General features: G+C 74.4%; 48 protein-coding genes and 3 pseudogenes (1 of these 51 only partly in view). 19 read left to right on the top strand and 32 right to left on the bottom strand.

The window, feature by feature from the left end; all coding sequences use genetic code 11:
* The 3 genes in view from AB0E83_RS07000 to AB0E83_RS06990 are tightly spaced (at most 7 nt apart) and all read right to left on the bottom strand, a layout consistent with a single transcriptional unit that may run on beyond the window.
* Window positions 1-698: the 5' portion of an acyl-CoA dehydrogenase family protein gene (locus AB0E83_RS07000; RefSeq protein WP_362107095.1), read on the bottom strand. It extends 166 nt beyond the left edge of the window; the window shows 698 of its 864 coding nt (coding positions 1-698); the start codon lies at window positions 696-698; its stop codon lies beyond the left edge, outside the window.
* Between the two features lie 7 nt (window positions 699-705).
* The gene (locus AB0E83_RS06995) at window positions 706-1,839 is read right to left on the bottom strand and encodes an acyl-CoA dehydrogenase family protein (RefSeq protein WP_362107092.1); all 1,134 of its coding nucleotides are present in this window, start codon (window positions 1,837-1,839) and stop codon (window positions 706-708) included.
* Entirely contained in the window at window positions 1,839-3,047 is a 1,209-nt protein-coding gene (locus tag AB0E83_RS06990; protein ID WP_362107089.1) for an amidohydrolase family protein, read from the bottom strand. Before AB0E83_RS06990 ends, AB0E83_RS06995 begins: the two co-directional genes overlap by 1 nt.
* Before the next feature lie 161 nt (window positions 3,048-3,208).
* Between AB0E83_RS06990 and AB0E83_RS06985 the strand changes: the two genes are divergently transcribed.
* The gene (locus tag AB0E83_RS06985; RefSeq protein ID WP_362107086.1) at window positions 3,209-4,759 is read left to right on the top strand and encodes an AMP-binding protein; all 1,551 of its coding nucleotides are present in this window, start codon (window positions 3,209-3,211) and stop codon (window positions 4,757-4,759) included.
* A 103-nt stretch (window positions 4,760-4,862) separates the two neighbouring features.
* On the opposite strand, the pseudogene AB0E83_RS06980 reads toward AB0E83_RS06985, so the two are convergent.
* Window positions 4,863-5,204: pseudogene (locus tag AB0E83_RS06980) on the bottom strand (STAS domain-containing protein); the annotation flags it as partial.
* Between the two features lie 209 nt (window positions 5,205-5,413).
* Between AB0E83_RS06980 and AB0E83_RS06975 the strand changes: the two are divergent.
* Entirely contained in the window at window positions 5,414-5,992 is a 579-nt protein-coding gene (locus AB0E83_RS06975) for a sigma-70 family RNA polymerase sigma factor (protein ID WP_362107083.1), read from the top strand.
* A complete protein-coding gene (locus AB0E83_RS06970; protein ID WP_362107080.1) occupies window positions 5,989-7,224 on the top strand; it encodes a maleylpyruvate isomerase N-terminal domain-containing protein in 1,236 nt (411 codons plus the stop codon). Before AB0E83_RS06975 ends, AB0E83_RS06970 begins: the two co-directional genes overlap by 4 nt.
* Before the next feature lie 435 nt (window positions 7,225-7,659).
* On the opposite strand, the gene purU is transcribed toward AB0E83_RS06970, so the two are convergent.
* Window positions 7,660-8,511, bottom strand: a complete 852-nt coding sequence (gene purU / locus AB0E83_RS06965) for a formyltetrahydrofolate deformylase (protein WP_362107077.1) — start codon at window positions 8,509-8,511, stop codon at window positions 7,660-7,662.
* A 91-nt stretch (window positions 8,512-8,602) separates the two neighbouring features.
* Window positions 8,603-9,106 carry a hypothetical protein gene (locus AB0E83_RS06960; protein WP_362107074.1) on the bottom strand — a complete coding sequence of 168 codons (504 nt, stop codon included), beginning with the start codon at window positions 9,104-9,106 and terminating at the stop codon, window positions 8,603-8,605.
* Between the two features lie 143 nt (window positions 9,107-9,249).
* On the opposite strand from AB0E83_RS06960, the gene AB0E83_RS06955 reads away from it, so the two are divergent.
* The gene (locus AB0E83_RS06955; RefSeq protein ID WP_362107071.1) at window positions 9,250-10,530 is read left to right on the top strand and encodes an ABC transporter substrate-binding protein; all 1,281 of its coding nucleotides are present in this window, start codon (window positions 9,250-9,252) and stop codon (window positions 10,528-10,530) included.
* A 27-nt stretch (window positions 10,531-10,557) separates the two neighbouring features.
* On the opposite strand, the gene AB0E83_RS06950 is transcribed toward AB0E83_RS06955, so the two are convergent.
* Together AB0E83_RS06950 and AB0E83_RS06945 are read right to left on the bottom strand one after the other, a co-directional pair.
* Window positions 10,558-11,976 carry a hypothetical protein gene (locus tag AB0E83_RS06950; protein ID WP_362107068.1) on the bottom strand — a complete coding sequence of 473 codons (1,419 nt, stop codon included), beginning with the start codon at window positions 11,974-11,976 and terminating at the stop codon, window positions 10,558-10,560.
* A gap of 128 nt (window positions 11,977-12,104) precedes the next feature.
* Entirely contained in the window at window positions 12,105-13,487 is a 1,383-nt protein-coding gene (locus AB0E83_RS06945; RefSeq protein WP_362107065.1) for a transcriptional regulator, read from the bottom strand.
* A gap of 292 nt (window positions 13,488-13,779) precedes the next feature.
* Here AB0E83_RS06945 and AB0E83_RS06940 point away from each other — a divergent pair, with 292 nt between their 5' ends.
* From AB0E83_RS06940 to AB0E83_RS06930, 3 genes are all read left to right on the top strand, one after another.
* The gene (locus AB0E83_RS06940; RefSeq protein ID WP_362107062.1) at window positions 13,780-14,460 is read left to right on the top strand and encodes a bifunctional DNA primase/polymerase; all 681 of its coding nucleotides are present in this window, start codon (window positions 13,780-13,782) and stop codon (window positions 14,458-14,460) included.
* Window positions 14,461-14,546: 86 nt separating this feature from the next.
* A complete protein-coding gene (locus AB0E83_RS06935) occupies window positions 14,547-15,401 on the top strand; it encodes an ABC transporter ATP-binding protein (RefSeq protein ID WP_362107059.1) in 855 nt (284 codons plus the stop codon).
* Entirely contained in the window at window positions 15,398-17,008 is a 1,611-nt protein-coding gene (locus tag AB0E83_RS06930; protein ID WP_362107056.1) for a transporter, read from the top strand. Before AB0E83_RS06935 ends, AB0E83_RS06930 begins: the two co-directional genes overlap by 4 nt.
* A 52-nt stretch (window positions 17,009-17,060) precedes the next feature.
* Here the strand turns inward: AB0E83_RS06930 and AB0E83_RS06925 are convergent, their stop codons facing one another.
* Window positions 17,061-19,262 (bottom strand): VCBS repeat-containing protein, encoded by a 2,202-nt coding sequence (locus AB0E83_RS06925; RefSeq protein WP_362107053.1) that lies wholly within the window; start codon window positions 19,260-19,262, stop codon window positions 17,061-17,063.
* A 134-nt stretch (window positions 19,263-19,396) separates the two neighbouring features.
* The gene (locus tag AB0E83_RS06920) at window positions 19,397-19,762 is read right to left on the bottom strand and encodes a hypothetical protein (protein ID WP_362107050.1); all 366 of its coding nucleotides are present in this window, start codon (window positions 19,760-19,762) and stop codon (window positions 19,397-19,399) included.
* A gap of 107 nt (window positions 19,763-19,869) precedes the next feature.
* Between AB0E83_RS06920 and AB0E83_RS06915 the strand changes: the two genes are divergently transcribed.
* Entirely contained in the window at window positions 19,870-20,910 is a 1,041-nt protein-coding gene (locus tag AB0E83_RS06915) for a hypothetical protein (RefSeq protein WP_362107047.1), read from the top strand.
* Between the two features lie 33 nt (window positions 20,911-20,943).
* Entirely contained in the window at window positions 20,944-21,333 is a 390-nt protein-coding gene (locus AB0E83_RS06910) for a hypothetical protein (RefSeq protein WP_362107044.1), read from the top strand.
* Here the strand turns inward: AB0E83_RS06910 and AB0E83_RS06905 are convergent.
* The 7 genes and pseudogenes from AB0E83_RS06905 to AB0E83_RS06875 all read right to left on the bottom strand — a co-directional run bounded on the left by AB0E83_RS06905 (window position 21,296) and on the right by AB0E83_RS06875 (window position 26,766).
* Window positions 21,296-21,763, bottom strand: a complete 468-nt coding sequence (locus AB0E83_RS06905) for a glutaredoxin domain-containing protein (protein WP_362107042.1) — start codon at window positions 21,761-21,763, stop codon at window positions 21,296-21,298. The genes AB0E83_RS06910 and AB0E83_RS06905 overlap by 38 nt on opposite strands.
* Complete coding sequence (locus AB0E83_RS06900; protein WP_362107184.1) at window positions 21,760-21,921, bottom strand: hypothetical protein; 162 nt, start codon at window positions 21,919-21,921, stop codon at window positions 21,760-21,762. Before AB0E83_RS06900 ends, AB0E83_RS06905 begins: the two co-directional genes overlap by 4 nt.
* A gap of 140 nt (window positions 21,922-22,061) precedes the next feature.
* A complete protein-coding gene (locus AB0E83_RS06895) occupies window positions 22,062-23,285 on the bottom strand; it encodes an FG-GAP-like repeat-containing protein (RefSeq protein WP_362107039.1) in 1,224 nt (407 codons plus the stop codon).
* A 199-nt stretch (window positions 23,286-23,484) separates the two neighbouring features.
* On the bottom strand, window positions 23,485-24,708 hold the full coding sequence (locus AB0E83_RS06890; RefSeq protein WP_362107036.1) for a peptidase inhibitor family I36 protein: 1,224 nt from the start codon (window positions 24,706-24,708) through the stop codon (window positions 23,485-23,487).
* Window positions 24,709-25,129: 421 nt separating this feature from the next.
* Window positions 25,130-25,240 (bottom strand): annotated as a pseudogene (locus AB0E83_RS06885) (peptidase inhibitor family I36 protein); the annotation flags it as partial.
* A 137-nt stretch (window positions 25,241-25,377) separates the two neighbouring features.
* A complete protein-coding gene (locus AB0E83_RS06880; RefSeq protein ID WP_362107033.1) occupies window positions 25,378-25,731 on the bottom strand; it encodes a hypothetical protein in 354 nt (117 codons plus the stop codon).
* 48 nt (window positions 25,732-25,779) lie between these two features.
* A complete protein-coding gene (locus AB0E83_RS06875; protein ID WP_362107030.1) occupies window positions 25,780-26,766 on the bottom strand; it encodes an alpha/beta hydrolase in 987 nt (328 codons plus the stop codon).
* A 652-nt stretch (window positions 26,767-27,418) separates the two neighbouring features.
* Between AB0E83_RS06875 and AB0E83_RS06870 the strand changes: the two genes are divergently transcribed.
* Window positions 27,419-28,192, top strand: coding sequence for a hypothetical protein (locus AB0E83_RS06870; RefSeq protein WP_362107027.1), 774 nt, complete (start codon window positions 27,419-27,421; stop codon window positions 28,190-28,192).
* 66 nt (window positions 28,193-28,258) lie between these two features.
* Here the strand turns inward: AB0E83_RS06870 and AB0E83_RS06865 are convergent, their stop codons facing one another.
* Window positions 28,259-28,948 carry a metal-dependent transcriptional regulator gene (locus AB0E83_RS06865; RefSeq protein ID WP_362107024.1) on the bottom strand — a complete coding sequence of 230 codons (690 nt, stop codon included), beginning with the start codon at window positions 28,946-28,948 and terminating at the stop codon, window positions 28,259-28,261.
* A gap of 184 nt (window positions 28,949-29,132) precedes the next feature.
* Between AB0E83_RS06865 and AB0E83_RS06860 the strand changes: the two genes are divergently transcribed.
* The gene (locus AB0E83_RS06860; RefSeq protein WP_362107021.1) at window positions 29,133-29,942 is read left to right on the top strand and encodes an SIS domain-containing protein; all 810 of its coding nucleotides are present in this window, start codon (window positions 29,133-29,135) and stop codon (window positions 29,940-29,942) included.
* Window positions 29,943-30,007: 65 nt separating this feature from the next.
* Here the strand turns inward: AB0E83_RS06860 and AB0E83_RS06855 are convergent, their stop codons facing one another.
* From AB0E83_RS06855 to AB0E83_RS06845, 3 genes are all read right to left on the bottom strand, one after another.
* A complete protein-coding gene (locus tag AB0E83_RS06855; protein ID WP_362107018.1) occupies window positions 30,008-31,336 on the bottom strand; it encodes a PAS domain-containing protein in 1,329 nt (442 codons plus the stop codon).
* A gap of 95 nt (window positions 31,337-31,431) precedes the next feature.
* A complete protein-coding gene (locus AB0E83_RS06850; RefSeq protein ID WP_362107016.1) occupies window positions 31,432-32,094 on the bottom strand; it encodes a response regulator transcription factor in 663 nt (220 codons plus the stop codon).
* 13 nt (window positions 32,095-32,107) lie between these two features.
* Complete coding sequence (locus tag AB0E83_RS06845) at window positions 32,108-33,346, bottom strand: histidine kinase (protein WP_362107013.1); 1,239 nt, start codon at window positions 33,344-33,346, stop codon at window positions 32,108-32,110.
* Window positions 33,347-33,452: 106 nt separating this feature from the next.
* Between AB0E83_RS06845 and AB0E83_RS06840 the strand changes: the two genes are divergently transcribed.
* Complete coding sequence (locus tag AB0E83_RS06840; RefSeq protein ID WP_362107010.1) at window positions 33,453-34,400, top strand: ATP-binding cassette domain-containing protein; 948 nt, start codon at window positions 33,453-33,455, stop codon at window positions 34,398-34,400.
* Between the two features lies 1 nt (window position 34,401).
* Window positions 34,402-35,148, top strand: a complete 747-nt coding sequence (locus tag AB0E83_RS06835; RefSeq protein ID WP_362107008.1) for an ABC transporter permease — start codon at window positions 34,402-34,404, stop codon at window positions 35,146-35,148.
* Window positions 35,149-35,458: 310 nt separating this feature from the next.
* Here the strand turns inward: AB0E83_RS06835 and pdxH are convergent, their stop codons facing one another.
* The gene (pdxH, locus tag AB0E83_RS06830; protein ID WP_362107005.1) at window positions 35,459-36,121 is read right to left on the bottom strand and encodes a pyridoxamine 5'-phosphate oxidase; all 663 of its coding nucleotides are present in this window, start codon (window positions 36,119-36,121) and stop codon (window positions 35,459-35,461) included.
* Window positions 36,122-36,311: 190 nt separating this feature from the next.
* Here pdxH and AB0E83_RS06825 point away from each other — a divergent pair, with 190 nt between their 5' ends.
* Window positions 36,312-37,412 carry a citrate synthase 2 gene (locus tag AB0E83_RS06825; RefSeq protein WP_362107002.1) on the top strand — a complete coding sequence of 367 codons (1,101 nt, stop codon included), beginning with the start codon at window positions 36,312-36,314 and terminating at the stop codon, window positions 37,410-37,412.
* Here the strand turns inward: AB0E83_RS06825 and AB0E83_RS06820 are convergent.
* A complete protein-coding gene (locus AB0E83_RS06820; protein WP_362106999.1) occupies window positions 37,391-38,464 on the bottom strand; it encodes a 2-oxoglutarate and iron-dependent oxygenase domain-containing protein in 1,074 nt (357 codons plus the stop codon). The genes AB0E83_RS06825 and AB0E83_RS06820 overlap by 22 nt on opposite strands.
* A gap of 364 nt (window positions 38,465-38,828) precedes the next feature.
* Between AB0E83_RS06820 and AB0E83_RS06815 the strand changes: the two genes are divergently transcribed.
* Both AB0E83_RS06815 and AB0E83_RS06810 read left to right on the top strand, forming a co-directional pair.
* A complete protein-coding gene (locus AB0E83_RS06815; RefSeq protein ID WP_362106996.1) occupies window positions 38,829-39,872 on the top strand; it encodes a M4 family metallopeptidase in 1,044 nt (347 codons plus the stop codon).
* A 44-nt stretch (window positions 39,873-39,916) separates the two neighbouring features.
* The gene (locus AB0E83_RS06810) at window positions 39,917-40,876 is read left to right on the top strand and encodes a threonine/serine dehydratase (RefSeq protein ID WP_362107179.1); all 960 of its coding nucleotides are present in this window, start codon (window positions 39,917-39,919) and stop codon (window positions 40,874-40,876) included.
* Here the strand turns inward: AB0E83_RS06810 and AB0E83_RS06805 are convergent.
* The 9 genes from AB0E83_RS06805 to AB0E83_RS06765 all read right to left on the bottom strand — a co-directional run bounded on the left by AB0E83_RS06805 (window position 40,873) and on the right by AB0E83_RS06765 (window position 52,005).
* Window positions 40,873-41,490 carry a TetR/AcrR family transcriptional regulator gene (locus AB0E83_RS06805; RefSeq protein ID WP_362106993.1) on the bottom strand — a complete coding sequence of 206 codons (618 nt, stop codon included), beginning with the start codon at window positions 41,488-41,490 and terminating at the stop codon, window positions 40,873-40,875. The two genes, AB0E83_RS06810 and AB0E83_RS06805, sit on opposite strands and share 4 nt — an antisense overlap.
* The gene (locus tag AB0E83_RS06800; RefSeq protein WP_362106990.1) at window positions 41,478-42,209 is read right to left on the bottom strand and encodes an enoyl-CoA hydratase family protein; all 732 of its coding nucleotides are present in this window, start codon (window positions 42,207-42,209) and stop codon (window positions 41,478-41,480) included. The genes AB0E83_RS06805 and AB0E83_RS06800 overlap by 13 nt, the downstream gene beginning before the upstream one ends.
* Window positions 42,210-42,219: 10 nt before the next feature.
* Complete coding sequence (locus AB0E83_RS06795) at window positions 42,220-43,797, bottom strand: AMP-binding protein (RefSeq protein WP_362106987.1); 1,578 nt, start codon at window positions 43,795-43,797, stop codon at window positions 42,220-42,222.
* A 184-nt stretch (window positions 43,798-43,981) separates the two neighbouring features.
* On the bottom strand, window positions 43,982-44,632 hold the full coding sequence (locus AB0E83_RS06790) for an excalibur calcium-binding domain-containing protein (RefSeq protein WP_362106984.1): 651 nt from the start codon (window positions 44,630-44,632) through the stop codon (window positions 43,982-43,984).
* 148 nt (window positions 44,633-44,780) lie between these two features.
* Window positions 44,781-45,914, bottom strand: a complete 1,134-nt coding sequence (locus AB0E83_RS06785) for an acyl-CoA dehydrogenase (RefSeq protein ID WP_362106981.1) — start codon at window positions 45,912-45,914, stop codon at window positions 44,781-44,783.
* Window positions 45,911-47,785 carry a biotin carboxylase N-terminal domain-containing protein gene (locus AB0E83_RS06780; protein ID WP_362106978.1) on the bottom strand — a complete coding sequence of 625 codons (1,875 nt, stop codon included), beginning with the start codon at window positions 47,783-47,785 and terminating at the stop codon, window positions 45,911-45,913. Before AB0E83_RS06780 ends, AB0E83_RS06785 begins: the two co-directional genes overlap by 4 nt.
* Before the next feature lie 8 nt (window positions 47,786-47,793).
* Window positions 47,794-49,392, bottom strand: coding sequence for a carboxyl transferase domain-containing protein (locus AB0E83_RS06775; protein WP_362106975.1), 1,599 nt, complete (start codon window positions 49,390-49,392; stop codon window positions 47,794-47,796).
* A gap of 130 nt (window positions 49,393-49,522) precedes the next feature.
* Window positions 49,523-51,205 (bottom strand): acyclic terpene utilization AtuA family protein, encoded by a 1,683-nt coding sequence (locus AB0E83_RS06770; protein WP_362106972.1) that lies wholly within the window; start codon window positions 51,203-51,205, stop codon window positions 49,523-49,525.
* Window positions 51,202-52,005, bottom strand: a complete 804-nt coding sequence (locus tag AB0E83_RS06765; RefSeq protein ID WP_362106970.1) for a TIGR03084 family metal-binding protein — start codon at window positions 52,003-52,005, stop codon at window positions 51,202-51,204. The genes AB0E83_RS06770 and AB0E83_RS06765 overlap by 4 nt, the downstream gene beginning before the upstream one ends.
* 279 nt (window positions 52,006-52,284) lie before the next feature.
* Here AB0E83_RS06765 and AB0E83_RS06760 point away from each other — a divergent pair, with 279 nt between their 5' ends.
* From AB0E83_RS06760 to AB0E83_RS06750, 3 genes and pseudogenes are all read left to right on the top strand, one after another.
* The gene (locus AB0E83_RS06760; protein WP_362106967.1) at window positions 52,285-52,857 is read left to right on the top strand and encodes a dihydrofolate reductase family protein; all 573 of its coding nucleotides are present in this window, start codon (window positions 52,285-52,287) and stop codon (window positions 52,855-52,857) included.
* 98 nt (window positions 52,858-52,955) lie between these two features.
* Entirely contained in the window at window positions 52,956-53,270 is a 315-nt protein-coding gene (locus AB0E83_RS06755; RefSeq protein ID WP_362106964.1) for a trypco2 family protein, read from the top strand.
* 274 nt (window positions 53,271-53,544) lie between these two features.
* A pseudogene (locus AB0E83_RS06750) lies at window positions 53,545-56,367 on the top strand (hypothetical protein); the annotation flags it as partial.

Genomic DNA, 56,367 nt, shown 5'->3' with positions numbered 1-56,367 from the left:
GCGAGCAGCTTGGCGCCCGCGATCTCCACGGGGTCGGCGGTGACGGCGGCCGCGTGCACGGCGGCCCGCGCCAGCTCGGTCCGCACCAGCATCCCCGCGCACAGGTGCTTCACCGCCTGGAACCCGCCGATGACCTGCCCGAACTGCTCCCGCTGCCCGGCGTACGCCACGGCCGCGGCGGTGCACCAGGCCGCGGTGCCGACCTGCTCGGCGGCGGTGAGCAGGACGGCCTCCGGCGCGGGGTCCCCGGTGCCGGGCACCCGGTGCAGCGGCGTGAGCGGATCGACCGACCGCACCGGTACGGCCCCGGTCGCGTCGCCCCGCACCACGTCCGCGGCGTCCAGCCAGGGGACCAGCCCCTCGGGCGAGACCTCGGTCACCACCGTGCGGCCCTCCGCCGCGCCCTCCACCGCCCCCGCCGCCATGTGCGTGGCCACCAGCGGGCCCGGCACCAGCGCCCGGCCCGTCTCCTCGAAGACGAGCACGGCCTCCGGCAGGCCGAGGCCGACCCCGCCCTCCGCCTCCGGCAGCCGCAGCGCGAAGAGCCCGGCCTCGCCCAGCTCCTTCCACAGCCCCCGGTCGAGCCCCCCGCCGCCGTCCACCGCCGCCCGCAGGGCCGCGCGCCCGAAGCGGCCGTCGAGCAGGTCCCGCACCCCCCGCCGCAGGTCCCGCTGGTCCTCGCTCAGTCGGAAGTCCACGGTCCGGTCACCGTCCCTTCGGGAGGCCGAGGATCCGCTCGGCGACGATGTCGCGCTGGATCTGGCTGGTGCCGGCGGCGATCGTGTACGAGAGGGAGGAGAGCCGGTCGAGGTTCCACTCCCGCCCGAGGTCGAGCGCGTCCGGCCCCAGGACGTCGGCGGCGGCGTCGTACAGCTCCTGGCGCGCGTGCGAGTAGTGCAGCTTGAAGACGGAGCCGCCGGCGCCGGGGACGCCGCCGGTGGCCTGCGCCTCGCTGACGTTCCGCTGGGTGAGCCGCCACAGGGCCTGGAAGCCGGCGGCGAGCCGCCCGAGGCGCCGGCGCAGGGCCGGGTCGTCCCAGCGGCCGTTCTCCCGCGCGGCGCGGGCGAGTTCGCCGAGGAGGCGGCGGCAGGCGACGACCTCGCCGACGAAGGCGGTGCCGCGCTCGAACGACAGGGTCACCATGGTGACCCGCCAGCCGTCGTTCTCCTCCCCGACCCGGTTCGCGACCGGCACCCGCACCTCGTCGAGGAAGAGTTCGGCGAACTCGGTGGACCCGGCGAGGGTCCGCAGCGGCCGCACCGTCACCCCCGGCGCGTCCATGGGCAGCGCGAGCCAGCTGATCCCCCGGTGCCTGGGCTCCTCGGCGTCGGTCCGCACGAGGAGTTCGCACCAGTCGGCGACCTCGGCGTGCGAGGTCCAGATCTTCTGGCCGGTGACGACGTACGCGTCCCCGTCCCGGACCGCCCTGGTCCGCAGCGAGGCCAGGTCGGAGCCGGCGCCGGGTTCGCTGAAGCCCTGGCACCACACCTCGTCGCCGCGCAGCACCGGCTCCAGCCACCGCGCGCGCTGCTCCGGGGTGCCCTCGGCGGCGATGGTCGGCCCGGCGTGCAGGAGGCCGACGAAGTTGGCGCCGACGTAGGGCGCGCCGGCCCGCTCGGTCTCCTCCAGGAAGATCATCCGCTGGGTCGGCGAGGCGTCCCAGTGCACGTGCCCGTACCCGGCGTCGTAGAGCCGCCGCTGCCAGCCGCAGTCGTACGCCCTGCGGCCCGGCCAGTCGAGCGGGTCGGGCCGCGGCGGGAGTCCGGGCAGCTCGGCGGCGAGCCACTCCCGCAGCCGGGCCCGGAACTCCTCCTCCTCGGCGGTGTGGGAGAGGTCCATCAGGAGGCGCCCCGGTCGCGGTCGAGGTCGAGGTCGAGCATGCGGATGGCGTTGCCGCGCATCAGCTTGTAGACGGTCTCGTCGTCGAGGCCGCGGACGTGGTCGAGGGCGACCTCCTTGGTGTGCGGGAAGGTCGAGTCGACGTGCGGGTAGTCGGTCTCGAAGGTGGCGTTGTCGCGGCCCACCACGTCCAGCGAGGCGATGCCGTGCTTGTCGCGGAAGAAGCAGCAGAAGATCTGCCGGTAGTAGTACGTGGACGGCGGCTCGGGGACCAGGTCGCGGACCCCGCCCCAGGCGCGGTGCTCCTCCCACACGTCGTCGGCGCGCTCCAGGGCGTACGGGATCCACCCCATCTGGCCCTCGCTGTAGGCGAGCTTCAGGCGGGGGAACCTCACCAGGACGCCGCTGAAGAGGAAGTCCATCATCGAGGCCATCGCGTTGTTGAAGCTGAGGCTGGCCTGGACGGCGGGCGGGGCGTCGGGGGAGGCGGCCGGCATCTGGCTGCTGGAGCCGATGTGCATGTTCACCACCGTCCCGGTCTCCTGGCAGACGGCGAAGAACGGGTCCCAGTAGCCGGAGTGGATCGACGGCAGTCCGAGGTGGGTGGGGATCTCGGAGAAGGTCACGGCCTTCACCCCGCGGGCGGCGTTGCGCCGGATCTCGGCGACGGCCAGGCCGATGTCCCAGAGCGGGACGATGCAGAGCGGGATGAGCCGGCCGCCGCTGTCGCCGCACCACTCCTCGACCATCCAGTCGTTGTAGGCGCGCACGCAGGCGAGGGCGACCTCCTTGTCGTGCGCCTCGGCGAAGGTCTGCCCGCAGAAGCGGGGGAAGGTCGGGAAGCAGAGGGACGCCTCGACGTGGTTGAGGTCCATGTCGGCGAGGCGCGCCTGGGGGTCCCAGCAGCCGCGCCGCATCTCGTCGCGGGTGATGCCCTCCAGGGTCATGTCGTCCCGGTCGAAGCCGACGGCGGCGATGTTCCGCTTGTACGGGAACATGAGGTCCTCGTAGATCCACCAGTCGGCGGGGGGCCCTTCCGGGTCCATGGTGATCTGGTACTTGCCGCCGACGTAGGCCAGCTCCCCGATCCCCGCGGTGAGCGCCTTGGGGCCCCGGTCGCGGTACTTCGCGGGCAGCCAGGTGTCGAACAGGTGGGCGGGCTCGATCACGTGGTCGTCGACGCTGATGATGCGGGGCAGTTCGGTCATGACCCCTCCAGTTATCTGATGGATCGTCAGATCCCGATGGAGCCAGGCTAGCCCCGGGGGTCTGGACCGACAAGGACCGTCCCTCTACGCTCTCCGCACGATCTGACGATCCGTCAGGGACGGCTGCTCGGAAGAGCCGGCCGCCCGGAAGGGAGGCCCCGGTGACCTCGACCGAAACCGCACAGGCCAGGGCGCTGGGCGAGTCCCGCACCCTCTGGGAGCTCGTCGAACGCCGCGCCGGCCTCACACCCGACCGGCCCGTCCTCCTCCAGGAGGACCGCGTCCTCACCTTCGGCGCCCTGCGGGACCGCGCCGAGCGGTGCGCCGCCGGCCTGTACGCCCGGGGCGTCCGGCCCGGCACCGTCGTCGCCTGGCAGCTGCCGACCCGGATCGAGACGGCGGTGCTGTCGTTCGCGCTCGCGCGGCTCGGCGCCGTCCAGACCCCCGTCATCCCCTTCTACCGGGACAAGGAGGTCGGCTTCGCGCTGCGCGCGTCGAAGGCCGAGTTCTTCGCGGTGCCCGGGGTCTGGCGCGGCTTCGACCACGCGGAGATGGCCCGCCGGCTCGGCGCGCCCGGGGTCTTCCGGGCGTACTCCCCCGAGGACCTCCCCGACGGCGACCCGGCCGTCCTCCCCCCGCCGCCCGCCTCCGGCACCGACGTCCGCTGGATCTACTGGACCTCCGGCACCACCTCCGACCCCAAGGGCGTGCTCCACACCGACCGCTCGCTCCTCGCCGGCGGCGCCTGCCTCGCCCACGCGCTGCGCCTCACCGCCGCCGACGTCGGCTCGATGGCCTTCCCGTACGCGCACATCGCCGGGCCCGACTACACGGTGATGCTGCTGCTGTACGGCTTCCCCGCCGTGATGCTCGAACAGTTCGCGCTGCCGGAGTCGCTGGCCGAGTACCGCCGGCACGGCGTCACCGTCGCGGGCGGCTCCACCGCCTTCTACTCGATGTTCCTCGCCGAACAGCGCAAGAACCCCGGCGAACCGGTCATCCCCACCCTGCGGCTGCTCGCCGGCGGCGGGGCGCCCAAGCCGCCCGAGGTCTACCACGCGGTCCGCGAGGAGCTGGGCTGCCGGCTCACCCACGGCTACGGCATGACCGAGGTCCCCATGATCACCATGGGCGACCCCGAGGACACCGACGAGAACCTCGCCACCACCGAGGGCCGGCCGCCCGCCGCCATGGAGATCCGGATCACCGAGGGCGGCGAGGTGCGGCTCCGCGGCGAGGCCGTCTGCCGCGGCTACCTCGACCCGGAGCAGACCGCCGCCGCCTTCGACGAGGACGGCTTCCTCATCACCGGCGACCTCGGCCACCTCACCCCGAGCGGCCACCTCGTCCTGACCGGCCGGGCGAAGGACATCATCATCCGCAAAGGGGAGAACATCTCGGCCAAGGAGATCGAGGACCTCCTCCACGAGCACCCGGACGTCGGCGACGCCGCCGTCATCGGCCTCCCGGACGCCGCCCGCGGCGAACGGGTCTGCGCGGTCGTCGAACAGCCGCCGGGCGCCGGACCGCTCACCCTGGAGGCGCTGACGTCCTTCCTCCGCGCGGCCGGGCTCTCCGTCCACAAACTGCCGGAACAACTGGAGGTCGTGGACGCCCTGCCGCGCAACGAGACGCTGCGGAAGGTCCTCAAGTACAAGCTCAGGGAGCGGTTCGGGGCAGCGGGGACGACACCGGACCGACGGCCGGACTGACGGCCCGCCCGGCGGCCCGCCCCGCGACCGGCACGGCGGCCTCCTCCGGGAGCGGACCGGCCGGCGGCCGGGGGGCCGGGAGCGCCGGGGCCCCGTCCGCGAGGGCCGCCGGCACGTCCTCGTACACGTCGAAGAGACGGGTCACGCCGAGCGCGGAGAAGACCCGGGTCACATGGCCCTGCCGGTCCTCCGCCTCGGGGAGGACCAGCCGCAGCCGCCCGCCGCAGGAGCGCAGCAGCCGGCGGGCGGCGACCAGCACGCCGACCCCGCTGGAGTCGCAGAAGAGGACCCCGGACAGATCGACGACGAGGTCGTGCCGGCCCGCCGCGACCGCGTCGTGGACCCGCCGCCTCACCAGGGGGGAGGTCACCAGGTCCAGCTCACCGCGCAGGCGCAGCACCGTCCATCCGCAGCGGTCGGTCTCGTCGGCCTCGATCGTCGTCACGGACGGGCGCCTGCCCCGGGCCGCCGGGCCGAAACCCCCGGAGCGCGGGATGACGCTTTCCTTACCATCCGTTCCCGCGTCAAGGGCGCACTTGCGGCAAACAGGCGTGCGTCGTCGGCCGGTCCCGTTACTTTGGAGATCCGGACGGAGGACCGGACGGCGACGGACGGCGGGCAGGGCGCGGCGGAAGCAGAGGGTGGAGGGCTCGAATGGCGAACGACACACCACCGCGCTGGGACCGCAGGATGCAGCAGCGGCTCGCCCGCGGCGAGGCCGCCGCCCTCGGCGAGCTGTACGACCGCTACGCCGCCCTCGTGCACAGCCTCGCCCACCGGATCCTCGACGACGACCGGGCGGCCGACCAGATCACCCGGGAGGTCTTCGTCGCCATCTGGGAGAACCCCGAGGCGTACGACCCCCGGCAGGGCAACCTGCGCTCCTGGGTGGCCCGGCTGACCCAGCGCCAGGCCGTGCAGCGGCTGCGGCAGACCGAGGCGACGGCGTACGCGGAGACCGGCGTCGGCTCGGTGGAGGAGCTGGAGGCGAAGGTGCGCCGGGCCTCCGTCGCGGCCCGCGCCGACTACATCGTCACCTCCATGCCGGCCCCGCTCCGCAAGGCGCTCGAACTGGCGTACTTCCAGCGGCGGGACTACCGCCAGACCGCCGCCGACCTGTCGATCAGCGACGAGGAGGCCCGGCGCCGGCTGCGGCTCGGCCTCCAGCTCCTGTCCACGGCCCACACCCGCCCGCTGGACGGTCCGCCGGGCGGCTACGGACGGGCGCTGTGACCGGGGCGAACGGCGAGGGCGAGGACCTCGCACGCGCCCCCTGGATACCGGGCCCGCGGGAGGCCGCCGACGACCACGCGGACCTGACGGCGCCCGACCGCCGGCCCCCGCCCGCGGAGGAACCGCCGCTCGTCCTCTCCCACACCGTGCTCAAGTCCCTCCTCGGGGCCTGGGCACTGTCGGCGTGTTCGGGCGCGGAGACCAGCGCGGTGGAGGACCACCTGACGGTGTGCGCGCCGTGCGCGGAGGAGGCGCTGCGGCTGCGGGACGCGGTGACGCTGCTGCACGAGGACCGGGACCTGGACCTCGACCCGCTGCTGCGCTCCCGGGTCCTGGAGAACTGCCTGGGCCGGCGCCCGGCCCGCATCCCGGTGCCCGCGTGGGCGGCGCCGTACGACGCGGAGACCGCCCGGCTCGACGCGCTGCTGCGGGACATCGGCGAGGCGGAGTGGCACGCGCCGGTGCGGCTCAAGTGGTACGAGGACGACCGGCTGGTGCGGCGGAAGTCGACCGTCGCCGGGGTGATCGGCCACCTCCTGGCCGTCGACGGCCTGGTGACGGCCGCGCTGGGCCTCGACGACCCGCTCGGCCCCGACCTGCCGGAGCTGTCGCCGACGGAGCGGACGGAAGCCTTCTGGGAGGCGCTGGACCGGCCGCCGAACCGGGCGCTGCGGGCGCCGTGGCGGGACCAGAGCCACGCCCTGATCCGGACGGCGTCGTTCGCGGGCCGCGGGGTGGCGAACCTCACGGTCACCTACGGCGACTTCGCCCTGCCCCTGAAGGACGCGCTCCTGGAGCGGGCCTTCGAGTGCTGGGTCCACGCGGACGACATCGCGAACGCGGTGGCCTATCCGTACGAGCCGCCCAGCGGGCCGCACCTGCACGGCATGATCGACCTGGCGGCGCGGCTGCTGCCGGCGGCGGTCGCCGAGCGCCGCCGCACCGGCCGCGCGGGGCCGCCGCGCCACCTCGTCGCGGCGGGCGCGCCCGGTCGCTCGCTCCACCTGGAGGTGGAGGGCGCGGGCGGCGGCCACTGGTACGTCGCGCTGGACTCGCCCGCGGCGCTGGGCTCTCCCGAGCACACGGTGGCGCAGGTCGCGATGGACGGGGTCGAGTTCTGCCAGCTGGTGGCGGGGCACATCTCGCCCGAGGAGGCGGCAGCGGGGCAGGACGGCGATCGCGAGGCCATCAGGGACGTCCTCTCCGCCGCAGCCTCCCTGAGCCGCCTCTGACCCCACGCGGGCCGCACCCGCCGCCCCTGTGGGCTGCGCCCAGCGCCCCGTGCGGGCCGCGCCCGCCGTCCCTGTGGGCTGCGCCCCCGTCCCTGTGTGGGCTGCGCCCGCCGTCCCTGTGGGCTGCGCCCGCCGTCGCTGTGGGCAGGCGTCCCGCTGGGGCGGGACGGGTGGGCACAGGGACGGCGCCCCCTGCCGGGCCAAGGCTTCCGGGCCTGAACCCGCACCCGGTGCGCGGCGCGGTCGTGGTGCGGGTCCAGGCACACGTGCGGAGGCACCCGCAAGGGTGCCGTTCCGTTGTGCCCACCCGTTCCGCCCCTTGCGGAACGCCTGCCCACAACGGAGCGGCGGCGCGGCGGCACCGCAACCAGCCCCGGCGGGCGCAGCCCGCAGCGGAGCGGCGGCGCGGCGGCGCGGCGGCGCGGCGGTGCTGGGTCAGGCGAAGATGACGGTGCGGCGGCCGTTGAGGAGGATGCGGCGCTCGGCGTGCCACTTGACCGCCCGGGCCAGCGCCTGGCACTCCACGTCGCGCCCGATCGCGACGAGCTGGTCGGGCGTCACCTCGTGCCCGACCCGCTCGACCTCCTGCTCGATGATCGGGCCCTCGTCGAGGTCCGCCGTCACGTAGTGCGCCGTCGCCCCGATCAGCTTCACGCCGCGCGCGTGCGCCTGGTGGTACGGCTTGGCGCCCTTGAAGCTCGGCAGGAAGGAGTGGTGGATGTTGATGATCCGGCCGGACAGCCGCTTGCAGAGGTCGTCGGAGAGGACCTGCATGTAGCGGGCGAGGACGACGAGTTCGACCCGCTCCTCCTCGACCAGCGCCAGCAGCTCCGCCTCCGCCGCCGGCTTGGTGTCCTTCGTCACGGGGATGTGCCGGAAGGGGATGTCGTACGAGGCGACGAGCTCGGCGAAGTCGGTGTGGTTGGAGACGACGGCGACGATCTCGACCGGCAGCGCCCCGATCCGGGACCGGAAGAGGAGGTCGTTCAGGCAGTGGCCGAACTTCGAGACCATCAGCACGACCCGCATGCGCTCGTCGGCGCGGTGGATCTGCCAGTCCATCTGGAAGGAGTCGCCCACCGCCGCGAAGCTCGCCCGCAGCTTCTCCACGGTCACCGGCGCCTCGGCCGAGAAGTGCACCCGCATGAAGAAGAGACCGGTGTCGCGGTCTCCGAACTGCTGACTGTCCTCGATGTTGCATCCCGTGATGAAGAGGTAGCTCGACACGGCGTGCACGATGCCCTGCTTGTCCGGGCACGAGATGGTGAGGACGTACTGGTCGGTCATCGCAACAGCGTGCCACACCGCGGCGCCCGGTCCACACCACCGTCCGTCCACCGGACCCGGCCGCGGACCTCCCGGGCCGGGGCCCGGGTCCTCACACGCGCGTGAGGACCCGCAGCACCTCCAGGGAGCGCGGCGGCGCGTCCGGGTCGTCCCCGTCGGCGGTCGCGAGCCGGACGTGCGCCTCGCGCGCCGCGTGGACGGCCTCGGGCCAGCCGGGGTGCTCCAGGTAGGCGGAGACGGGCGCGTCGGGGCCCACCTGGTGCAGGATCCGCAGCACCCGGAGGACGACGACGTCGACGAGCTGCGCCTCGCCGGAGTCCCGGAAGATCGCGCCGACGTACTTCTCGGCGGACCAGTTGTCGAGCCAGGTGTCCTCGACGAGCCGGTAGACGGCGTCGGTGACGTCCCCGTAGCCCTCGTGGCCGGCGAGCCAGACGGACCGGTGGAACCCGGGGTCGGAAAGCATGTGCAGCGCCGAGCGCACCTGAGCGCGCCAGCGCCACCACGGCATGTCGTTGAGCGGCATGCCGCCCATGGTGGAGGAGCGACGGCCGCGACGGGAAGAGTTCACCGGACCGGGGGCGGAACTGGACATCGTCCGATCGTACGGTTCCCCACCGACAAGCGGACGCACCCCCTCCCCTTAGGCCCCGCGACCCCCGCAATTCACCTCCAGGTCACCCTCCGTTGAACGGCGCACACTCCCGCGTTACCCATGAGGCGGAAAAGTGCGTGCCCATGACCGGTAGGCGACTGTCCCCACTTCTCGCGTCCGTCACCGCCGCGGTGGCCGGCGCGTCGCTCCTCACCGGGTGTGGCGTGCTCCCTGGCACCACGGGGGGTTCCAGGGAGCCCGTCACGGTGATGACCTGGGCCCCCGACCAGACCCGCGCGACCAACATGCCCGGCATGCCCGCCATGGCCCAGGCGTACGCCCGCTGGGTGAACGCCGAGGGCGGCATCGACGGCCACGAACTGCGCGTCCTGACCTGCAACGAGGAGAACACCCCGGCCGGCGCCGCCGCCTGCGCCCGCCGCGCCGTCCGCGAGAAGGCGGTGGCCGTGGTGGGCTCGTACAGCCAGAACGGCCGCGCCTTCATGGCCCCCCTCGAAGCGGCCGGCATCCCGTACATCGGCGGCTACGGCATCACCGAGGACGAGTTCACCAGCTCCCTCTCGTACCCCGTCAACGGCGGCCTGGCCGCCCTCATCGCCGGGCACGGCATGCAGCTCGCCGAGTCCTGCCGCAAGGTCTCCCTGGTCCGTCCCGACACCCTCGCCGGCGACCAGCTGCCGGGGCTCCTCGACGCCGGCCTGAAGAAGGGGTCCAAGCGCGGCGCCGTCGACATCCCGGCCGTCGAGGACGCCACCGAGTACACCGCCCAGGCCGCCCGCGCCCGGGAGCGGGCGGGCTCGAAGGACGGCTGCGTCGCCGCCGTGCTCGGCGAGCGGACCCAGACCTTCTTCGACTCCTTCCGCCGGCTCCCGCAGTCCGCCGGCGGCGCCCAGGCGGAGGACGGGGAGGAGGCCCGCGTGCGGATCTCGTCCATCCTCGGCAGCGTCGGCCAGCCCGTCATCGACCGCACCGGCGGCGCCCGCAGCCCCTTCGAGGGCGCCTTCGTCACCGGCTGGTACCCGGAGGCGGACGACAAGAGCTGGGAGCCGATGCGGAGGGTCATCAAGGAGCACGCCTTCGCCGACAACCGGGTCGACCCGACCGACACCGGCGTGCAGACCACCTGGATCGCCTACACGGTCCTCAAGAAGGTCATCGAGTCCCTCGACAGCGACACGGTCACCGCCTCCGACATCACCGAGGCCCTCGACCGCGGCACCCGCGTGGACACCGGCGGCCTCACCCCGCCGCTGCGCTGGATGTACGAGGACCTGCTCGGCGCCCCCGACTTCCCCCGGATCGTCAACCACGAGGTGACGTTCCAGGTGGTCCGCAAGGGACGCCTGGTGGCGCAGAAGCCGGGCTTCGTGGACGTCGGCCCGACCGTCACCGCCCACCGCTGACCCGCCCCGGGCCGGCCGGGCCGCCGCCTACAGCTGGGTGGCGGTCCGCCGGTCCAGTCCGTACTTGTCGGCGGTCGGGTTCCACAGCCGGGCCGACTCCTGCTTGGCCTTGGTCGCCTCGCCGCTCTTGTCGTTGGCCGCCTTGAAGTGGTTGGTCGACTTGGCGTGGCCGCCCTTGCAGGCGTTCTTGGCCTTCATCTGGACGGCCCAGGCCGCGTAGTGGTCGTCGGCCGACGCCGACGCCTGCCACGCGCGCGTGAGCGCCGCCGTCAGCGCCCCGCTGTCCGGGATCTTGTCGACGCTGAGCGTCTGGAGCTTGGTCACCAGGCCCCGGCGCTGCTGGGCCGCGCCGCGCAGGTCGGCGGCGGCCTTGTCGAGGTTCTTGCACCGCTTGATCAGCTCGACCGAGCTGATCACCGTGTCCCGGCTGTCGTTGCTGGTGGCGAGCAGCTTGTCCAGCTCCTTCGCCTGCGGCTCGGCCGGGTCGGCCGGCTTCTCCGGCGCCTCGGAGGCGCCGCCGCTCGGCGAGGGGGCCTGCGAGCTCGGCGCCACCGTCTGTCCGGCCTTCTGGTCCTTCTCCTCGTCGCCGCCGCTGAGCAGCGCGCCCGCGCCGAGCCCGACGACCGCGCAGCCCACCACCACGGCCGCGATCAGCGCGACCGGCGACTTCCGGCGCGGCGCGGGCTCGTCGTACGCGTCGTAGGGGCCGTCGTACCCGCCCTGCTGGTAGCCGCCGGGCGCCTGGTGGCCGCCACCGCCCTGGAAGCCGTACTGCTGCGGCGGGTACGGAGCGGGGGCCTGCTGCTGGTACGCCGGCGGCGCGGGCTGCGCGGGCGCCGCGTCCCGGAACAGGCTGTCGAACTCGGCGGGCGGCTGCGACGGCGCGGGCCCGCCCTGCACCGGACCACCGGGCACCGGGCCGCCGGGCACGGGTCCGCCCGGTACGGGGGCTATGTACTGGGTCGCGTCCGAGGCGCCGGCCGGCGCGGGCTGCTGCGGCAGCCGGCCCGTCCCCAGGAACTGGGTCTGTCCGCCGTCGCCCGCCCCGCCGTGCGGCGGCACCGGGGCGATGTGCTGGGTGGCCTGCATGTCGGCGACCGGCGGCGGATAGCCGTACCCGGCGGGCGGGCCCGCCGGCGGCGCGCCGCCCGGCACCGGGGCGAGGTGCTGGGTCGCCTGCATGTCGCCGCCGGGCGCGGCGACCGGCGGCGGGTAGCCGTAACCCGCCGGCGGACCGGCGGGCGGCATCGCCCCGGGACCGCCCTGCGGCGGGACCGGCGCGAGGTACTGCGTGGCCTGGAGATCACCGGCGGGCGGCGCCTCGGGGGGCAGCGGCTGCGCGGGCGGCAGCGGCTGCCCGCCCGGCTGCGGCGGACCGCCGGCGGGCCCCCAGGCGCCCCACGCCTGCGCGCCCCCCTGCTCCGGACCCTGTCCGTTCTGCGTCACCGGGACTCCTACTGATGGACCTATGGAATCGTCGGCTCACGCTACCGGGTGCGCCCACGGCTCCGCACACACGTGTGAGCCCGGTAACACCCTTCGTACGGAACGGGTCCGGCCCCGGACCCGTCCGCTCAGGCCGCGTGCGCCTCCAGGCGCGCCTCGAACTCCCGGACCACCGTCTCGCCCGCGAACGGCTCCAGGCGGTCCCTCAGGTCCTCCAGGTACTCCGCGCCCCGCGACGACCGCAGCGTGCCGAGGAGTTCGAGCGCCCGCGTGCCCGTCCGGCACGCCTCCTCGATCTCCCGCTGCTGCACCTGGGCCGCCGCGAGCAGCGCGAAGCCGATCGCCCGCCGCCGCGCCCGCCCCTCCGGATGCCCGGCGAGGGCCTCCTCCGCCGCCCGGGCGGCGGCCTCCGCCCACCCCAGGTCCCGGTAGCAGTGGGCCAGTTCGTCGGAGAGGTACGCCTGGTCGAAGTGGGCGATCCAGGCCGGGTCGTCGCCCGTCTCCGGATCGGCCGCCTCCAGCGCGCGCACGGCGCGGCCCGCCGTCGACTCGAAGGCGCGGACGTCCCCGAGCAGGGCGTGCCCGCGCGCCTCCGCCGCCAGGAACATCGCCTCCGCGCGCGGCGGCACCCCGCCCCGGGTCCCCTCCTGCGCGGCCCGCGCCAACTGGGCGATCTCCCGCGGGTTCCCGAGCTCCGCCGCCAGGTGGCTCATCGACGCGGCCAGCACGTAGCCGCCGTACCCCCGGTCCCCGGCGGCCTGGGCGAGCCGCAGCGCCTGGATGTAGTACCGCTGGGCCAGGCCCGGTTCGCCGGTGTCCACCGCCATGTACCCGGCCAGTTCGGTCAGTCGGGCCACCGCGCCGAACAGCTCCCGGCCCACCGCCTCCCGGTAGGATCCCGACAGCATCCCGGAGACCACGCTGTCGAGGTAGTGGACCACCACCGGGCGCACGTGCCCGCTGCCGAAGCGCCGGTCGAGCTCGACGAGCGCCGCCGTCGTCTCCCGCACCGCCGCCACGTCCGAGCGGCCGACCCGGGCCCCGGTCGCGCGCGCCACCTGCGCGTCCGCGCCGGTGATCAGCCAGTCCCGGCTGGGCTCCACGAGCGCGGAGGCGGCGGGGGCGGAGCCGGTGAGGAACTCCCGGCGGCCCACGTCGCTCCGGTAGAGCTCGCAGACCTGCTCGATCGCGCCGAGCACGGTCGGGGCGAACTGGAGGCCGACGCCCGCCGCGAGGTTCCGGCCGTTGGCCATCCCCACCTCGTCGATCGTCACCGTGCGGCCGAGCTTGCGGCCGATCGCCTCCGCGATGATGCCGGGCGCCCGGCCGCGCGGCTGCTGCCCGCGGAGCCAGCGCGCCACCGAGGTCTTGTCGTACCGCAGGTCGAGGCCGCGCTCGGCGCCGACCATGTTGACCCTGCGGGCGAGGCCGGCGTTGGAGCACCCGGCCTCCTGGATGAGCGCCTGGAGCCTTTCGTTGGGCTGTCGCGGCACGAGTGGCCTGGCTGCCATGAGTGGAACCCCCAGACGGAGCATGAACGGACACGGAGTGTTCACTGCCCGGTGGATATCCGGTCAATGCCGATGTGAACACGCGAAACCGGACACGTCGCTCGACGGCCGGCGCTCCCCCCCTCCCGGCCCGTCCCGCGTCCGCCCCCGCCCTTTCCGTACCCCTCCCCCGCTCCCCGGTCCCCCGCGCGCCCCCACGCGTGCACCCATGCGCCCCGCATGCAGGATCGATGCCTCACTCCCGGCGCCGCCGCGCCCGTAACCCCAGGTGACGGGGGCAGTTGTCTTCACCGTGGATGAGACCATCGGAGTCACGACGGAAGCCGCACAGATCCCCAAGCAGCGAGGGGAGCAGCTGCTCGACAGCGCCGTGCGGTATGCGGAAGAGCGGCACTGGGACGTTTTCCCGGGGACCTGGCTGGAAGCCGTCGACGGCCGGGAGCGCTGCTCCTGCGGCGCCGCCGACTGCCCCCTGCCGGGTGCCCACGCCGTGAAACCCGACTGGTCGACGCTGGCGACCGGGAGCGCGGTCGGCGCCCGCCGCATGTGGTCGAAGCAGCCGAAGTCGTCGATCCTGCTCCCCACCGGCCGCACCTTCGACGCCATCGAGGTGCCCGAGGCGGCCGGTTTCCTGGCGCTCGCCCGGATGGAGCGCATGGAGCTGACGCTGGGCCCGGTGACCTGCACCCCGGACCGCCGGATGTTCTTCTTCGTGCTGCCCGGCGCCTCCGCGAAGGTGCCCGACCTGATCCGCAAGCTGGGCTGGGTCCCGGCCTCGCTGGACCTCGCCACGCGCGGGGAGGGGCATTACGTGGCGGCGCCGCCCACCCGGATCGGCGGCCGGGGCGCGGTCCAGTGGGCCCGCCGCCCCACGCCCGCCAACCGCTGGCTGCCGGACGCGGAGGAGCTGATCAGCGCGCTCGCGTACGCGTGCGGGCGGGAGGCGGCGGAGGCGCGGGCCCGGCGCCCGTGACCCGGGGCTTCCCCCGGCGGTCCCCTTAGGGTGGACCGAACGGCGCGAACAGCGCCGTACGGGGACAGCCGAAGGGTTGACATACCATGCCTGACCAGGCATTTGACGGAGCGTTCGACTCGGCGGGCGCCGCACCGGAACCATCCGGTGCGGCGCCCGCCGTGCACGTGGAAGGGGTGTGGAAGCGGTTCGGGCAGCAGATCGCCGTGCACGGGATCGATCTGGTGCTGCCCGCGGGGAAGTTCATCGGGCTCGTCGGCCCGAACGGCGCCGGCAAGACCACCACCCTCTCCATGATCACCGGCCTGCTGCGGCCGGACTCCGGCCGGATCCGGGTGGCCGGCCACGACGTGTGGAGCGACCCCGAGTCGGTCGCCCAGGTGAAGGCGAGAATCGGCATCCTGCCGGAGGGGCTGCGGCTCTTCGAGCGGCTCTCGGGCCGTGAACTCCTGGCGTACAGCGGGCGGCTGCGGGGGCTGCCCGGTACGGAGGTCGACAAGCGGGCCACCCAGCTCCTCGACGTGCTGGACCTGGCCGGCTCGCAGCACAAGCTGGTCGTCGACTACTCGACCGGCATGCGGAAGAAGATCGGTCTGGCGGCGGCGCTGCTGCACAACCCGGACGTGCTCTTCCTCGACGAGCCCTTCGAGGGCGTCGACCCGGTCTCCGCGCAGACCATCCGGGGCGTCCTGGAGCGGTACACGGCCTCCGGCGCGACCGTCGTCTTCTCCAGCCACGTGATGGAGCTGGTGGAGTCGCTGTGCGACTGGGTGGCGGTGATGGCCGGCGGCCGGATCCGGGCGCAGGGGCCGCTGGCGGAGGTGAAGGGCTCGGCGGCCACCCTCCAGGAGGCGTTCCTGGAGCTGGTCGGCGCGCACGACCGGGCGGCGGCGGGCGACGCGCTGGACTGGCTGGGCGGCGCCCGGGGTGAGCGCCCGTGACCGCCGCGGCCGGCGGGCCGTCGCTCACCCCGGTCTTCGTCCGCCTGAAGCTGTCGCTGATGCGGAACGGGCTGCGGCAGTCCGGCGGGCGCACCGCCGCGTTCGTGGCCTCCCTGGTGGTGGTGGCGCTGATCGCCGCCTTCATGGTGCTGGGTTTCCTGCTGCTGCGGGGGCACGCGGCGGCCGGGGCGGTGGCGGTCCTCACGGTCGGGGTCTTCGGCCTGGGCTGGGCGGTGATGCCGCTGTTCCTGCCGAGCGGGGACGAGACGCTGGACCCCTCCCGGCTCGTGATGCTGCCGCTGCGGCCGCGGCCGCTGGTGCGGGCGCTGCTCGTGGCCTCCCTCGTGGGCATCGGTCCGCTGTTCACGCTCTGTCTGGCGGTCGGGGCGGTCGTCGCGGTCGCGCACGGGGCGGCGGCGACGGTCCTCGCCGTTCTCGCGGTGCCGCTGGTGCTGCTGGTGTGCGTGGCGCTGTCGCGGGCGATCGCGACGGCCAACGTCCGGCTGCTGACCTCCCGCAAGGGCCGGGACATGGCGCTGCTGAGCGGTCTGGTGATCGCGCTGGGCATCCAGGCGGTCAACTTCGGCGCCCAGGCGCTGGGCCGGTCCAAGGACCTGTCGGTGCTCGACACGATCGCGTCGGTGGTGGGCTGGCTGCCGCCGGCCTCCGCGGTCGCCGCGGTGCGGTCGGCGGCGGACGGGGACCTCGTGCCCGCCGTGGCGCGCCTGCTGCTCACGGCGGCGGCGCTGGGGGCGCTGGTGTGGTGGTGGCGGCGGAGCCTGGTGCGGCTGATGGTCGAGCCGGACGGTTCGACCATCGGCGCGGCACCGGAGGCCGTGCGCGATCCGGCGGAGGGGCGCGGGCTCCTGGCCCGGCTGCTGCCCGGGGGGCGTACCGGCGCGGTGATGGAACGGTGCTTCCGCTACGTCTGGCGCGATCCGAAGACGAAGGCGGCGTGGGTGACGGCGCTGGCGGTCGGCGCGCTCGTCCCGCTGTTCAACGCCTTCCAGGAGTCCGGTTCGGTCTACTGGGCGTGCTTCGCGTCGGGGATGCTGGGCGTGCAGATGTTCAACCAGTTCGGGCAGGACTCGTCGGCGTTCTGGATGGTGGCGCAGACGATCTCGTCGCCGGCGGACGCGTACGCGGAGCTGCGCGACCGGGCGTACGTGATGATCGCGATCACCGTCCCGTTCACGGTGGTCGTCGCCGTGGGCACGGCGCTGGTCACCGGCGGCTGGTCGCAGCTCCCGGAGGTCTTCGGCCTGGCGTTCGCCCTGCTCGGCGCGATGCTGGCGCTGGGCGTGGTCGCGTCGGTGCGGTACCCGTACTCGATCCCCCAGGAGTCGCACCGCAACGTGGCGCCGGGCCAGGGCGGCATGGCGATGGCCGCGCTCTTCGGCGGCATGCTCGGCGGCCCGCTGCTGTGCGCCCCGCTGATCGCCCTGCTGGTGTGGCTGCGGGTCAGCGACCAGCACGCGCTGCTGTGGCTCCTGCTGCCCCTGGGCGTCACCTACGGCGCCCTGCTGACCTGGGGCGCCCTGAAGCTCATGTCGGGGCGGATGGCGCACCGGCTGCCGGAGATCCTGACGGCGGTCAGCAAGGGCTGAGCCCTGGGGGGCCTTCCGGCGCGGGCGCGCGCGGGAAGGCCCCCCGGTGCCGTCAGAAGACGAGCTGCGAGGCGTTCACCGGGATGGTCTGGCCCATGAGTTCACGGCCCTTGAAGGGGGCGCTCCAGCTCCCGGTTCCCTTGTACAGCCAGTCGCCCCCGGGGCTGAGGCCGACCAGGTCTGCGCGCCCGTCCCCGGTGGAGTCGCCGACGGCGACGATGTGCGTGTACGCGTTCCACCCGCTGCCGACGCGGGTGCGCGGCGCGAAGGTGCCGTCGCCCTTGCCGAGGTACAGCCACAGGACGCCGTCCTTGTCGCGGGCGACGAGGTCACCGGCGGCGGCGCCGCCGATGTTCCCGGTGGCGGCGACCTTGCTGTAGCCGCCCCATCCGGCGCCGATCCGCTGGCGGGTGGCGAAGGGGTTGGCGGCGTTCCCGGTGGACTTGTACAGCCACAGGACGCCGGTGCGGTCGGTGGCGAGGACGTCGGCGCGGCCGTCGCCGGTGAGGTCGGACCCACCGGTGATCTTGTCGTACGTCTGCCAGCCGCCGCCGATCCGGACGCGGGTGGCGAAGCCGCCGGTGCCGTTGCCCTGGTAGAGCCAGAGGACTCCGTCCCGGTCGCGGGCGACGAGGTCGCCGACCGCCGAGCCCGCGAGGTTGCCGACCGCCTCGATCCGGTCGTAGACCTGCCAGCCGCCGCCGACGAGCGCGGGCGTGTCCACGACGATGATCTGCCCGTCGTTGGCGTACGGGCTGTAGTGGGAGTCCTGGCGCCAGAGGCGCCCGGACGTGTCTCGGCTCAGCAGGTCGAGGCCGGCGTTGTCGTTGAAGTCGTGCGGCCGGACGGCGCGGGTGACGGTGAAGCTTCCCGTGGCGATCGCGCCGGGGCCGATGCCGCTGAGCGGGTTGGCCCTCACCTCCCAGGTGTAGGCGCCGTTGGGGGCACCCTCGTAGGGGGTGCCGGCGGTGCCGTCCCAGGTGAACGGCACGGTGGTGTCCTGGGGATGGACCTCGTGCATCTCGCTGGTCTTGCCGGTGCGGACGTGCCGCAGGGTGACCTCGATGTCGACGTTGGTCCGGGAGAAGTCCCAGGCGAAGGAGACCTTCCCGCCGTTCTTGTCGAGGTCGACCGTCGCGGGCGGGCCGCCGGCGCCGATCACGACCTCGGTGGGCTCCCCGGTCGTGGCCACCAGGGTGACCACCGGCGTCTCGCCGCCCTTGTCCTCGATCCGGTACATGCCCTCGCCCTTGCCGACGAGGCCGCCGCGCACGTACAGGCTCCCGTCCGGGGCGACGGCGGAAGAGGTGAGGTGGTCGAGCAGCTCCACCGGAGCCGCGTCGGGGTCCGTCAGGCTGTGCGCGCTGACGGAGTACAGCGGGTTCGCCGCGCCCGAGGAGAGACCGCCGGGCTCGCCGTACACCACCCAGCCGTCGAGCAGTCCGACCTGGAGGTCGCGCGCCCACTCGTCCGCGACCGGGATCTCCCGCACCTTGTCCGTGGCACGGTCCAGGACGAAGACCTTCGGGCGGGCGGTCCCGTCGCCCTCGGTCCAGGCGACGTGGGTCTCGGAGACCGCCACGTCGCCGTTCGCCGACTCGGGCGTACGGGCGTGGATGTCGCCCACGGTGCCGGTGGCGAGGTCGAGCAGGCCCCACTTCGGCCCGGTGCGGTCGTGGAAGGTGACGAGCGCGTGGTCGTGCGTCGCGGGGGCGACGCTCATCCAGATCGCGCCCTCGGGGAAGCCGGTCACGACGGTGGTGCCGCCGACGGCGGTGTGCTTCCGCAGCACCGTGCCCGTCTCGGTCTCGACGGAGGTGAAGACGGCGTCGGCGGCGGATCCGGCGTAGACGACGGTGCCGGTGTGCGTCACCCCCAGGGGGACCTGCAGCGGGCTGCTCGCGTCCACGTTCCGCTGCTCTACGAAGTAGTGGCCGACGTGGATCACGTAGTCGTCGGTCCGGGTGGACCGCAGGTCGACGCGGCCGTCGTAGCTCTGCCCGGTGCCGTCCTCGTACGACCGCACCACGGAGTCACCGGTCTCCGGATCGCGCGTGAGGAAGTGGGTGTTTCCGACGCCGGCCAGCTCGGCCCGCTCGGGGAAGGGCAGGGGTGCCTCGGCGGTGCTCGCGGCGACGGCCGCGGTGGGTGCGGCGTGGGCGGGAGCGGTCAGCAGGCCCGCACCGGCGGTCGCGGCGAGGACGATGCCGACGGCGGCTGCGAGACGACGGTGGTGCGGGCGGGGCGGAAGCACGTGCTGTTCCTCCTGGGGTGGCAGAACTCGGCCTTCACGGCAGGCGCGCCATGCCCTGCCACCCCATGAGACCCACGGGCATCCGAAAGGTTGTACGACCCTGTTGGTCTTTTCCGCACCCTCCGCCGGCGGGGTCAGCGGAACTCGTGGGTGACGGTGATCGGGCCGACGAGGTGGGCGTTGAACTCGTCGAGCTCCTCGGCCGGGACCCACAGCTCCAGGATGGTGCGGCCGCCGGCCTGCTGGACCGGGTAGCGGGCGAGGAAGGCGGAGTCGACCTCGAAGCGGGTGACGTAGCCGACGCCGCTGTGCTTCACGTTCCAGTCGCGGGCGATGCGGATCGCGTAGTCCTCGTTCAGGACCGGGTAGAAGATCGGCTGCTCGGGCAGCCGGGGCGGCCAGGCGCGCCAGTCCGCCGCGCGGACGAGCGCGAGCTCCTCGGGGCCGGTGGGGCGCCAGAGGGTCGTCGTCGGCCGGGGGCTGGGGCGGGGGCTGGTCATGGCGGGGAACGTACCGGGGCGGGTCGGGCGGCGGCGAGCGGATTTCTCCGGACGGCGAGTTGCCGGAAAAGGCGTGGAGGCGCCAAGGCGTCCGCCAGGATGGGGACTTGGCGGTGACGCGCGGTGGTACGGGAGGGGCGGACGTGACGGTCGGCGGGGCCGCGGTGCGGCGGGGGCAGGGGTGGTGGCTGGGGCTGATCGGGGCGGCGACGGTCGTGCTCGTGGTGGTGTGCATGGGCGAGGCGCCGACGTCCCCGGCGGACCGGATGCTGAGGACGATCGCCTCGGTCGCGGTGGTCCCCGGCGTCCTGGCCCTGTCGCAGTTGCTGCTGCTGCGCAGCAAGCGGATCGAGCCGGCGACGATCGGCGTGGCCGGCCTGGGCGCGGTGATCCTCGGCGTGAACGCCTCCGACAACGGCGGCATGCTGTTCGGGGTGCTGCTCGCGCTGCTTGCGGCGGTGCCGTTCGCCTTCCTCAGCGGCTTCCTGTCGCTGAACGCGCAGACGGGGCACGCCCTGTTCTCGGCGGTCGCGCTGCTGATCGGTGCCGAGACGCTGGTCGGTGACATCGCGCCGGAGGGCACGGTCCTGGTCCGGTCGTCCTGGCTGACGGGGCTGGACTACAACGGGGCGCGGATCCCCGGCCTGTTCCTGATCGGGGTGGCGCTCTTCCTGGCCGTGGCCTGGTACCTGCCCCGCCAGGAGCGGCGGCTCGCGGTGCCGGAGCCGGGCTGGCTGCGGGTGACGGTGCTGCTGTTCCTGCCGGCGTTCCTGCTGGCGGCGGTGGCCGGGTTCGCGTTCACGGCGCGGATCGGGTCGACGACGCAGGCCGGGCTGAGCCGGGAGTTCATGATCGTGTGCCTGCTCGGTCTGACCGCCGGCGGGTGCAGCCTGCGGAGCGGCGAGGGCACGGTGCTGGACGTGGCGGTCGGCTCGCTCTTCGCCGGCGCCCTCCAGACGCTCCTCAACCTGAAGAACGTGGGGTTCTCGACGCAGTCGACGATCCTGTGCGTGGTCGCGGTGCTCTTCATCTTCGCCGACCTCGCCCGCCTCCGCCGGACCCCCGCGGCCGAGCCGCCGCCCCCGCCCGGGCACCCGCCGCTCCCGACGCAGCCGGGCCCGGTCGCGGACAACCCGTACGCCCGCTGAGGCGGCCCGGTGCGTCCGTGAGAGCCTGCGGGCATGTCGTCCTCCCTGGTCCCGCCCGACGTGGCCGCCTTCGTCGCCGCCGCCTCCCGCCTGCCGCTGACCGCCCTCCAGGAGATCCGGCACGCCACGGCCGTGGCGGTCGCCTCCGGGGCCTTCGACCACGCCGTGGTGCCGAAGTTCGACGCGGCGCGCTTCTCGGCCCTGGACAAGCTGGTCCGGGACTCCTTCCACCCGCGTGCGCAGGAGCTGCGGGCCGCCCGGCCGGGCGGCGGGCTGCACTCCGCGATCTCCCGGACGACGACGGCCGCGCAGGCGATCTGGAAGCGGGACCGGCTCTCCGCCGAGGAGTACGCGATGCTGACCGGCGTCTTCCCGTCGTACGGGGTCAGCGTGCCGGACCACCCGGAGCGGCCGGCGGGGTGAGGCCGTCGATCCGGTCGCGGAGCCAGGCCGGGTCGGGGTTGGTGTGCGGGCGGCCCGCCACGAGGACGGTGGGGACGGTCTCGTCGCCGCCGTTCGCGGCACGCACCGCCGCCGCGGCCTCCGGGTCGCGCCAGATGTTCACCCAGTGGGCCCGGCGGGCCCGCCCGCCGAGCCGGACGCGGAGCCGCACGCAGTACGGGCAGCCCGGCCGCCAGTAGACGACGGGCCGCCCGTCCGCCGTGCCGCGGCGCACGGCCTCGGCCGAGGTGAGCGAACGGGGAAAGACCAGGGGCGAGTTGACGCCCGCCAGGAGCAGCAGGAACGCCAGCAGGGCGGCTCCCGTACCGGCGTCCCCCCGGGCGAACGAGGGCGCGGCGAGCAGCACGCCGACGAGCGCGAACATCGAGGGCAGGATCCAGGCGCGTATCACCCGGTCAGGCTAGCCGCCGTCCCGCCGCGCGGAGGGCGGGCGCGGACGGCGTCGACGCACGCGTCCCGGGACGTCGGGCCGCCGAAGCGGAGCCGGTCGCAGGCGGTGGACGCCGGCTCCAGGGCGCCGAGTTCGCCGCCGGCGCGCACGCCGTGCACGTCCGTGACTCCGAGGACACCGGCCTCCCCGCCGCCCGGGGCGCGTTCCCCGCCCAGGTCAAGGAGGGCCGCGCGGGTGTGAAAGGGCCTCCGTCCCCGGCCGGGACGGAGGCCCTTTCGCGTATCAGCGGGTCAGCGGATCAGAACTGGCCGTTCAGGTCGAACCAGGACTCGTCCTCCATGACGCCCGGCTGGAAGCCGTTCGTGGACTTGCCGTCGTACGCGACCAGGAGCCCCGCGCCGCGACCGTAGTTCGACGAGTAGCTGCTGTTCGTGATGGCGGACAGGTCGGCGTAGCCGTCGCCGCTGCGGTCGCCGACCGCGAGGAACGCGCCCATGCTGTTCCAGCCGCCGCCGATGAGGACGCGCGGGGCGAGGCCGCCGGTCTTGCCGGGGTAGAGCCACAGCTTGCCGGTGGAGGGCTCGCGGGCGAGGAGGTCGGCCTTGCCGTCCTTGGTCATGTCGCCGAAGCCGATGAGGGCGTTCATGCTGTTCCAGCCGCCCGCGCCGATCAGCTTGCGGGCGCCGAGCGCTCCGGTGGACGTACCGGGGTACAGCCACAGCTTGCCGGTGGACTTCTCCACGGCGAACAGGTCGGAGCGGCCGTCGCCGGTGAGGTCGCCGAAGGCGGTGAGGTGGTTCATGGCGTTCCAGCCACCCGAACCGATGAGGACGCGGTTGCCGACCGAGCCGGTGCCGGCGCCCTTGTACAGCCACAGCTTGCCAGTGGACGCCTCGCGGGCGATCACGTCCTCCTTGCCGTCGCCGGAGAAGTCGCCGTGCCGGGTGAGGGCGTTCATCGCGTTCCAGCCGCCGGCGCCGACGAGCCTGCCGCTGCCGTCGCCGGGCAGGAACCAGAGGCGGCCGGCCTTGTCGCGGGCGAGGACGTCGGACGTCCTGTCGCCGTCGAGGTCGCCGAAGGCGGGCGCGGTGGTCTGCGGGTTCGCGTACCAGGAGGGGTACGGGTCGGCGCCGGTGCACTCGCGCTCGGTGGGGACCAGGCGGACGGAGCTGACGCTGGTGCTGCCGGGGCCGCCCCACTCGGTGCCGGACGGGTTCGGGGCGACGGACCAGACGTCACCCTCGTAGCCGTGGTTCGGGTCGTTGTGGAGGCAGGCGAACTTGCTGGTGCGGTTGGAGACCGTGCGGAACTGGTTGTCCCAGGTGCCCAGCGTGGCGACGCTCACGTTGGTCTTGTACATGGTGCCGGTGGCGTCGTCCGTCTTCCACCCGCAGAAGTAGCCCGCGGGGCAGTCGGCCGGCGCCGCCTGGGCGGGGGCCGCACCGGCGCCGAGGACGCCGAGCGTGGTGAGGCCGAGCGCCGTGGCCGCCGTGGCCACGCGTCGGCGCAGAGATATGCGCATTCGTTCCCTCCGTCGTGACGGCGCGGAGCCGGGCCCTGCCCGCTCGACGCGCCGTAGGGCGGAAATGTACCCCGCCGGGCGGCGGGGCCGCTCAGAGGGGCACCGTCCCCTGCCGGAGATCGCGTGCCGATGCCCGTGCCGTCGGCCGCCCGGGCCCGCCGGGGAGGCATCCGCCCTGGGACGGACGCCTCCGTCCGGCTCAGAAGACCCCGTTCAGGCCCCACCAGTCCTCGGCCTTCCGAGAGGCCGGCCCGAGCTTGCCCGTACCCGTGCCCGGGTACACGAGCAGGCAGCCGTCTCCCGAGGGGCACAGTGTGGTGGAGGTACCGGGCCCGGTGATCGCGGCCAGATCGTTGGAGCCGTCGCCGGTGTAGTCGGCGACCGCGAGGAGCGAGGTCATGGAGTTCCAGCCGCCACCGATCAGCACGCGAGAGCCGTAGGAGCCGGCCTTGCCCGGATAGAACCAGAGCTTGCCCGTGGACGCCTCGCGGGCAATCAGGTCGGGGTAGGCGTCGCCGTTCATGTGTCCGACACCAGTGAGGGCATTCATGCCGTTCCAGCCGCCGGTACCCAGCAGCTTGCGGGCGCCGAGGGCGCCGGTGGCGGTGCCGGGGTAGAGCCAGAGCTTGCCCGACGACTTCTCGACGGCTACCAGGTCGGAGCGGGTGTCACCGTTCAGGTCCCCGGCGCCGACCAGCTGCCCCATGACGTTCCAGCCACCGCTGCCGATGAGCTTGCGGGCTCCGAGAGCAGCTCCCGAGCTCGTCACCCTGCCCGGGTACAGCCACAGCTTCCCTGTGGAAGCCTCACGGGCGACCACGTCCTCCACGTTGTCCCCGTCGAAGCTGCCGTGGCGCACGAAGGCGTTGAAGGCGTTCCAGCCTCCGGTCCCGATGAGCTTGCCATCACCGTTCCCGGGCAGGAACCAGAGCTGTCCCGCGTTGTTGCGGACGAGACGGTCGGAATGCCAATCGCTGTTGAGGTTACTGAACTCGGGCTGCCCGAAGACATCGGCCGAGCGCCACGTCGGAAACGAAGGCTGGATGCAGCCCAGGTCGGTCGAGGCGAGCCTCAGCGAATTGCCGAATCCGCTGGTCAACCCGGTCTCCTTGGCGCCAGGTGCCAGCAACATCTCCCCGGAGTTGGCAGCGTAGTTCTTGCCGTCGAACAGGCACGCCCACTTGGACGTGCGGTTGACGACGGACCGGAACGTGTTGCCCCAGGTGCCGAGGGTCGGTGTGCCCATCGCCGTCTTGTACATCGTGCCCGTGGCGTCGCCGGTCTTCCAAGCACAGAAGTAGCCCGACGGGCAGTCGCTGATCGCGGCCTGCGCGGGCACGGCGCCCGCCCCCAGCAGACCTGCGGTGGTGAGCCCCAGCGTCGTGGCCGCCGTGGCCAGACGCTTCAGCAGTGGTGTGCGCAATTAATCCCTCCCTGAGGTGGCGCGGAGAGAAGCCTCGACGCGCCACGCAGGCACCGTACCTTGTCATGCTGCGATCACATAGGGCAGGCGGCGGCCGGACGGCGGGGAGGTGGAACCGCCCCGGAACACCGTTGACGCACCGGGGGCAACCGCCCGTCGGAAGACGGTGCTCATGTCGTTCCAGGACAGTTCGTGGCCGTCCCAGGAGCCCGAGGAGGTCCGCCTCGTCGTCGCCGTTCAGGTTGCCGAAGCGGGACGGCCCGGTGGGGTTGGGCTCGGAGTGCCGCGTCGTGCAGGCGGGGCCGTAGCACTCGCGCTCGGTGAGGACGAACTTCAGCGAGCTGAGCGAGCGCCTCCCCATGTGGCCCCACTCGGTGCCGCCCGGGTCGGGGGCCCGCACGCCGACGCTCCAGTACGAGGTCTTGCAGCCGGGCTCGTCGTACCCGCACACCCACTGGTTCGTGCGGTTGGAGACCGCACTGATCTGGCTGTGCCAGGCGTCGAGCGTCGCCGCGCTCTGGGTGAGCTTGAGCGTCTCGCCCGTGGCGCGGCCGGCCGGGTGGCCTGGCGGCGCGGGCCTTGGGCCGGGTCGCCGGGCGGCGGTTCAGCCGGGACGGCAGTGGCATGTACGGGTCCCCTCCGGATGCGGCGGGGTGTCGTTCGGGGCGGTCAGAGCTCGCGCATGCCCGGGAAGCCGTAGCCCTCGGGCTCCTCCCAGGGGACGTCCTGGTCGGCTACGTGCACGTGCCACTCCGCCCCGGGCAGGGCCCGGCGCAGCTCCGTGACCGAGTCCAGAACGTGGACCAGCGCCGGCAGGAGGCGGTCGGGGTCGAGGGGCAGTTTCGTGGAGCCGGCCAGGAGCTCGTCCGGCTCGGGGCCGGGGTGCTCGTACAGGTACAGGCTCTCCTCGTCGTCGTACGGGAACGCCGCCAGGTGCGCGGCGGTGACGCGCTCCACGGCGGCCGCCTCGGCCGGGGTCAGGGGGGCCGGGCGGCGCACGGAGTAGTACACGGAGACGCTCATGAGGGGGAGCGTAGGGCGGGGGTGCGACAGTCGGTCAGGGAGCGGGGGTCAGGGGGTCAGGACGCCGGTCAGGAAGGGGTTCACCGCCGCCGCCCAGGCTTCCGGGTGGGTGTAGTGGAGGAGGTGGCCGGCGTCGGGGATCTCCGCGTACGCCCCGTGGGGGAGGACGCGGACCATCTCCTGGGCCTCGGCGCGACCCAGCTCGCCGTCGAGGCCGCGGACGACGAGGGTGGGGCAGCGGACCTGGGCGAGGGAGTCCCAGTGGGCGTCGTGGACCCAGGTCTCGCGGGAGGTGAGCATCTGCTCCGGGTCGAAGACGGGGTGCCAGCCGTCGCGCCGCTCGGTCATCACCTCGGCGAAGAAGGCGCCGCGGGCCGGGTTCGGCGTCTCCACCCACGGGTCGTCCGCACCGAACCAGCGGTGCACGGCCTCCAGGGTCGGGAAGGGCGCCGGCCAGCTCCGGAACCAGTCCTGCCAGGCGCGCTGCGAGGCCGCGCCGAGCGCGGAGGCCCGCATGTCGCAGATGACGAGGGCGCGGACCAGGTCCGGGCGCTCGGCGGCCAGTTGCCAGGCGGTCAGGGCGCCCATGGAGTGGCCGACGAGGGTGACGGGGGCGAGGCCGAGGCGCTCGATGACGGCCGCCGCGTCCGCCACGTACGCCTCGCGCGTGAACGGGCCGCCGGGCGGCTTCTCGCTCGCGCCGTGGCCGCGCTGGTCGAGCGCGACGGTGCGGTGGCCGGCCGCGAGGAGGGCCGCGGCGGGGGCCCAGTGGGCGGCGTGGCCCATCAGGCCGTGGAGCAGTAACACCGGGGCGGAGCGGTGGCCTTCGGCCGGCGCGGGGGCCGCGGCCGGCGCGGGGCGGTCCTCCGGAGCGGAGGGCTGGCGGGCGATGCCCACGGCGGGCGGGCGCACCGCCGGGCGCGGGCCCGTCCGGGCCGCGGGCCCCGCCCCCGCGCGGGCCTCGCCCTCGGCCGTGAAGTCCCAGGCCGCCAGCCGGATGCCGTCGGCCCCGGTGACGTCGAGTCGTCGCGCCATGATCTGGCACCCCCTCATTTCCCGTCGAACGCCGCCAGACTATCGAACCCACATTCGAAAATGCGCTTCTGCCGCGCAACACCCCTCGTTCGAGTGACGGGCCTCAAGGATTGGCGCGCGCGGCCGAGGGGAGATCTTCAACGGGAGGCGGACCGCTCGGGGAAAACGGTCCGAGGGGACCGACCTTGAGAGCTCGGGGCTCCAGGTCGGAACAGGGGAGGGCAGGCCCCGGCGCCGCGAGGCGCCGGGGCCCTCTGCCGTCCGGAGTCCCCCACCGCCGGCCCCCACCAGGACGCGCGGCAGCCGGCACTCGGCCCCGGCGCGGACGCGCGGCAGTCGGTACTCGGCCCCGGCACGGACGCGCGGCAGCCGGCACTCGGCCCCGGCGCGGACGCGCGGCAGTCGGCGTACGGCCCCTGTCGGTCGCATGGCCCCACCCTTCCGCGCATCACGCAGCGCACGCAGCTCGCTCCAGCCTGGCACGCCGAGGGCACGCGCGGGGCCATTCCGGCGTAAAACGGGGCGCGCGGCGGACTCCGGCGCGGTCTCGGGCAGTTCGGGACCGGTCCGCGACCCGTCCGCGACCGGTTCGAGACCGGATCGGCGCCGGGACGCGTACAACCGTCGCGCTCCGCCGCGGGTCGACGTGGGCATGCTGAGCCCACAAGTCCTCGCCCGGGGCGACCACATCGCGATCCTGAGGGCCGACCACCTCACGATCGAGCGGGACCGCGTCCGCACGACCGTGCCGCTCGCCGCCGTCAAGGAGGTCCGGCAGACCGGCGCGACCTCGCTCGCGCTCGTCCTCACCGACGGCGCCACCCGCCCGCTCCCGGACGGCAACGCGTACTCCGCGCCCGCCTTCCGCGCCGCCGTGACCGCCGCCCTGCCCGAGCGGCGCGACCCCGCCGGCAGCGCCCTCCTCACCACCGAGGAGACCGCGCACTCGATCCCGCGGTGGGCGGTGTGGCTGGGCGTCCTCGGCTTCCTCGGGGCGTACGCCGGGTACGTCCGGTGGACCGCCTCCGCGCACGGCGAGGGCATGGGCATGGCGGCGTTCGGCGCGGTCCCCGGCCTGCTGCTGGGCGGCCTGTCGCTCGCGGCCGTGGGCGTCAGCGCCCGGGACCGGGTGCTGCTCGCGCGGCGGGGCATCACGGTCGTCGCCACGCGCGCGTACCTCCCCGACGGCCGGAAGGCGAGCCACTACACCTTCACCGACGGCAGCGGCAACGAGCTGAAGACCTCGTACGGCGCCAACCGGCCCACCGCCGAGATCCACGTCGTCTACGACCCCGAGGCCCCGCCGGCCCGCCACGCGGCCGTCGAACCGGCGTACGCGACCGTCCTCAAGCACGCCCTCGGCGCGGTCTGCGCGGGAGGCGTCCTCGCGCTCGGCCTGTGGGGCGCGCTCGCGCCCTACCTGTAGGCGCGAAAGGGCCCGGGGCGCTCCCGCGCCCCGGGCCCGTCGTCGTACCGCCCCGGTCCGGGGGCGTCAGCGCTTCGCGACGAACACGTGCGCCGCGACCTCCGGGTCCAGCTCCGCGGCCTCGCCGCTGCTGCCGACGAGGACGCCGCCCGCCGACTCCGACACCGAGACGACCGAGCCGGGCTGCACGCCCGCCCGCCGCAGCGTGTACATGAGCTGGGCGTCCGTCTGGATCGGCTCGCCGATGCGGCGCACGATCACCGTCTTGCCCTCGCTCGCGTCCAGGTCCGCCAGCGACACCATCGAGTCGTCGAGGAAGGACTCGGCCTCGGCCTTCTCGCCCAGCTCCTCCAGGCCCGGGATCGGGTTGCCGTACGGCGACTCCGTCGGGTGGCGCAGCAGCTCCAGGACGCGGCGCTCCACGGCCTCGCTCATCACGTGCTCCCAGCGGCACGCCTCCGCGTGGACCTGCTCCCACTCCAGGCCGATCACGTCGACGAGCAGGCACTCGGCGAGGCGGTGCTTGCGCATCACGCGGGTCGCCAGGCGGCGGCCCTCCTCGGTCAGTTCCAGGTGGCGGTCGCTCGCCACGGCGACCAGGCCGTCCCGCTCCATGCGGGCGACCGTCTGGCTCACCGTCGGACCGCTCTGGTCGAGCCGCTCGGCGATCCGGGCACGCATCGGGACCACACCTTCCTCTTCCAGCTCCAGGATGGTGCGGAGATACATCTCCGTGGTGTCGATCAGTCCGGACATTCGTGCCCCTCGATGAGTCGTGCGCTGGCCCTGCACCAATTCTTGCGCATCGGGCCGACAAGCGGGCCGCCCCCGCCCCGGAGCGGGAGAAGTGGGGACACGGGGGCGGCGGAGGCAGTATTGACAGAGCAATGGTCCAGACCGCACCGTGATCGGCGACCTCGACGAGAAGGAGCTTCCTCACATGGGCGAGTACGCGGGCGGAACCACCGGCGACAGCGAGGACGCGGCCGCGGGCACGGCGGAGAGCAAGCTGGCGGGACGGTTCTTCGACGCGGCGATCGGCCTGCTCCAGCAGGTCCGCGACGAGGACGCCGCCCAGATCGCCGCCGCCGGGGCCGCCGTCGCCGAGGCCGTCGCGCACGGCAACCGGCTCTTCGCCTTCGGCGCCGGGCACTCCTCGCTGCCCGCCCAGGACGTCGTCTACCGGGCCGGCGGCTTCGCCCTGATGAACCTGCTCGCCGTCCCCGGCGTCGTCGGCGTCGACGTCATGCCGGCGACCCTCGGCTCCGCCCTGGAGCGCGTCGACGGGCTCGCCGGGGCCGTCCTCGACTCCTCCCCCGCCTCCGCCGGCGACGTCCTCTTCATCATCTCCCTCTCCGGCCGCAACGCCCTGCCGGTCGAGATGGCGATGAACGCCCGCGCGCTCGGCCTCACCGTCGTCGGCGTCACCTCGGTGGCGTACGCGACGGAGACCCGGTCCCGGCACGTCTCGGGGACGTACCTCAAGGACCACTGCGACATCGTCCTCGACTCGAAGATCGCCGTCGGGGACGCGGAACTGACCCACGAGGGCATCGAGGCGCCGTTCGCCCCCGCCTCCACCGTCGTCACCAGCGCCCTCATGCAGGCCACCATGGCCGCCGCCGCCGAGGAACTGGTCCGCCGCGGGATCGAACCGCCGCTGCTGCGCTCGGGGAACGTGGACGGCGGACACGACTGGAACGGGCGCGTGATGACCGAGTACGCGGACCGGATCTTCTACCGGCACTGACCCACGCGCGCGTGGGGGCGGCGGGAGCCGGGGCCCTCAGGCGGGGGGCGGCGGGAGCCGGGGCCTCAGGCGGGGGGCGGCGCGGCGTCCAGGGCCGCCGCCACCCGCGCGGCGACCGTCTCCGCGTAGACCGCGTCCTGCCGGTCGAAGGGGCCCCGGGCCGCCGTCCGCAGGAAGGTGAGGACGCCGACGGTACGGCCCCGGGACCGCAGGGCCGTGCACAGCGCGTGCGCGGTCCCCGCCGGCCAGTGGCGGGCCGCCGCCCACCCGTCCGCGTCCCGGCCCGCGTCCACCCGCACCGACCCCGCCCGGTCCCACGCCTGGAGGGCCGGGTGCTCGGGGCCGTACGGCTGCGGGAAACCGCCGCCGAGGCCGTCCGCGCCCGGGGCGCCCGCCGGGGACGCCACCGCGCGGGACAGCCGCCGGTCGCCCGCCACCCGGTCCACCAGGCCGTGGTCGGCGAACCCGGCCAGCGCGAAGTCCAGCAGCACCGCCACCGCCTCCGCCGGGTCCGCGTACTCGGCCGCCGCCACGCCCGCCCGGTGCAGCTGGCTCCAGCGGAACCGGGTCCGGTCCGCCTCCCGCGCCGCCAGCCGCTCCTCCGTCACGTCCTGGAACAGCCACGCCACCCCCAGCGGCACCGGCTCCTCCGTCATCGGCGAGGACAGCCGCACGAAACCGCTGCGCCAGCACCGCCGCCGCTCCCCGGAGCCCGGGGTCGCCGCCAGCGTCACCCACAGGTCCGCCGGCGCCGGCGGGGCGCCCTCCGCGAGCACGTGCTGGAGGGCCCCCTCCAGCTCCTCCGCGCCCCGGACCACGACGTCGCCCAGCGGGCGGCCCAGGAGGGCCGTCCGGCCCGTGCCGATCGCCTTCGCGGCACAGCCGTTGACGACCGCCGGCCGCAGGTCGGCGTCGATCAGCACGACCCCCCACGGGGCGTCGTCGAAGAGCGCCTCGCTCAGCGCGATCGACCGCTCCAGGTCGATCTGCGCGTGCACCTCGCTGAAGGCGCAGTACACCCCGGCGGGCCGCCCGTCGGCGTCCCGCACCCCCGCCGACTGGCTGCGCACCAGGACCCGGCCGCCGTCCTTGCGGAGCAGCGCCAGCTCGTGCACCTGCCGCCCCGGCGTCCGCATCGCCGCCATCACCCGGGCGAGCGTCTCCCCCGCGTCGGCGCTCCGCGCCGCCCAGCCGTCGAACCCCCGCCGCCCCACGGCCTCCGCCGCCGGCCAGCCGAGGATCCGCTCGGCCTCGCGGTTCCAGTGCGTCACCGTCCCGTCCGCGTCCAGCGCGCACAGCGCCGCGTCCATCCCGTCGAGCAGCGCGGCCAGCAGGTCGCCGTCCGCCCCCGGCACGGAAGCGGTGTCCCGCGCGGACCCCGCGAAAGCACTCACCCGGCACTCCCCCCGGTAACCCCCCTGTCGCAGGCCATTCAACTGGAACGTGACCCAGAACACACCAGGTTCGGCGAAACGGATTCCCTCTCGGGTCACGTCGGCGAGACGAAGCCCGACTCGTAGGCGGCGATGACGGCCTGGGTGCGGTCGCGGGCGCCCAGTTTGGCGAGGACGGAGCTGACGTGGGACTTGACCGTCTCCGTGCCGACGACGAGGCGGGCCGCGATCTCCGCGTTGGACAGGCCCCGGGCCATGAGGCGGAGGACGTCCTCCTCCCGGTCCGTCAGGTTCGCGCGGAGCAGGGCCTCGTGGGCCTCGTTGGCGGGACGCTCGCGCGCGTAGGAGGCGGCGAGGTCGCGGACGGCCGCCGGGAAGAGGAGGGAGTCGCCCTCGGCGACCAGCCGGACCGCGTGGACGATCTCGGCGGGGCGGGCCCGCTTGAGCAGGAAGCCGTCGGCGCCGGCGCGGAGGGCGCCGTACACGTACTCGTCGTTCTCGAAGGTCGTCACCACGAGGATCTTCGGCGGCGGGTCGACCGTGCGCAGCACGGCCCGGGTCGCCTCGATGCCGTCCATGAGGGGCATCCGGACGTCCATCGCCACCACGTCGGGGCGGAGGCCGCGGACGAGGGGGATGACGGCGGCGCCGTCCGCGGCCTCGCCCACCACCTCGATGTCGGGCTGTGCCTCCAGGACGGCGCGCAGGCCGGCCCGGACGAGGGGCTCGTCGTCCACGAGAAGGACCTTGATCGGCATCCCGTCAGCGTAGTCAGCGCAGGGGGAGGCTCACGTCCACGTGCCAGCCCCCGTCCCGCACGGCCGCCTTCGCCTCGCCGCCGAGCAGCGCCGCCCGTTCGCGGATGCCGCGCAGGCCGCTGCCCGAGCCGGGGGCGGCGGGCGGGCGGCCGTCGGGGAGCGGGTTGGCGACCTGGAGGCGCAGCCGGGTCGCGTCCGCCGTCACCCTGACCGTGACGGGGACCGGGCCCGCGTGGCGCAGGGCGTTCGTCAGGGCCTCCTGGAGCATCCGGTACGCCTCCCGGGAGACGGGGCCCGGCAGGTCCTCCACGGGGCCCGTGATGTCGGCGTCCACCCGCGCGCCGGAGGAGCGGGCGGAGTCGAGGAGGCGGGCGGCCTCGTCGAGGCCGGGGCTCGCGCCGGCCGGGCGGCGGCCGGTCTCGCGCAGGAGGAGCAGGACGCGTTCGAGGTCCTCCAGGGCGGACCGGCCGGTCTCCTCGATGGCCGCGAGCGCCCGGTCGGTGAACTCGGGGTCCTTCGCCGCCCGCGCGGCGCCCGCCTGCACCACGGCCAGGGTGAGGGCGTGGCCCAGCGAGTCGTGGAGTTCGCGGGCGATCCGGTTGCGTTCGAGGAGGCGTTCCGTGCGGTCCTCCAGCGCCGCCATCCGCTCCTTCACCGACGGGCCGAGGAGGCGGCGGGCGACCCGCTCGTCCAGCCGGCCGCCGGCGACGACCAGGACGAGGAGGGCGAGAGCGGGGAGCGGGGCCAGGAACGGCGCGGCGGACGGCGGGGTCAGCGACGCCAGCACCGGTTCCTCCACCCCCACCCCCGCGAGCTCCAGCGCGCACTGGAGCAGCCAGATCGACAGCAGCCAGGCCGCGAGCCCGGCCTCCATCCGGAAGACCAGCCACAGCGCGGTCCGGCCCCGGTCGGTCCACGACGCCGACGGGGTCGCGGAGACTCCGGTGGCCGCGTCGTCGGCGGACGTCCCGCCCCGCACGCGCGCGTGCTTCCCGGGGAAGAGCATCAGGCGCGCCTGGAGGCCCTCGGCGCGGCGGGCCGACGGGACCAGGGCGACCGCCGCGACCGGCGGGACCGGCAGGGCCGCCGCGATCAGCCAGTCCACCGGGCCCGGGGAGGACAGGCCGGGATAGATCAGCCCGCCGGCGAGCGGCACGATCGAGCCGATCAGCAGGTGCAGCCAGCGGGTGTACGTGACCGCGCGGACCAGGGGCCGTACGAGGGACCGGAGAAGCGGCAGCGGGGCGGACATTCGGTGATCTTCTCAAGGGGCGGCTCCGCGCGGCTCCCCCGCACGGGGGAGACGGTCTCCCCGCGCGGGGGATGGTTCGCGGCCGCCGGACGGCCAGGGTGGAGCCATGACCAGCATCGACGTCAAGAACCTCACCAAGGAGTACGGCGGCAGGAACACGACCCGGGCCGTGGACGACCTCACGTTCCGTGTCGAGCCGGGGCGCGTCACCGGTTTCCTCGGCCCCAACGGGGCCGGGAAGTCGACCACCATGCGGCTCGTCCTCGGTCTCGACCGGCCGACCTCGGGCACCGCCACCGTCGGCGGCCGCCCGTACGTGACGCTCGACGAGCCGCTGCGGACGGTCGGCGCCCTCCTCGACGCACAGGCCGCGCACCCGTCCCGGACCGGCCGCGACCACCTGCGCCTCCTCGCCGCGAGCAACGGCCTGCCGGCCCGCCGGGTCGGCGAGGTGCTGGCGGAGACGGGCCTGGAGTCCGCCGCCGGCCGCCGGATCAAGGGCTACTCGCTGGGCATGCGGCAGCGGCTCGGCATCGCCGCCGCGCTCCTCGGCGACCCGGAGGTGCTGATGCTGGACGAGCCGGCCAACGGCCTGGACCCGGAGGGCATCGTCTGGATCCGCGAGCTGCTGCGCCGGCTGGCCGCCGAGGGCCGCACGGTCCTGGTCTCCAGCCACCTCATGAACGAGACCGCGACCTTCGCCGACCACCTGGTGGTCCTGGGCCGGGGCCGGCTCCTCGCGGACGTCCCGACGCGGGAGTTCATCGACGCCCACAGCCACGCGCGCGTGCGGGTGCGCACCGGCGATCCGGTGCGGCTGCGGGCGACGCTCCTGGCGAAGGGGTGGACGGTCGGGGGCAGCCCCGACCCGGACGGCCGGTGGGTGGTGGAGGGCGCCCGCGCCGAGGAGATCGGGGCGGTCACCGCCCGCGAGGGCATCCCGGTCTTCGAACTCGCCGACGAGCGCGCCTCGCTGGAGCAGGCGTACCTGGCCCTCACCGCGGAGGCCGCCGAGTTCACCACCCGTACCGCCGCCACCCCTCAGGAGGTCTGACGTGTCCGCGCTCTCCCCCACCGCCGTGCTCCGCTCCGAGTGGATCAAGGTCCGGTCGATCCGGTCGAGCTTCGGCTCGCTGCTCGCCGTCCTCGTCGCCGCGCTCGCGATCGCGCTGGCGGTCTTCCCGGCGATCGGGCAGCCGGAGGCGGCGACCGGCGAGATCGACCGCCTGTTCTGGATCTACTACCCGATGAACTTCGTGCAGATCGCCGCCCTCTCCTTCGGCGCCACCGCGGCCTCCTCGGAGTTCCTGAACGGCGCCCTGCGCAACTCCCTGGCGGCCGTGCCGCGCCGGACCCTGCTCTACGGGGCGAAGGCGGCGGTCGTGGGCGGGGGCGCGCTGGTCGTGGGCGTGGTGGCCGGGTTCGTCATGTTCTTCACGGCGAACGCGTTCCTCGGGCCGTACGCCGTCGGGATCGGCGAGCCGGGCGCGCTGCGGTCCTGCTTCGGCGCCGGGCTCTACCTCGCGCTGATCACGCTGTTCTCGATGGGGCTGACCTTCGTGACGCGCAGCGCGGTGGCGGTGCTGAGCATCATGATCCCGTTCATCCTCATCGTGTCCTTCGTCATCGGCGGCGTCTCCGAGGGGGCCGCGACCTGGCTGCCGGACCGGGCCGGCCAGCAGATCCTCTTCCAGGAGCCCCTCGGGACCCTGGGCGCGTGGACCGGCCTCGGCGTGACCGCGCTGTGGACGGCGGCGGCCCTCCTCGCGGGCTGGTGGTCCCTCCGCCGCCGGGACGCCTGAGGCGCCCCGGAAAGCCGAGAAAAAAATCGCTTGTGACCGCCCCGGGAGGTTCGTAGGGTGTGGATACACGCGAAAGGAGGTGATCCGAAAAAATGGTTTCTTTTCGGACTCGTGAGGTGACTGCGGGCTAAGGCCTGCCGTCGCACGATGTGCACCTCGGCAGGCCTTCTGCCGAAACCCCAGCAGTCACCCGACCCGTGGGCCGCCGGTCAGTCCGGCCGGCTCCCGTCCGAACCTAGGCGGACGGGACCAAGGCCCACGGGTCGTCTGCGTTCTCGCACCGCGGAGCGGCTCGGCACCGCGGAGCGGCTCAGGGCGCCAGGCGCTCCACCCGCCAGCCCCCGCCCTCCCGGACGTACCGCAGGCGGTCGTGGAGGCGGTTCTCGTGGCCCTGCCAGAACTCGACGGTCTCGGGGGCGACGCGGAAGCCGCCCCACTCCGGCGGGACCGGGACCTGCTCCGCGTCGGGGTGGCGGGCGGCCAGCTCCTCGTAGCGGGCGAGGAGCTCCTCCCGGGAGGCGATGACCGAGGACTGCGGGCTGGCCCAGGCGCCCAGCTGGGAGCCGTGCGGGCGGGTGCGGAAGTAGGCGGCGGTCTCGGCCCGGGGGGTGCGGTCGGCGCGGCCGGTGACGATGACCTGGCGGGCCAGGGGGTGCCAGGGGAAGAGCAGGGAGACGTACGGGTTGGCGGCCAGCTCGGTGCCCTTGCGGGAGCCGTAGTTGGTGAAGAAGACGAAGCCGGCGTCGTCGTAGTGCTTGAGCAGGACCGTGCGGGACGAGGGGCGCCCGTCGGGGGTCGCGGTCGAGACGACCATCGCGTTCGGCTCGTGGATCGCCGGGCTGGCGGCGGTCTCCTTGAACCAGGCGGCGAACTGCCGGATCGGATCGGGCGCGAGGTCGGCCGGGGTCAGTTCCTTGGTGCGGTACTGCTCGCGCATGGCGGCGGGGTCCAGGGCGTCGGTCACGGGAGCCATCCTGCCGCAGCACCTCAGTCTGCCCGCCACGGCGGGGTGCCAATCCTTCGTCCCCGGATCGGCGGACTGTGCCGGATGTCACGCTTCCCCGCATCATCGGAACCGTACAGACTCAACGGCTGGATGACTGTTGAGTCCCGCCAGCGACCGCCGGTCGGTTGATCGATCATCGATTAGAAGGAGCCGCCTGATGTCCGACTTCGTACCGGGCCTCGAAGGAGTCGTCGCGTTCGAGACCGAGATCGCCGAACCCGACAAGGAAGGCGGCGCGCTCCGCTACCGCGGGGTCGACATCGAGGACCTCGTCGGCCACGTCTCCTTCGGCAACGTGTGGGGTCTGCTCGTCGACGGCGCCTTCAACCCCGGCCTGCCGGCCGCCGAGCCCTTCCCGATCCCGGTCCACTCCGGCGACATCCGGGTCGACGTGCAGTCCGCGCTCGCCATGCTCGCGCCGGTGTGGGGCCTCAAGCCGCTCCTCGACATCTCCGCCGAGCAGGCCCGCGACGACCTCGCCCGCGCCGCCGTCATGGCCCTCTCCTACGTCGCCCAGTCGGCGCGCGGCCAGGGCCTCCCGATGGTGCCGCAGCGCGAGATCGACAAGGCCGAGTCGGTCGTCGAGCGGTTCATGATCCGCTGGCGCGGCGAGCCGGACCCGAAGCACGTCAAGGCCGTCGACGCCTACTGGACCTCGGCCGCCGAGCACGGCATGAACGCCTCCACCTTCACCGCCCGCGTCATCGCCTCCACCGGCGCCGACGTGGCCGCCGCCCTCTCCGGCGCGGTCGGCGCCATGTCCGGCCCGCTGCACGGCGGCGCGCCCTCCCGCGTCCTCGGCATGATCGAGGAGATCGAGCGGACCGGCGACGCCACCGCGTACGTCAAGCAGGCCCTCGACAAGGGCGAGCGCCTGATGGGCTTCGGCCACCGCGTCTACCGCGCCGAGGACCCCCGCGCCCGCGTCCTGCGCCGTACGGCGAAGGAGCTGGACGCCCCGCGGTACGAGGTGGCCGCCGCGCTGGAGAAGGCCGCCCTGGAGGAGCTGCACAACCGCCGTCCGGACCGCGTCCTCGCGACGAACGTCGAGTTCTGGGCCGCGATCGTCCTCGACTTCGCCGAGGTCCCGGCGCACATGTTCACCTCGATGTTCAGCTGCGCCCGGACGGCCGGCTGGTCGGCGCACATCCTGGAGCAGAAGCGCACCGGCCGCCTGGTCCGCCCGTCGGCCCGCTACACGGGTCCCGGCCGCCGGGACCCGCGCGAGATCGAGGGCTACGCCGACATCGTCGGCTGATCCTGCCGCAGGAGGAGGTCCGCGTGGTGCCGTGCCGCGACCAGCGGATGGGCGCGGACCTTCCCCTTCAGCGCGTTGCGCCCGTACTCGGCGAAGAGCGGGTTGGCCGGGTCGGTGGTGATGCCGGGGGCCCGGTCGGCGTACGGGAAGTCGAGCGGGGCGATCCGGGCGTCGAGCCGCGGGTTGTAGAAGAACGGCACGGAGAACCGCTCGGTCGCGCCGGGCGGGGAGACCACCCGGTGGTTGGTGGCGATCAGATAGCCGTTCGTCGCGACTTCGAGGAGCTCGCCGAGGTTGACGACGAAGGCGCCGGGCAGCGGCGGCACGTCGTGGAAGTTCCCGTCCTCCCGCTGCACCTGGAGCCCGCCCACCTGGTCCTGGAGGAGCAGGGTGAGGAAGCCGTAGTCCTTGTGGGCGCCGACGCCCTGGTCGTCGCCCTCGCCGCTGCTGCCGGGGTAGCGCACCAGCTTGAGCTGCGGGTGGGCGCGGGGGCCGAAGATGCCGTCGTAGAAGTCCGGGGGCGCGCCGATGGAGGCGAGCAGCTCGTGGAGCAGCCGCTCGGCGACGCCGCTGAGCCGGTCGATCCAGTGCAGGGCCGCGGTGCGCAGCTCCGGCAGCGCCTCCGGCCACTGGTTGGGGCCTTCGAGCCACCAGTACGCGGGCTCCCAGGGGGCGGGGACGTGCGCGGGCCGCTCGGCGCCGATGTCGAGCTGGTCGCGCCAGTCCCGGGCGCCCCGGGTGCGCTCGTCGCCGACGCGGGTGTAGCCGCGGAAGTGCGGCGAGTTGAGGTTGTCGAGGGCGCGCCGGTCCGCCTCGGGCAGGGCGAAGAAGGCGCGCATCGCGTCGGTGAGGGCCCGGGTCTCGGCCTCGGTCACGCCGTGTCCGACGAGCTGGAAGAAGCCGACGTCGTGGGCGGCGGAGTGCAGCTGGGCGTGGAGCAGCCGGCGGGCCTCGGGGCCGCGGTCCGCGGCGGAGAGGTCGACGATCGGGAGCTGCGAGGCGTACGAGACGGAGGGGCCGGAGGCGGGGGCGGTGGGTGCGCTGAGGCTCATGGATGCGTCCGCGGGGTGTACGGGTCCCGGGGCGGCCGCCGGGGTGGGGCGGGGGCCACGGGTGCCGGTCGACAGGGGTCGGTGGAGGGACCCTGCGGGGCGGAAGGGTGGTGCCCCTGGGGTCAGGCGGCGCGGCGACAGCTCATGCTCGTGACGCGGACGAAGTCCACGTGACGGCGGCGAACGAGCGTAGGCATGCGACCAGCGTACTGCGGCCCGGGCGGATCGCCTGTGGTCCGCGTCACAGCGGATCGCGGGGGCGGGGGTCTGGCCGCCGGGGCGGCCCGTGCGCGAAGATCACCGCCTCGCATGTCACGCGCATGCCAATCATCTCGTCGCCGCGCCACCGCGCAGGAGGATCTCCATGACCGCCCGCCGCACCGCCCGCCGCCTCCTGGCCGCCGCCGTCGTCACCCTGGCCGCCGCCTCCCTCACCCCCGCCGCCACGGCCGGCGCCGCCGCCCCCGCGCCCGCCCCCCAGGGCCGGGTCTTCATGGTCAACCCCGTCCAGGCCACCGGCGACCAGACCCTCGCCGACCACAAGGACGCCGCGAGCGACGTCCCCGCCTCCGCCTACGCCCTCGCCACCCTCCGCAACCTCGACGCGAGCGGCGGCCTCTCCGGGAAGTGGGTCACCGTCCGCTCCGAGACCGGCAACCCCGCGAAGGTCTCCCAGGCCGCCTCGTACGACCGCTCCGACGACGAGTTCGAGCAGGTCATGGCGTACTTCTGGGTCAACGAGGGCCAGGAGTACCTCCAGTCCCTCGGCTTCGGCACCGAACTGCCCGGCGCCAACGACCGCGTCCAGCCCGTCCGCCTCAACCAGTGGGGCGCCGACAACTCCTACTTCACCGACAAGAAGGCCGAGATCCGCTTCGGCAAGGGCGGCGTGGACGACGCCGAGGACGCCGAGGTGATCCTCCACGAGTACGGCCACGCCGTGCACCACGCCCAGGTCCCCGGCTTCGGCACCTCCGTCGAGGCCGGCTCCATCGGCGAGGCCTTCGGCGACTACCTCGCCGTCGCCGTCGGCAACCACGCCATCGCCAAGTACGGCTGGCCCATGAAGGCCGAGGAGGCGTGCGTCGCCGACTGGGACGCCACCGGCTACAGCGCCGCCCCGCACTGCCTGCGCCGCCTCGACGGCACCAAGACCTACGCCGACCGCGAGGGCGAGGTCCACGCCGACGGCGAGATCTGGTCCCGCGCCCTCTTCGACATCCGCAAGGCCCTCGGCGCCCGCACCGCCGACCGGATCATCGTCAACGCCCAGTTCGGCTTCGCCCCCGACACCGGCTTCGAGGCCGCCGCCCGCACCACGATCGCCACCGCCCAGCGCATGTACGGCACGGACGCGGCGACGGCCGTGCGCGACGCCTTCCGGGCCCGGGAGATCCCGGGCGTCTGACGGGCTGCCGGGAACCGGAGCCGTACGGCACAGTGGAAGGCGTGCTGATCACCGTCGCGGACGTCGAAGCCGCAGCCGCAAGCATCACCGGACACGTCGTACGGACTCCGACCCTGCCCAGCCCCGGCCTGACCGCCCTCCTCGGCGCGGACGTCACCGTCAAGCTGGAACTCCTCCAGCGCACCGGCTCGTTCAAGGCGCGCGGGGCGGTCGCCAAGCTGCTCTCCCTCGGCGAGGCCGAGCGGGCCGCGGGCGTCGTCGCGGTCAGCGGCGGCAACCACGGCATCGGGCTCGCCGTCATGGCCGGCGCCCTCGGCGTGCGGGCGACCGTCGTCATGCCGAAGACCGCCCCGGCCCGCGCCGTGGACACCGCGAAGGCCGCCGGGGCGGAGGTCCTCCTCGCCGACACCATGGCCGGCGCGTTCGCCCTCATGGAGGAGCTGCGGGCCGGCGGGCTCACCGCCGTCCACCCCTTCGACGACCCGCTGGTCGTCGCCGCCCAGGGCACCGTCGGCCTGGAGCTCGCCGAGGACGCCGGCGACCTCACCGACGTCCTCGTCAGCATCGGCGGCGGCGGACTGGTCTCCGGCGTCGCCACCGCCCTGCGCGCCCGCCGCCCCGGCGTCCGGATCTGGGGCGTCGAGACCGAGGGCGCCGACGCCATGACGGCGGCCCTCGCCGCCGGACGCCCGGTGCCGGTCGAGCTCACCTCGATCGTGTCCACGCTGAGCGCCCCCGCCGTCTCCGCGCTCACCCTCGCGCACGTCGAGGAGCTGGTCGAGGACGTCCTCACGGTCACCGACGCGGAGGCCGTCCAGGGCACCCTGGACCTGGCCGAACACGCCAAGGTGTGGGCCGAGCCCGCCGCCGGCTGCCTCCTCCCCGCCGCCCGCCGCGTCCTGGACCGGGTCGGCCCGGACGCCCGCCTCGGCCTGGTGGTCTGCGGCGGCAACGCGACGACGGCCGACGTCGCCGCCTGGGCGGACCGCTTCGGCCCGCGCTAGGGCGTCAGCGCCTCGTCGACCAGCCGCGCCCACTGGGCGACCACCCGGTCGCGGCGGGCCGTGTCGTCGGTGAGGAGGGTCGCCAGGCCCAGGCCGCGGGCCATGTCCAGGAGGCCCTGGACGGTCTCGCGGACACCGGGCCGGGACTCGTCGGCGCCCAGCAGCTCGACGGCGATCCGGTGCGACTCGCGGCCCACCCGGGCCTCCAGCTCCGCGACCCGGTCGCGGAGCTGGTCCTCGTGCGCGGCCGCCACCCACAGCTGGAGCGCGGCCAGGAAGAGGGGGCCGGTGAAGAGGCCGACGAGCGCGGCGACGGTCTGCTCCCGGTCGTCGGTGGGCAGCGCCCGCAGCGCCTGCGAACGCTCCTCCGCGACGTACTCGACCGCCGCCGTGAAGAGGTCCTCGCGGGTCGGGAAGTGGTGCTGGGCGGCGCCCCGCGACACCCCGGCCCGCTCGGCGACCACGGCCACCGTGGACCCCGCCCAGCCGTACGCGGCGAGGCAGGCCACGGCGGCCTCCAGGAGCCGCTGCCGGGTGGCGCGGCTCCGGTCCTGCTTGGGGCTCCGGTCGGGCGCCGGAGGTCCGTCGTGCCGGTGCGCGGTCACAGCCGCCATTCGGGGTCCCGTCGTTCGAGGAAGGCCGTCATGCCCTCGCGCGCCTCGGCGGAGGCGAAGAGCGTGGCCGATCTCTGGACGAGGTCCTCCGCGTCGCGCTCGAAGGTCTCCAGGACTCTAGCGGTGACCAGCCGCTTCGACTCGCGCAGCCCCTGCGGCGAGCCGGCCCGCAGACCGTCGAGGATGGCGTCGAGCTCCTCGTCGCCGGCCGTGACGAGGCCCATCGCCCGCGCCTCGGGGACGCCGAACCGCTCGCCCGTGAGGTAGTGGCGGGCCGCCGCGCGCGGCTCCAGCCGGGGCAGCAGGGTCAGCGAGATCACCGCCGGCGCCACCCCGATGCGCACCTCCGTGAGCGCGAAGTCCGCGCCCTCGCCCGCCACCACGATGTCGCAGGCGCCGAGCAGGCCGAGGCCGCCGGCGCGGGCCCGGCCGCCGGCCGTGACGTGCCCGACGACCGGCTTCGGCAGCTCCACGACCCGCCGGAGCAGGTCGACGAAGGCGTACGGGCTCGGCGGCGCCTTCAGGTCCGCGCCCGCGCTGAACGTGGTGCCGGTGTGCGTCAGCACCACCGCCCGCACGGCGGGGTCCTTCCCGGCGTCGGCGAGCGCCTCGCCGAGCTCGGCGACGAGCGCCGCCGACAGGGCGTTGCGGGTGTCGGGCGAGTCGAGGGCGAGGGTGGTGACCCCCCGCTCCTCGGTGACGGCGATCAGGCTGCTCATGGACGGTTCCTCAGCTCTCTCGCGGCTCCCGCAGCTCCCGCCGCAGGATCTTTCCGGAGGCGGCCCGGGGCACGGCGTCGACGAACTCGACGGCCCGGACCTTCTTGTACGGGGCGACCCGGGCGGCCACGTGGGCCATGACCTCCTCGGCGGTGAGCCCGGGCGCGGCCGGCTGGCGCACCACGAACGCCTTGGGCACCTCGGTCCCCTCGGCGTCCGTCACCCCGACGACGGCCGCGTCGGCGACGCCGTCGTGGGTCAGGAGCAGGGCCTCCAGCTCGGCCGGCGCGACCTGGAACCCCTTGTACTTGATCAGTTCCTTCACGCGGTCGACGACGTACAGCCAGCCGTCCGCGTCGACCCGCCCGATGTCGCCGGTGTGCACCCAGCCGTCGGCGTCGATCATCGCGGCGGTCGCCTCGGGCCGCCCCAGGTACCCCTTCATGACCTGCGGTCCCCGGATGGCGATCTCGCCCTCCTCCCCCGGCGCCGCGTCCTTCGACGGGTCGTCGAGCGACAGGATCCGCATCTCGGTGGAGGGCAGCAGCTTCCCGACGGTGCCGGGCGGCGGGTCGGCGACGGCGAGCGGGGTGACGTGCGTCCCCGGGGACAGCTCCGTCATCCCGTACGCCTGGCGCACCGGCGGCAGCCCGAGCCGCTCCGAACACGCCCGCGCGAGCGCCGCGTCGAGCGGGGCGGCGGCGGAGACGATGTACTCCAGCGAGGACAGGTCGTAGTCGGCGACCGCCGGGTGCTTGGCGAGCGCGAGCACGATCGGCGGCGCCACGTACAGGCCGTTGATGCGGTGCTTCTGGATGGCGCCGAGGAAGGTGTCGAGCTCGAAGCGGGGCAGGACGACGACGGTGGCGCCCTTGCGGAGCGGCGCGTTCATCAGGGCCGTCAAGCCGTAGATGTGGAAGAAGGGCAGGATCGCGAGGATCCGGTCGCCCGGCCCCATCGGGATGAACGGCTCCAGCTGCGCCAGGTTGGTCGCGACGGAGGCGTGGGTGAGCATCACGCCCTTGGGGACGCCGGTGGTGCCGGAGGAGTACGGCAGGGCGGCGACGTCCTCGGCGGGGTCCACGGCGATCTCGGGCTCGGGGGCCGTCGAGCCGAGGAACTCCTGGAGCGAGCGGGCCCCGTCCGCCGCCGCGTCGCAGACGAAGATCTCCTCGATGCCGCCCGCGAGTTCGGCCGCCGCCCGGGCGGCCGGCAGCAGCGGCGCGACGGTGACGATCCAGCGCGCCGCCGAGTCCCGCAGCTGCTTCGCGAACTCCTCGGGCGTGGCGAGCGGGTGGACGGTGGTGACGGCGGCGCCGGCGCGGGTCGCGGCGTAGAACGCGACGGGGAACAGCACGGTGTTGGGGCTGTGCAGCGCCAGCACGTCCCCCTTGCGCACCCCCGCCTCCGCGAGCCCGGCGGCGACCCGCCGGTGGAAGGCGTCCACCTGCGCGTACGTGAGCGTCAGGTCGCCGGCGCCGTCGACCAGCGCGGGCGCGTCCCCGAACGCGGCGGCCCCGCCGAGGACGGCCTCGTGGATGGGGAGGGAGAGGGTGGGAACGGGCGCGTACTCGCTGTGGAACACCATGCGTGGCCCCCTGGAGAGGTGGAAGGTGGTCGCCAGGATCGCTGTTGCGGGCACTGCTTGGGGAGACCCTGTCAGCCCCCCGTAAAACAATCAAGCGCGCATGCATGGTTTATCGGGGACGGGGCCGGGCGCGGCCGGGCCGGAGGCGGCGCCCCCGGTCCGGCCGCACGCGGGCAGGGGCGGGTCACTCGCAGGCGATGCCGTCGCCGTCGCGGTCCAGGTGGCTGCCGTAGCCGGGGTCCCCGACGCGGATGGGGTCGGCGCCGGCGGCCCGGACGGCCGTGCAGTTGGCGTAGTAGACCTCCGGCTCCGGCTCGGCGGTCTCCGGCGGCCGGGTCGTCTGGACGGGCTTCGGGGCGCGCGTGGCCGGGGCCTGGGTCGTGGGCTCGGGGGCCCGCGTGGTCGGCGCCTCGGTCGTGGGCTCCGGGGTGGGGGTGGGGGTCGGGGTGGGCGTGGGTACGGGCGCCTCGGTCGTCGGTTCCGGCGTCGGCGTGGGCGGCTCGGTGGTCGGCTCGACCGTGGGCGTCGGCGCGGGCGACGCGGTCGTCGGCGCCGGGTCGGCCGTCGCCGACGCCGTCACGGCCGGCTTCGGGTCGCCGCCCGGCGTCTTCGGCTCCTTCTCCGGCTCCCGGACCAGGATCAGCACGAACCACAGCGCGGACAGCACCGTCGCCACGGTCTTCGTCCGGGTCGTCCACCGGCCCAGCCACGCCAGGGCGATGCCCGCCGGCGGGAGCAGCACGAGCAGCGTGACGATCAGCGCCGGGTGCTGCCACCACCGGCGCGGCGGCTGCCACGCCGGGGCGGGCTGGTACGGGTTGGTCTGCGGGTACACGCGCGACTCCAGGGACGTGAAGGGACCACGGCACCGAGCGGGGCGCCGTGGCCGTGGATCGTACACAGGACCTTCACAACCGGGGTGCGGTTTCCGGGACTCCGTACAGGACTCGGTACAGGTCTCCGTACTGGACTCCGTCCGGGACTCAGTACGACTTGGGCAGTCCCAGGGAGTGGGTGGCGACGAAGTTGAGGACCATCTCCCGGCTGACCGGCGCGATCCGGGCCACGCGGGACGCCGTGATCAGCCGGGCGAGGCCGAACTCCTTGGTGAGGCCGTTGCCACCGAGGGTGTGGACGGCGGTGTCGACGGCCTTCACGCACGCCTCGCCCGCCGCGTACTTCGCCATGTTGGCGGCCTCGCCCGCGCCGAGGTCGTCCCCCGCGTCGTACAGCTTCGCCGCCTTCTGCATCATCAGGCGGGCGAGTTCGAGCTCGACGTGGGCCTGGGCGAGCGGGTGGGCGATGGCCTGGTGGGCGCCGATCGGCGTCTTCCACACCTGCCGCTCCTTCGCGTACGCGACCGCCCGGCCGAGCGCGTAGCGGCCCATGCCGATCGCGAACGCGGCCGTCATGATCCGCTCCGGGTTGAGCCCGGCGAAGAGCTGGAGCAACCCCGCGTCCTCGTCGCCCACCAACGCGTCGGCCGGCAGCCGCACGTCGTCGAGGGTCAGCTCGAACTGCTTCTCGTCCGCGTCCAGTTCCATCTCGATCTGTCGGCGCCCGAAACCAGGGGTGTCGCGCGGGACGATGAACAGGCACGCCTTGAGCCTGCCAGTGCGGGCGTCCGAGGTGCGGCCGACGATCAGGGTCGCGTCCGCGATGTCGACGCCGGAGACGAACACCTTCCGGCCGTTGAGGACCCAGCCGTCCTCGGTGCGGGTGGCGGTCGTCGTGATCCGGTGCGAGTTGGAGCCGGCGTCCGGCTCGGTGATGCCGAACGCCATCGTCCGCGACCCGTCGGCGAGACCGGGCAGCCAGGCCGCCTTCTGCTCCTCCGTGCCGAAGCGGGAGATGACCGTGCCGCAGATCGCGGGCGAGACCACCATCATCAGGAGCGGCGCGCCGGCCGCGCCCGCCTCCTCCAGGACGATGGACAGCTCGGCCATGCCGCCGCCCCCGCCGCCGTACTCCTCCGGCAGGTTCACGCCCAGGTAGCCGAGCTTCCCGGCCTCGGCCCACAGCGCCGCCCGGTCGAAGCCGGGGCCGTGCCGGCGGCCGAGCGCGGAGACGGCGGCGCGGAGCTCGGTGTGCTCGGCCGGTTCGATGTCGGTGCTCATACGGTCTGGTCCTCCTGTGCATCGGTCTGTACGACGGCGAGCAGGGCACCGACCTCGACCTGGCGGCCGGGGACGGCGTGGAGCGCGGTGAGCGTGCCGGAGGCGGGAGCGGCGACCTTGTGCTCCATCTTCATCGCCTCCAGCCAGAGCAGCGGCTGTCCGGCGGTCACCCGGTCGCCGACGGCGAGGCCGTCGGCGACCCGGACGACGGTGCCGGGCATCGGGGCGAGCAGGGAGCCGGGGAGGACCCGCTCGCGCGGGTCGGTGAAGCGGGGGCGGGCCGCGAGCCGGTACGGGCCGGCGTGCACGATCCCGTCCCCGTACGACGCCACCGCGAAGTCCCGTACGACACCGCCCGCTTCCAGGCGTACGCGGTCGGGCGCGGCGCTCACCACCCGGACGCCCTCCGGCGCCGTGACCTCGAAGCCGCCGTCGCGGGTCGGCCGGTAGCGGACCTCGTGCTCCCCGTACGTCCGGGTCTGGTCCGCAGAGCGGACGTTCCGCCAGCCGCCGCCGAACCGGCCGCCCGCGCGGGCCGCTTCGGCGACGGCGGCGGCGACGGCCGCGTGCGCCTCCCCGTCGCGGGGCCCGGCGAGCGCGTCCAGGTGCCGCTCGTAGAAGCCGGTGCCGAGCCGGCCGGCGTCCAGGAAGTCCGGGTGCCGCAGCGAGGCGACGAGCAGGTCGCGGTTGGTGACGGGGCCGTGGATCACGGCCCGTTCCAGCGCGTGGGCGAGCCGGCGGACCGCCTCGGCGCGGGTCGGCGCGTGCGCGACGGCCTTCGCGAGCATGGCGTCGTAGTGCACGGGCACGGTGTCGCCGGAGGCGTAGCCGGTGTCGACGCGGACGCCGGGCACCGCGAAGGCGTGCAGGGCGCCGGTCTGCGGGGCCCAGCCCGCCGCCGGGTCCTCCGCGTACAGCCGGGCCTCCACCGCGTGGCCCCGGGGCGCCGGCGGCTCGGGCGGCAGCGGGGTGCCCTCGGCGACGGCGATCTGGAGGGCGACGAGGTCGACGCCGTACACCTCCTCCGTCACCGGGTGCTCCACCTGGAGGCGGGTGTTCATCTCCAGGAAGTGCGCCCGGCCCCCGGCGACCAGGAACTCCACCGTGCCCGCCCCGACGTACCCGACGGCTTTCGCCGCCTTCGCCGACCGCGCGTACAGCTCCTCGACGAGCGCGGGCGGCAGTCCGGGCGCCGGGGCCTCCTCGATCACCTTCTGGTGCCGGCGCTGGAGCGAGCAGTCCCGGGTGCCGAGCGTCCACACCGTGCCGTGCGCGTCGGCGAGGACCTGCACCTCGACGTGCCGGCCGTCCTCCACGTACGGCTCGACGAACACCTCGCCGTCCCCGAAGGCGCTCTCCGCCTCGGCCGCCGCCGCCTTCAGCGCCGCGTCCAGCTCGCCGAGCTCGCGCACCACCCGCATGCCGCGCCCGCCGCCGCCCGCCGCCGCCTTCACCAGCACCGGCAGGTCGGCCGCCGTGACGTCGGTGAGCGGGGCGACGCCCATAAGCTCCTTCGCCCGGGTCTTCGACGCCATCGCCTCGACGGCCTCCGGCGGCGGCCCGATCCACACCAGCCCGGCGGCCGTCACGGCCCGCGCGAAGTCCGCGTTCTCGGAGAGGAAGCCGTAGCCGGGGTGGACGGCGTCCGCGCCGGCGGCGAGCGCCGCCGCCACGACGAGGTCGCCCCGCAGGTAGGTCTCCGCGGGCGCCGCCCCGGGCAGCCGGACCGCCGCGTCCGCCTCCCGCACGTGCAGGGCGTCCGCGTCGGCGTCGGAGTACACGGCGACGGTCGCGATGCCCAGCTCGCGGCAGGTGCGGAAGACGCGGCAGGCGATCTCGCCGCGGTTCGCCACAAGGACGGTCCTGATCACGTGATGCCTCACATTCGGAAGACGCCGAAGCCGCCGCGCGCGCCCTCGACCGGTGCCGTGTGGATCGCGGACAGGCACAGCCCGAGGACCGTGCGCGTGTCGCGGGGGTCGATCACCCCGTCGTCGTAGAGCAGGCCGGACAGGAACACCGGCAGCGACTCGGACTCGATCTGCGCCTCGACGAGCGCCCGCAGTCCCGCGTCCGCCTCCTCGTCGTACGGCTGCCCCTTCGCCGCCGCCGACGCCCGCGCCACGATCGACAGCACCCCGGCGAGCTGCTGCGGGCCCATGACCGCCGACTTGGCGCTCGGCCACGCGAACAGGAACCGGGGGTCGTAGGCCCGGCCGCACATGCCGTAGTGCCCGGCGCCGTAGCTCGCCCCCATGAGGACCGACAGGTGCGGGACCTTCGAGTTCGCCACCGCGTTGATCATCATCGCGCCGTGCTTGATGATGCCGCCCTGCTCGTACTCCCTGCCGACCATGTAGCCGGTGGTGTTGTGCAGGAACAGCAGCGGGATGTCCCGCTGGTTCGCGAGCTGGATGAACTGCGCGGCCTTCTGCGACTCGGCGGAGAACAGCACGCCCTGCGCGTTGGCGAGGATCCCCACCGGATAGCCGTGCAGCCGCGCCCACCCGGTCACCAGCGACGCCCCGTACAGCGGCTTGAACTCGTCGAAGTCCGAGCCGTCCACGAGCCGGGCGATCACCTCCCGCGGGTCGAACGGCGTCTTCAGGTCCCCCGGCACGATCCCGAGCAGCTCCTCCGGGTCGTACTTCGGCGGCTGCGCGAGCGGCGGATCCGGGTGCGCCTTGCGGTGGTTGAGCCGGGCGACGATCCGGCGGGCCTGCCGGATCGCGTCCGCCTCGTCGACGGCGTAGTGGTCGGCGAGCCCCGACACGCGCGCGTGCATCGCCGCGCCGCCCAGCGACTCGTCGTCGCTCTCCTCGCCCGTCGCCATCTTCACCAGCGGCGGCCCGCCGAGGAAGACCTTCGACCGCTCCTCGATCATCACCGTGTGGTCGGACATGCCGGGCACGTACGCCCCGCCGGCCGTCGAGTTGCCGAAGACGACCGCGACCGTCGGGATGCCGGCGGCGGAGAGCCGGGTGAGGTCGCGGAAGAGCGCCCCGCCCGGGATGAAGATCTCCTTCTGGGAGGGCAGGTCGGCGCCGCCGGACTCGACGAGCGAGATCACCGGGAGCCGGTTGGCGTACGCGATCTCGTTGGCGCGCAGTGCCTTCTTCAGCGTCCACGGGTTGGAGGCGCCGCCGCGCACGGTCGGGTCGTTGGCGGTGATCAGGCACTCGACGCCCTCGACGACGCCGATGCCGGTGACCAGGGACGCCCCCACCTGGTAGGCGCTGCCCCAGCCGGCGAGCGGGGACAGCTCCAGGAACGGCGAGTCGGGGTCGAGGAGCAGCTCGATCCGCTCGCGGGCGAGCAGCTTGCCGCGCTTCCGGTGCCGGGCGGTGTACTTCTCGCCGCCGCCGGCGAGCGCCTTGGCGTGCTCGGCGTCGAGGGCGGCGAGCTTCTCCAGCATCGCGGCCCGATGCTCCCGGTAGTCGGTTCCGCCGGTGTCGAGGGCGGAGGCGAGGACGGTCACGGCAGTTCCTCCGGGTCGGGGCGGGCGGTCACGGCGGGTCCTCCGGAAGGTCGGGGCGGGCGGGGCGGCGGCGGACGGAACGGCACGGGCGCGGCGGGCGGGGCGGCGGCGGACGGAACGGGGCTGCCGGTCACAGCAGTTCGGCCGGTACGTCGACGTGCCGGGAGCGGAGCCATTCGCCGAGGGCCTTCGCCTGCGGGTCGAACCGGGCCTGCGAGGCGACGCCCTCGCCGAGCAGCCCGGCGACGGTGAAGTTCAGCGCCCGCAGATTCGGCAGCACGTGCCGGGTGACGTCCAAGTCGGCTGTCTCCGGCAGCAGTTCGCGGAACATATCGACGGTCAGCGTGTGCGCGATCCACCGCCACTCCGCCTCCGTCCGCACCCACACCCCCACGTTCGCGTCACCGCCCTTGTCGCCGCTGCGGGCCCCCGCGATCCGCCCGAGCGGCGCGCGGACGGTCGCGCCGCGCGGCAGCGGCGGCGGCAGCTCCGGCCCCGGCACGGCCTCCAGGTCGCGGGTCCGCGCCGGCGCGGGCACGGCGACGCGGGTCCCGTCGGGCAGCACGGCCGTGTGCGGGACGTCGGCGGCGGGCACGTACGCGGTCTCGAAGACCCCGTAGGGGGCGCCCTTGCCGGGCGGGGCGGTGACGTGGAAGCCCGGGTAGCTCGCCAGGGCCAGCTCGATCGCCGCGCCCGTCACCGTCCGGCCGACCTTCCCCGGGTCCTGGTCGCGGACGACGAGCCGGAGCAGCGCGCTCGCGGTCTCCTCGGTGGCGGCGTCCTCCCGGTCGGTGCGGGCCAGATCCCAGCGGACCTCGGCCGGCGGGTCGGCGGCGAGCGCGGCGCCGACCTGGGCGCGCACGAGCGCGGCCTTCGCCTCCACGTCGAGGCCGGTGAGGACGAAGACGACCTCGTTGCGGTGGCCGCCGAGCCGGCAGCGGCCCGCCTTGAGCACGGGCGGCGGCGCCTCGCCCCGCACCCCGTCGATCCGCACCCGGTCGGGCCCGTCCTGCGCGAGCCGGACGGTGTCCAGCCGGGCCGTCACGTCGGGCCCGGCATAGCGGGCACCGGCCGTCTCGTACAGGAGCTGGGCGGTGACGGTGCCGACGTCGACGAAGCCGCCGGTGCCGGGGTGCTTGGTGACGACGGCCGAGCCGTCCTCGTACAGCTCGGCGAGCGGGAAGCCGGGCCGGACGAGGTCCCGGCCGGCGTGCTCGCGGAAGAAGGCGTAGTTGCCGCCGGTGGCCTGGGTGCCGCACTCCAGGACGTGCCCGGCGACGACGGCCCCGGCGAGCCGGTCGTACTCCTCCGGGCCCCAGCCGAAGTGCCACTGCGCGGGCCCGGTGACGAGCGCCGCGTCGGTCACCCGGCCGGTGACGACGACGTCCGCGCCGGCGGCGAGGCAGGCGGCGATCCCGGCCCCGCCCAGATAGGCGTTGGCGGTCAGCACGCCCGGCTCCGGCGGCAGCCGGTCCCCCTCGACGTGCGCGACCCTGACCGGCACGCCCAGCTTCGCGGCGAGCTCCCGCAGGGCGTCGGCGAGCCCGGCCGGGTTGAGTCCGCCGGCGTTGGCGACGATCCGGACCCCGCGCTCGTGGGCGAGCCCGAGCCCCTCCTCCATCTGCCGCAGGAAGGTCTTCGCGTACCCGGCGGAGGGGTCCTTCAGCAGGTCCCGGCCGAGGATGAGCATGGTCAGCTCGGCAAGGTAGTCCCCGGTGAGGACGTCGAGCCGGCCGCCGGTCAGCATCTCGCGTACGGCGGTGAACCGGTCGCCGTAGAAGCCGGAGGCGTTGCCGATCCGGAGGGGGTTCACCGCGCACCCCCCTTCGGGGCGCGCCCCGCCCCGGCGGGCCCGGCGAAGGCCTGGGCGACGGTGAGCCAGTGCTCGGCGTCGGCGCCCTCGGCCCGGAGGCCGGTGTCGTCGCGGTGCACCCGCTGGGTGACCAGCAGGCAGAACTCCAGCGCGTCCCCGGTGACCCGCTGGGCGGCCCCCTCGGGCCCGTACGCCCACAACTCGCCGTCGGGGGCCACGAGTTCCACCCGGAACGGCTCGGCCGGCGGCTGCTCTCCCCGCACGAGGTACGCGTAGTCACGGGCCCGGTGCCCGATCCAGGCGACGTGCCGCAGCCGGGCGGTGGGCCGCCGTACGGCCCCGAGGGCGTCGGCCACGTCCTGGCCGTGCGCCCAGGTCTCCATCAGCCGGGCGGTCGCCATGGCCGGGGCGCTCATCGGCGGCCCGTACCAGGGGAACCTCCCGCCGGCCGGCACCCCCCGCAGCGCCCCCTCCAGCCGCTCCCGCCCCTCCCGCCACCGCGCGAGCAGCTCGGCGGGCGGCAGCGCCGCCCCCTCCGCCGCCCCGTCGTCGACGAACCGCTCGGGCGCGGCCAGCGCCTTCTCCACCTCCGCGGCGAACCCGTCGCCGTCGGTGATCGCGAGCAGCGCGGCCCGGTCGGTCCAGGCGAGGTGGGCGATCTGATGGGCGACGCTCCAGCGCGGGGCGGGCGTGGGACGGGCCCACCCCTCCGCGCCCAAGTCGGCGACGAGCGCGTCGAGTTCGTCGCCCTCGGCGCGGAGATCGGCGAGCACGGCGAGGACGGCGTCGGGGTCGGACACGGTGCGCTCCCCTCGGGAGGACGGGCCTGAGGAGTGGGAGCATGGCAGCGATCCGAGAAACAATCAAGCACGCTTGCTTGAAAAAGGCCGGCGCGGGACCGATGAGTTCCGGACGCGACGGCCGTCTTAGATCATGAAAGCGACCACAGCGGCGACAGCGACCACAGCGACAGTGACAGCGGCTGCGACAGTGACCGCGACAGTGACAGCGCCTGCGCCTGCGCCTGCGACTACGACTACGACTACGACTACGACTACGGAAGAACCAGAGGAACCGACATGCGCACGCTCATCAGCTCCGCCTTCGTCTCCCTCGACGGCGTCGTCGAGGCCCCCGGCGGCGAGGAGGGCTACCGGAACGCCGGCTGGACCTTCAAGGACATCGAGTTCCTGCCGGAGGCGTACGAGATCAAGGGCCGCGAGCAGCAGGAGGCGGCCGCGATGCTGCTGGGCCGGGTCAGCTACCAGGCGTTCAGCCCCGTCTGGCCGGCGATGGCGGACTTCGCCGACTACAAGGAGATGCCGAAGTACGTCGTCTCCACCACGCTCACCGACGACGACCTGGTCTCCGACTGGGGCCCGACCACGATCCTGCGCTCGGTCGAGGAGGTCGCCGCCCTCAAGGAGACCGAGGGCGGCCCGATCATCGTGCACGGCAGCGCGTCCCTGAACCGCGCCCTCTCGGACGCCGGTCTCGTCGACCGCTACCACCTGCTGGTCTTCCCGGTCCTCCTCGGCGCGGGCAAGCGCCTCTTCAGCACCACCGACAAGGACGCCCAGAAGCTGGAGCTCGTCGAGCACGAGGCCTACGCCAACGGCATCCAGAAGCAGGTCTTCGACGTCGTCCGCTGACTCGTCGGCCCGGACCCGCCGACCGGCGCACCACTGTCGGACTCCCCACCCTTCTGGGATAGTTGGCGGCTACCGATTCGTACCACCACGGGGATCCCATGAGCATGGACATCGAACTCGCCGACCTGCTGGCTTCACTGCGCTCCGAGATCGGCCGCGCCCGGCTGGAGGCGGCCGGCGCGGACGTACGGTTCCGCATCGACTCCATCGACCTGGAACTCCAGGTCTCGGTGGAGAAGTCGGCCGAGGCGAACGCGAGCATGAAGTTCTGGGTGGTCTCGCTCGGCGGCAAGGCGGCCGCGAAGAACGGCCAGACGCACACGCTGCGCATGACGCTCACCGCGGAGGACGCGGCGACCGGCCAGAAGGTCCTCACCGGCGACGACGTGACCGATCTCCTCGGCGCCGGCTGAACAACTCGTGGCAGTACCCGAGACGGCCCGAGTGGCCGAGGTCGTCGTCCTGGGCGACGGTCGGGCCGAGTACGGCTCCGGCTACCGCATCGCGACCCGGCTCGTCCTCACCGTGGATCACCTCCTCGGCCCCGAACCGAACCCCGGCACGTGCACCGTCCGCCTCGGCGGCGGTGACACCGCGCTGTCCGCGACGCCCGTGTGGCGCGGCAAGAACGGCCGGGATCTCGCCCTGTTACGGCTCGACGAAGCCCCCGGAGACACCGTCCAGCCGGTGTCCTTCGGGGCCCTGCCGCCGGGCGCGGGCCGCGTCCCCTTCATCGGCATCGGCTTCCCGGCCTTCGCGACGCGCCCTGAGGAACCCGGCGTCACCGGCCTGCGTCGACGGGACAGCCGCCAGGCCGAGGGCTTCGTGCTGCTCGGTTCCAACCTGAAGTCGAGGCTGCTCGACCTCCAGTACACGACCACCACGCCCCGCCCGCCCCACGGCGACGACCCCGACCCGTGGCGGGGCATGTCGGGCGCCGCGCTCCTCACCCCCTCCGGCGGACACCTCATCGGGGTGCAGGCGCACCGGCTGCCCGCCGCCGGCGTCTCCGGCGCCGAGGCCGAACCGGTCGCCGACGCCCTCGACGACCCGGACCTCCGCCGCCAGCTCGCCCTGAACGGCGTCCGCCACCAGCTCCAGCACATCACGCCCGACGGCGAACCGGCCCCGCCGGAACCGCTGCTGCGCACGGTCATCTCCCAGCCCGAACTCACCAGCGGATTCGGCGACTTCAAGAAGAACCTCACTCCCGACCAGCTCTCCTTCGTCTCCCCCGGCCCCGACCACCCGGCCGACCCCGCCAACCTCTTCGTCCGGCTCGTCGAATCCGCCGACCGGGGCGTCCTGCTCGTGGGCGCCGCCGGCACCGGAAAGACCCGGACCGGCATCGAGGTGGGCCGGCTCGCCCTCGACGCGGGCTGGCGCGCCCTGCACGTCCTGCCGGGCGAGGACGACTCCGTCACCGAGAGCCTCGCCGAACAGGTCTGCGCCGAGCGGTCCCCGGCGCTCGTCGTCGTCGACTACCTCAACGAGTCCCAGCTCGACCTGCCGTCGCTGCGGCACCGGCTCATCCCCGAGGCCCGCCGCCGCGACATCCAGGTCGCCCTCCTCGCGTCCGTACGCCCCGGCTGGCTGCTGAAGGCCGACCGTGCCCAGCTGGAAACCCTGTTCGACACGGTGGAGCTGCGGCAGGACGACGAGTTCCAGAAGCAGGTCGCCGACCACGCCCTGCTCTCGCTCGCCCCCGCGGCGACGGAGCGGTACGGCATCGACCGGATGCGGGAAATCTGCGGCCACCGGCCGATCGTCGCGCTGCTCGTCGCCCGCGAGGTGGAACGGCGCGTCGCCTCGGGCCTGCCCCTGTCCGAGCCCACGGGGCTGCGCGAGGGCGGAGAGATCCCCCGCTGGCTGAAGAGCCGCCTCGGCGAGGACGACCTGACCGTCCCGGGCCGCGCGCACGCCTTCGTCCCCGCCCGGGCCTCCCTCTCCCTCGTGGCCGCCGCCGCTGCCACGGCGGCGTGCCCGCAGTCCCGCGAGGCGGTGACGGCGGCGGCCCGCGCGGCGCTCACGGAGGCGATGGACGGGACGGCGGGAGGGGGACCGGCGGGAGGGGGACCGGCGGGAGGGGGACCGGCGGGAGGGGGACCGGCGGGAGGGGGACCGGCGGGCGCGGGCGCGATGGGCACGGGCGCGATGGGCACGGGCGCGATGGGTCCGGGCGCGATGGGTCCGGGCGCGATGGGAATGGCGCCCCGCGCCGAGGACATGGTCGCCACGCTCCTCTCCCTCGGCTGGCTGGAGGCCGGGGCCGACGGCACGCTGTCCGTCGCCCACGACCTCGTCACCGACCAGCTCGTCGAGTCCGTCCTCCTCCCCGAACGGAACGAGGTCCCCGACGCCGACGCGGCCCGCGCCCTGCTCGCCGGCTGCCTGGTGAGCCCCCTGTCGGTGGGCCGCGCCGCGCTCAACCTCGGACGGGTCGTCAACGACCTGGCGCTCACCGAACGCGCCGGACCCGTCTCCGCCGTCCTGCACGCCTGGTTCACCGAACACGCCACGGCACTCGGCGCCGTCCTGCGGAGCGACGCCTACAACGGCGGCTACGCGCTCGGCATGGTCTGCTCGGGCGCGCCCTGGGCCGCCCCGGCCATCCAGTGCTGGTCGCAGGTCGTCACCCCCTGGCTCACCGACTTCGGCACCCACCCGGCCGCCCGGCACCTGCTCTACCGGGGCCTGCACCACCTGCCCGACGAAGGCGCCCGCCTGCTGCTGCCCACGGTGTGGTCCTGGCTCTCCCGGCGCGGCGAACTGAGTCAGGGAAGCTTCGTCCTCGCTCCGCTGCTGTCCCGCACCGACCTCGACCCGGACACCACGCGGAAGGCCACCGCCGCCGCCCTCACCTGGCTGAACAGGCGCACCACCGTCCCGGAGGCCGGCTTCGTCCTCAAACCGCTGCTGTCCCGCGCCGACCTCGACCCCGAGACCGCGCGGAAAACCGTCGCCGCCGCCCTCGCCTGGCTGGACAAGTACGCCACACCGGAGGCGCGGTTCGTCCTTCACCCCCTGCTGTCCCGCGCCGACCTCGACCCCGAGACCGCGCGGGAAGCCGTCGCCGCCGCCCTCGCCTGGCTGGACAAGTACGCCACGCCGGAGGCGCGGTTCGTCCTCAAACCGCTGCTGTCCCGCGCCGACCTCGACCCCGAGGCCGCGCGGAAGGCCACCGCCGCCGCCTTCGTCTGGCTGGAGACCCACGCCACCACCCCGGAGGCGCGGTTCGTCCTCCACTCCCTGCTGTCCCGCACCGACCTCGACCCGGACACCACGCGGGAAGCCACCGCCGCCGCCCTGACCTGGCTGGACGAACACACCACCGCCCCGGAAGCCGGCTTCGTCCTCCCCCCGCTGCTGTCCCGCACCGACCTCGCCCCCGAGACCGTGCGGAAGGCCACCGCCACCGCCTTCGTCTGGCTGGAGACCCACGCCACCACCCCGGAGGCGCGGTTCGTCCTCCACTCCCTGCTGTCCCGCACCGACCTCGACCCGGACACC

Source organism: Streptomyces sp. NPDC035033 (assembly GCF_040636735.1).
GTDB lineage: Bacteria > Actinomycetota > Actinomycetes > Streptomycetales > Streptomycetaceae > Streptomyces.
Note: the sequence above shows the minus strand (reverse complement) of the source record. Positions and strands in the feature narration are given on the sequence as shown.

What these genes read in the sequence shown, in the direction of transcription:
- AB0E83_RS06995 (WP_362107092.1), bottom strand. Translation starts at nt 1,839, where the DNA reads ATGGACCTCTCCCACACCGCCGAGGAGGAGGAGTTCCGGGCCCGGCTG.
- AB0E83_RS06990 (WP_362107089.1), bottom strand. Translation starts at nt 3,047, where the DNA reads ATGACCGAACTGCCCCGCATCATCAGCGTCGACGACCACGTGATCGAG.
- AB0E83_RS06975 (WP_362107083.1), top strand. Translation starts at nt 5,414, where the DNA reads ATGGCGAACGACACACCACCGCGCTGGGACCGCAGGATGCAGCAGCGG.
- purU (WP_362107077.1), bottom strand. Translation starts at nt 8,511, where the DNA reads ATGACCGACCAGTACGTCCTCACCATCTCGTGCCCGGACAAGCAGGGC.
- AB0E83_RS06960 (WP_362107074.1), bottom strand. Translation starts at nt 9,106, where the DNA reads ATGTCCAGTTCCGCCCCCGGTCCGGTGAACTCTTCCCGTCGCGGCCGT.
- AB0E83_RS06955 (WP_362107071.1), top strand. Translation starts at nt 9,250, where the DNA reads ATGACCGGTAGGCGACTGTCCCCACTTCTCGCGTCCGTCACCGCCGCG.
- AB0E83_RS06945 (WP_362107065.1), bottom strand. Translation starts at nt 13,487, where the DNA reads ATGGCAGCCAGGCCACTCGTGCCGCGACAGCCCAACGAAAGGCTCCAG.
- AB0E83_RS06935 (WP_362107059.1), top strand. Translation starts at nt 14,547, where the DNA reads ATGCCTGACCAGGCATTTGACGGAGCGTTCGACTCGGCGGGCGCCGCA.
- AB0E83_RS06920 (WP_362107050.1), bottom strand. Translation starts at nt 19,762, where the DNA reads ATGACCAGCCCCCGCCCCAGCCCCCGGCCGACGACGACCCTCTGGCGC.
- AB0E83_RS06910 (WP_362107044.1), top strand. Translation starts at nt 20,944, where the DNA reads ATGTCGTCCTCCCTGGTCCCGCCCGACGTGGCCGCCTTCGTCGCCGCC.
- AB0E83_RS06895 (WP_362107039.1), bottom strand. Translation starts at nt 23,285, where the DNA reads ATGCGCATATCTCTGCGCCGACGCGTGGCCACGGCGGCCACGGCGCTC.
- AB0E83_RS06880 (WP_362107033.1), bottom strand. Translation starts at nt 25,731, where the DNA reads ATGAGCGTCTCCGTGTACTACTCCGTGCGCCGCCCGGCCCCCCTGACC.
- AB0E83_RS06875 (WP_362107030.1), bottom strand. Translation starts at nt 26,766, where the DNA reads ATGGCGCGACGACTCGACGTCACCGGGGCCGACGGCATCCGGCTGGCG.
- AB0E83_RS06870 (WP_362107027.1), top strand. Translation starts at nt 27,419, where the DNA reads ATGCTGAGCCCACAAGTCCTCGCCCGGGGCGACCACATCGCGATCCTG.
- AB0E83_RS06865 (WP_362107024.1), bottom strand. Translation starts at nt 28,948, where the DNA reads ATGTCCGGACTGATCGACACCACGGAGATGTATCTCCGCACCATCCTG.
- AB0E83_RS06860 (WP_362107021.1), top strand. Translation starts at nt 29,133, where the DNA reads ATGGGCGAGTACGCGGGCGGAACCACCGGCGACAGCGAGGACGCGGCC.
- AB0E83_RS06850 (WP_362107016.1), bottom strand. Translation starts at nt 32,094, where the DNA reads ATGCCGATCAAGGTCCTTCTCGTGGACGACGAGCCCCTCGTCCGGGCC.
- AB0E83_RS06845 (WP_362107013.1), bottom strand. Translation starts at nt 33,346, where the DNA reads ATGTCCGCCCCGCTGCCGCTTCTCCGGTCCCTCGTACGGCCCCTGGTC.
- AB0E83_RS06840 (WP_362107010.1), top strand. Translation starts at nt 33,453, where the DNA reads ATGACCAGCATCGACGTCAAGAACCTCACCAAGGAGTACGGCGGCAGG.
- pdxH (WP_362107005.1), bottom strand. Translation starts at nt 36,121, where the DNA reads ATGGCTCCCGTGACCGACGCCCTGGACCCCGCCGCCATGCGCGAGCAG.
- AB0E83_RS06825 (WP_362107002.1), top strand. Translation starts at nt 36,312, where the DNA reads ATGTCCGACTTCGTACCGGGCCTCGAAGGAGTCGTCGCGTTCGAGACC.
- AB0E83_RS06820 (WP_362106999.1), bottom strand. Translation starts at nt 38,464, where the DNA reads ATGAGCCTCAGCGCACCCACCGCCCCCGCCTCCGGCCCCTCCGTCTCG.
- AB0E83_RS06815 (WP_362106996.1), top strand. Translation starts at nt 38,829, where the DNA reads ATGACCGCCCGCCGCACCGCCCGCCGCCTCCTGGCCGCCGCCGTCGTC.
- AB0E83_RS06805 (WP_362106993.1), bottom strand. Translation starts at nt 41,490, where the DNA reads ATGGCGGCTGTGACCGCGCACCGGCACGACGGACCTCCGGCGCCCGAC.
- AB0E83_RS06800 (WP_362106990.1), bottom strand. Translation starts at nt 42,209, where the DNA reads ATGAGCAGCCTGATCGCCGTCACCGAGGAGCGGGGGGTCACCACCCTC.
- AB0E83_RS06795 (WP_362106987.1), bottom strand. Translation starts at nt 43,797, where the DNA reads ATGGTGTTCCACAGCGAGTACGCGCCCGTTCCCACCCTCTCCCTCCCC.
- AB0E83_RS06785 (WP_362106981.1), bottom strand. Translation starts at nt 45,914, where the DNA reads ATGAGCACCGACATCGAACCGGCCGAGCACACCGAGCTCCGCGCCGCC.
- AB0E83_RS06760 (WP_362106967.1), top strand. Translation starts at nt 52,285, where the DNA reads ATGCGCACGCTCATCAGCTCCGCCTTCGTCTCCCTCGACGGCGTCGTC.
- AB0E83_RS06755 (WP_362106964.1), top strand. Translation starts at nt 52,956, where the DNA reads ATGAGCATGGACATCGAACTCGCCGACCTGCTGGCTTCACTGCGCTCC.